This is a genomic window from Prevotella phocaeensis, from assembly GCF_900065875.1.
In the GTDB taxonomy this organism is placed as follows: Bacteria; Bacteroidota; Bacteroidia; order Bacteroidales; family Bacteroidaceae; genus Prevotella; species Prevotella phocaeensis.
The window spans coordinates 115,343-173,013 of record NZ_LT160623.1; the positions used below are offsets into that span (position 1 = coordinate 115,343).

Below are 57,671 nucleotides of genomic sequence, written 5' to 3' on the forward strand. Positions count from 1 at the left end.
CCGTATAAAAACATCTCCTTGCCGGCTAAGACCTTATTTATTTTTCTTCGAAGTGATGCCTCCGGCCTTGGTAAGCGTAAGCGTTACTTTCTGCAGAGTGTGGTTTATGTGGTCGAAGAGAATGGCAGGATTGAACCTACGCCCCATGAAATGCGTCTCAAAATGGAGATGTTCCGTTGTTGCACGGCCTGTTCGTCCGGTTAATCCGATAACTTGTCCGGCCTTTACCTTATCGCCTACCTTCACAAAATTCTTCGACTGGTGGCTGTAGAGCGTTTCGAAACCGTATTTATGCTTGATAATGATGCACTTTCCATAACCGAAATACGTGCATGCCCTCGTTACTATACCGTCGAAAGCCGCCCGTATATTATCGTTAGGCTTAGTCTTTATGTCGACTCCGGCATGGTTGCGTCTGCCGCCATACGGACTTATAACATGAGCATCCGGCAATGGATAAGCCCAATCTCTATCGCCTATCTTCTCTAAGTTCCACTTAAAAGTGCTGTTCTTTTCGAAAGGATTTTCGGTATTTTCAGCAGTTTCTTTCTCTTTTGTGCCCATTACGCTCACATCTACCCGCGATCCGTTCTTCTCACACACCAAAGTTTGCTTGCGCAACTTATGGGTACGAATGCCGAAAACAACCTCAGGATTGATACGACCTCCATTAACCATAATGGCAAAGTCGCAGAAAGTCTTACCATCTTTGGTACCTACAACGGCAATAGACTGTCCGGCTTTCACCCGTTCTCCCACTTTCACAAGGTTCTGGGCATTGTTTCCGTATACGGTTTCGAGCCCGTTATCATGCCTTATTACAATAACATTGCCATATTCGGGGTGCTTTCTCGACAAACGAACCGTACCGTTAAACATGGCTTTTACTACATCTTCCGCTTCTGTAACTATCTTTAAATTGCCATTCTTCTGCAAAGTAGCCTTCCCGACCGGCAATGGAAACGAATATTCGTCTTTCGTCAATTCACCGAATTCTATATTGAAAACATTGGAACGTGCAAAGAGTCCGGGCGTTTCAATACTGATTTGCTGCTGTTCGGCAGCAGTGAAACGATTTTTTATCAGGGCAAACGTCGACATCGTAACGATGAATGATATGCCCAAGATCAATAGTCTTAAGTTTATTTTCATCATTTGTTCTTTAATTTGACGGTAATACTATTTGAGCATGATACCGGTAAAAATCCTGCCGGAAGCTGTTCCTAACCGGCGTGCAGAGAAATATTCATCGGCATGGGCATAGGTGCATGTGCCGCTATCATATATTTGTTCGGGGCCTATACCCATTTGTTCTAACTGTATCTTATTGCATAAAGGCAAGTCGATATGCCATTTATCGCGCTTCTCTGCTATCTCTTTCATCTCGAAACCGGCCTCGCAGAAAGCATTGTACACATCTTCGCCAACCTCGAAGTGTTCAAGCGATATGCCCGGACCTATGCATGCCTTTAACAAGGAGGGCTCTGTATGGAAAGCATTCCGCATTTCTACCACTGCTTTTTGTACTATCCGTGCCACCGTTCCGCGCCATCCGGCATGAACAGCACAGGCGGCTTTGTGCTCTGTATCGTACAGAAGAACGGGGATGCAATCGGCTGTAGACACGCCGATACATACATTCGGCACCGATGTAAGTATGCCATCAACGCCGTCGATCAACATTTTGCGGATTTGTTCGGGCAATGTAAAGAACTCGCTGCCTATCTGCCGGAGTTCGATACCATGCGTTTGATGAGGAATAATCAGGCGGTCGACATCGATACCGAGTTCTTCTGAGAGCAACAGGCGGTTTTTGCGTACGGCATCCACATCGTCTCCGCAGTATTCATTGATATTGAATTCGCTGTAATTACCCTCGCTATTCCCGCCTTTCCTTGTCGTAGAAAATGCAACGACTTCGGCATCTATGTTATAGTATTTTATCATCTTATCTACCTGAATGCGACAGACGTTTCATTCGTATTCGAAATCTTCGAGGTCTTCAACATCCTCTATTTCGTCTTCATCGATATATTCAATCCCGTCTTCTCCCTCGTCTTGCAGCTCTTTTGCAAAGTTCGACATATCTTTATCGCGATGTATAAGCGTATCTTCTGCCGTGATTTCCTGCAGTTTGTTACTCTCGCTGTTGAGCTCCGTCCACAAGATATCTTTCAAATCGCCCAATCCTTTCCCCGTTACAGCCGATATGAAAACCACTGGGACATCGGTAGGAAGTGTGCTCTTCAGCATATCTTCCAGCTCTTCATCCAATAAATCGCACTTCGTTATAGCCAGCACACGATGCTTATCGAGCATCTCCGGATTGAATTGAGACAGCTCATTCAGCAACACTTCATAGTCTTTTTTGATATCGTCCGTATCGCCCGGCACCATGAAAAGCAGCAGCGAATTGCGTTCGATGTGGCGAAGAAAACGCAAACCTAAACCTTTTCCTGCACTTGCGCCCTCGATAATTCCCGGGATATCGGCCATTACGAACGACTTATGATCGCGGTATTCCACAATTCCCAATGATGGTTCGAGCGTTGTAAAAGGGTAATTGGCAATCTTAGGCCGCGCACTCGATACCGCTGAAAGCAATGTGGATTTGCCCGCATTGGGGAAACCGACGAGCCCGACATCGGCAAGTAACTTCAATTCCAATATCACTGTCAGTTCTTCCATTGGCTCTCCGGGCTGCGCATACCGTGGGGCTTGGTTCGTCGGACTGCGAAATTGGAAGTTTCCGAGGCCACCCCGTCCGCCTTTGAGCAGTAATACAGTCTGCCCGTCATAGGTAACATCGCAGATATATTTGCCTGTTTCGGCATTATAGACCACGGTTCCGCAAGGCACATCTATATACACATCCTTGCCGTCAGTGCCATGACATTTGTCTCGTCCGCCGTTTCCACCGTGCTCGGCATATACATGTCGCCGGTATTTCAGGTGCAACAAAGTCCAGTAATTGTGGTTTCCGCGCAGATAAACGCTCCCTCCATGGCCGCCATCTCCACCGTCTGGGCCTCCGTTAGGTTGGTATTTCACATGACGGAGATGCATGGAACCGCGCCCGCCCTTACCGGATCGGCAATATATCTTTACGTAATCTACGAAATTGGAGTCTGCCATTCTGTAATTATAGAGATTAAATAAATAAGGATTTCAAGGGAGTTGATACCGCAACATGGGCTTTTCGAAGTTATAAAAGCCGCACTGCATAACCGCTAAAAAAACTGCGGAAAACTGAAATTACAACCGCCTTGAAGTCCTGAATATAGAAAAGATACTGCTTACAAGCTATCTATCACCTTGCAAACATCACCGAATATGCGTTCCAACTCGCCCATTCCGGCAATATGATGATGAATTCCTTCGCCCTTATACCATTCGATAAGCGGCGACGTCTGGTTATGATATACGTTCAAACGCTTCTTGATAGTCTCCTCGTTATCATCGGAACGGCCGCTTTGTTGGCCACGGAGAAGCAGACGTTTCATCAGTTCGTCTTCGGGAACATCAAGCTCTATCATCGCTGCAACGCGATGTCCGCGCTTTGAAAGCATCTTCTTCAACGCTTCGGCCTGCGGAATAGTGCGGGGAAAGCCATCGAATATCACACCTTTATGTTCTTTCCCGAAGCCGTCGTATACGCTTGCAAGGATATCGATCATAAGCTCATCCGGTATCAGTTGGCCCTTGTCGATAAAGTCTTTGGCCGTTTTGCCGAGCTCCGTGCCGTTTTTAATCTCGCTACGCAGTACATCCCCCGTAGATATATGCCCGAAACCGTACTTTTCAATCATCTTATCACTCTGGGTACCTTTACCCGATCCCGGAGCTCCAAATATAACAACGTTCTTCATTTCTTTATCTTTTAAACTTTTATTTCATTCGACAAGTGTGTATATATCCCGCAAATTGCGCCCTTGTTGGTCGTAATCAAGCCCATAACCGAGGATAAAATCATTGGGTATTTCTATGGCTGTGTACGCTATATCTAAGGGAACGCGCAGCTTATCGGGCTTCAGAAGCAACGTACATATATGGATTGACTCCGGATTACGGGTTCCCAGCGTCTCTATCATGCGCTTCATAGTCGCTCCGGTGTCCACTATATCTTCCACAATGATTACGGTTCGGCCCGCTATATCCTCGTTCAATCCGATTACTTCTTTAATTTCACCGGTGGAAGTAGTGCCCTGATACGAAGCTAATTTTACAAAAGAAATTTCACAAGGTATCGTTATATCGCGCATCAAATCGGCAGCAAACATAAATGAACCGTTAAGTACAGCAAGCAACAGAGGATTTTTATCTGCCATATCCCGATTGATTTTTTCGGCAACAGCCTTTACACGTTGTTTGATTTCTGCCTCAGGAATGAACGTTTTAAACGTTTTATCCTTGATTGTAACGATGCTCATATAGTGCTATTTTAGATATATTTGTCGCAAAATTACTAAAAATATAATAAACACTTGGTATACATTAGTATTATTTTGTATTTTTGCAACGTATGAAGATATTTACCGGAGCTCAAATACACGAGCTCGATACGTACACCATAGAGCACGAACCCATCAGGAGCATAGACCTGATGGAACGTGCGGCAAAGGCATTAACAAAGGCTATTTCCGAAGAATGGACTAATCAGACACCCATTGTAGTGTTTGCAGGCCCGGGAAATAACGGCGGTGATGCGCTTGCTGTTGCAAGAATGTTAGCCGAACAAGACTACAAGATCGCCGTTTACCTCTTCAACATCCATAATCAACTCTCGGCAGATTGCGCTATAAACAAGCAACGCATTATAGATAGCAGGCGTATAAAGAGCTTCAACGAGATTACGGTTAACTTCGATCCGCCTTCGCTCGATGCCGGAACACTCGTAATCGATGGACTTTTCGGCTCCGGACTTAATAAACCGCTGGCCGGTGGCTTTGCTTCATTGGTGAAATACATTAACCATTCGCCTGCTAAAGTGGTAAGCATCGACATGCCTTCGGGCCTTATGTGCGAAGAAAACACACACAATATACGCGCTAACATCGTAAATGCCGACCTTACACTTACGTTACAGCAGAAGAAACTGGCCATGCTATTTGCCGATAACCAACAATTTGTCGGCGATGTCCGCGTGCTCGACATCCGTCTTTCCCACGAATATATAGTCCAAACCGACTCTCTATATACGCAGATCGAAGAAAAAGACATTCGTCCGCGGATGATCCATCGCAGCGATTTCGTACATAAAGGAAACATGGGCAATGCGCTTCTCGTTGCCGGAAGCTACGGAATGGCAGGCGCAGCAGTACTTGCAGCGCGGGCATGCCTACGTTCTGGCGCCGGTAAAGTGACTGTCAACATCCCTAAACGCAACTACGACGTGATGCAAATAAGCGTTCCCGAGGCCGTATTGCAAATAGATCGGGAAGATACTTACTTCTCCGAACCGACAGATACCGACGATTTCGATGCCTTAGGAATAGGTCCCGGCATCGGTATGAACGAGAATACGGCCATCGCCCTCATTGCTCAATTGCGCCGAACACAGTGCCCTATCGTGGCTGACGCCGATGCCTTGAACATATTAGCCAACCATCGGGCATGGATGCAACAACTGCCTAAGGGTATCATACTTACGCCTCATCCGAAAGAGTTCGACCGTATGGCGGGAAATATCAGTAACGATTGTTACGAAAGACTTACCAAAGCCCGCGAAATGGCGGAACGTTTAGGTGTCTATATCATGCTGAAAGGGCATAACACAGCCCTATGCTTGCCCGACGGACATGTATATTTTAACTCCACAGGCAATGCAGGTATGGCCACTGCAGGCAGCGGCGACGTGCTCACAGGCATTATTACAGCCCTGCTGGCTCGCGGTTACAACACGAAAGATGCCGCACTCGTAGGTATGTATCTGCACGGTCTGGCCGGCGATCTTGCCATGAAAAGTACCGGTAAAGAGAGCCTTATCGCAAGCGATATTATCGACTATCTGCCACAGGCCTTTAAACGATTAAACGATTAAATTATGAAGAAATCTGCTTTAACCATTCTCTACGCATGCTTCTGCCTGCTGGCAACAGCGCAAGTACCTACAGAAGGCACCACTTATTTCCTGCCCAAAACGGCATTGACACTGTCTTTACTTGTAGAAAAGACAGTGTTCACCCCCGGGCAATACGCCAACTACGCCGAGCGTTACATGAAACAAGAGGTGAAAAACCGCCCTTACACGCAATATAGAATTATCGGCATCAGCCTTTCCACATATGCCATTCCCGACTCGTCCAAGCAATATACCGTAACCATTGATAAAAAACATAGTATCATAAGGGTAGAATTAGACCACAACAACGTGCTGAAAGCCGTTAACGCCAAGGCCGCCGAACAAGCTCAACCCATACCTTTCAAGGCTGCACGCAAGCCTCCCGTTGCCAACGTAAAGGACTATCTCACCGAAGATATGATAGCTGCAGGCAACAGTGCCAAGACAGCTGAGCTCATTGCACAGGAGATATACGACATACGGGACAGCAAAAATCAGCTGTCAAGAGGCGAAGCAGAGTTCATGCCCAAAGATGGCGAGCAGCTCAGAATTATGCTCAATTCGCTCAATACGCAAGAAACAGCTCTGCGACAGGTATTCGAAGGTACCACTGTAACCGACACCTTAGAGCAAACCATCAGTTATATACCCACGAAAGAGGTACAAAAGGAATTGCTTTTCAGGTTCTCGCGCCACTTAGGAATGGTAGATAAAGACGACCTCTCCGGCATACCTTATTATATTAGCATAACCGATGAACATCTTATTCCGAAACTTGTAGGAACGGCAAACAACGAAAAGAAATCGAAAGAAGATATCGGACTCTACGTAAACATGCCCGGGAAAATCAAAGTAACTCTTTATCGTGAGGAGCGCATAGACAAGCAATTCGAAGTCTATGCAGCGCAATTCGGGCGCGTAGAGGGTATCAGCGGTTCTCTTTTCGGGAGAAAATTTACCACACACATCATACTTAATCCCATCAACGGCAATGTTGAAAGCATGAATACCGAACCGTTGGAATAACGATAACACATCCTTATTATAAAATAACAGCGCCTGCATACCGCCGCCCTCTCGCGGGTATGCAGGCGCTGTTTGTCCTGTTCGGAACTGCTATCATCAATCTCCGAAAGCAGTAAAAACTTAGAAAAATCGATACGCTTCTGTGGAATTATGGGCGCAAACGATACACCTATGCCAAACAGAATGCCTATCTAAGCTACTTAGATGGCATATCTGTCTGAACTATTTGTACAATACGCTTCCAAGAAATAACTACTTATTGCAAAGTAAACGTGGCTTTCAGTGGTAACGCATCAGACGAATTACCCACCAAGGCCGTAAACTCGCCCGCTTCGGAAGTCCATTTACCGGCCTTATCATCATAGAACGACAGGGCTTTGTTATCTATGCTGATCGACACATCCTTGCTTTCGCCCGCTTTCAAAAATACTTTTGCGAACCCTTTCAGCTCCTTGTAAGGGCGTTCCAAAGACGACTTAACGTCGTGAAGATACAGCTGTACCACTTCTGCCCCATCACGATTGCCTGTATTTCTAACGTTTACGGTAAAGGTAATTCGGCCATCTTTCGTCATTGTCTTGGACGAAAGACGCAAATTGGAAATACGGAAAGTGGTATAACTCAAACCGTGTCCGAAGGCAAAAGCAGGTTTCCTCTTAGCATAGTCTACCCATCTGTATCCTACATAAAGCCCTTCCTTATAATCTTCGTCGATAATCTTCTTGTCGCTGCGCCATGTTCCGGGATAAGTATTCAGTGCATGTGCACCCACATCATCGAGCTTTACCGGCCACGTAAACGGCAGTTTACCCGAAGGATTGATATCTCCAACGAGAACAGAAGCAAGCGCTTCGCCGGCTTCGCTACCGAGATACCAGCCCTGAACAATGGCTGCAACCTTGTCTTTCCAAGGCATTTGCACCGCATTACCCGATATATTCACGTAAATAATGCGCTTGTTAACCTTGGCAAGTGCCGAAATAATACGATCCTGAGCATAAGGTAACGCGAACGTTTTACGGTCATGTCCTTCACAGTCCTGATATTCGCTCTTGTTAAGTCCGCCGAAGAATACCACGTAATCGACATCTACCGCCTTTCTAAGGACATCTGTCATAAGTTGATCGGCATTACGAGTCTCCGATAAGTCCTGTCCGGTGGCCACACCATCGAAGGTTCCCGTAACATCACCTATATAACCGCGCTCGTATTCTACCGTTACGCCACTGCCCAAACGGGCCTTCAAGGCTTCTAAAGGCAACACCTCGCGCTGCACTTTGAGCGAACTGCTGCCGCCACCTACGGTCATCATCTTAATTGCATTCTCGCCTACCACGAGTACACGTTTGGTGTGTGCAACATCGATGGGCAGCACATTGTTCTTGTTTTGCAACAATACGATGCCATCTTCGGCAATCTGTCGAGATGCCTTATAATGATCATCGGAACAAAGGAAGCCTATGGGGCGCGCTTTATTCATCGTTGTGCGATAATAGAGGCGCAGCACACGGCGCACCTTGTCATTGAGTTCCTTGGTTGTATAGCGCCCCTCGGCTATTCCTTGCAAATAAGGATCGGCCATATAATATGCATCATAGGCATTCGTTTTATTCTTAGAAAGGCCGTCTGTCCCCGTACCGAACTCCATATCGAGCCCGTTTTTCACCGCCTGATCGGTATCATGAGCACCTCCCCAGTCGCTCACAACCACGCCATCAAAGCCCCATTCGCCTTTCAGAACTCCATTTAGCAGCAACATATTGTGGCAATTATGCTCGTTCTTGTAGAGATTGTAGGCTCCCATGATAGCCCAAGCGCCGCCTTCAGTAACGGCTGACTTGAACGCAGGCAGGTAGATCTCGCGCAAGGCACGGTCGCTAACGTTCACGTTCACCTGATTTCGGTATTCTTCATCGTTGTTCAATGCAAAATGTTTTACGCATGAAGCAACACCGTTTCGCTGAATACCTTGCACATAAGGTACAACCATGCGCGATGCAAGGTAGGGATCTTCGCCCATATACTCGAAGTTACGCCCGTTGAGTGGCGTTCTGTAGATATTAACCCCCGGCCCTAAGATCATATCTTTGCCCCTATAGAGCGCCTCTTCGCCGAGGCAACGCCCATAGAGAGCCGCCATAGCTGGGTTCCACGAGGCAACAAGACATGTCAGAGCGGGAAATGCCACGCACGAGTCGTTAGTCTGTCCGGCTTGCAACCAACTGTCCCAGAGCACATCCGGCCGCACACCATGCGGTCCGTCGTCTGTCCAAAAGTCAGGAAAGCCTAATCTTGGCACGCCGGCAGCAGAGAATTTGCTTTGTGCATGAATAATGCGTATTTTCTCTCTCAAGGTCATACGCGAAATAGCATCCTCTATTCGTTCGTCAATACTCTTGGAATTATCCAAATAAACAGGAACTTGAGCAACTGCAAAATTCCATGACGACAGGATTAAAAGAATAATAAAACATACCTTTTTCATACATATTTTCATTAAATTACAATTCATTGTGTTGGTTATACGGAGAGGCTATGATACCCGTAAGCAGGCCATAACATGGTAATAGATAGCATCCGCCCACCGCACAAAGATAATATATTTTCAAGAAACTGTAAAATATATGTCGCAAGAAAATAGATATATTTGGAATATCTTACCGAACAGAACCCAATAGAACAATATTATAAGCCAAATATGTGTGTTATGTATGGGGCTTAGACATCACATTTATTTCTTATAAAAGCATCGCCCATTCCGCAGAAACAGCGTGAGAAAAGAAAATATCGGTAATTCGGACGTACAACGGCCTGCATGTTTAGCAGGAGAAAACAAATAAAAAGCGGGCGCCACACATACGTTAGCCCCGCCTTTTTCCAATTCAATTATATATGTATTTTACGTAATATTTACGCTTAATGGCAATATCCGTTCTGCTTAGTCTAATTGCGCGAGCTTGTTCTCAGAGCCGAGCACGTCTACAATCTTGTGCTCATAGAGCTCCGTCATCAAGTCGCGAGCAGGACCACAATATTTGCGCGGATCGAATTCACCCGGCTTCTCGTTGAATACTTTGCGTACTGCAGCTGTGAAAGCCAAACGGGAATCCGAGTCGATATTGATCTTGCAAACGGCGCTCTTAGCTGCCTTGCGAAGCTGTTCCTCGGGTATACCGACAGCATCTGGCAGTTTTCCGCCATTTTCGTTGATGATCTTAACATACTCCTGAGGCACTGAAGAAGAACCGTGGAGCACGATTGGGAAGCCCGGGAGTTTCACCATGATGGCATCGAGCACATCGAAAGCCAATGGAGGAGGTACGAGTAAGCCCGTTTTCGGATCGCGTGTACACTGCTCCGGAGTAAACTTATAAGCTCCATGAGACGTTCCGATAGAGATAGCCAGTGAGTCTACGCCCGTACGTTTTACAAAGTCGATAACTTCTTCAGGCTTCGTATAATGAGATTCTGCTGCAACTACTTCGTCTTCTACGCCCGCAAGTACACCGAGTTCGCCCTCTACGGTTACATCGAACTGATGGGCATAGTCTACTACCTTTTTGGTCAAAGCGATGTTCTCCTCGTAAGGAAGTGAGGAACCATCGATCATTACCGATGAAAAACCATAGTCTACACAGCTTTTACAGGTCTCGAAAGTATCGCCATGATCCAAATGCAATGCTATTTCAGGATGCTTGCAACCCAATTCTTTAGCATATTCCACAGCTCCCTGTGCCATATAACGCAGTAACGTTTGGTTGGCATAGTTGCGCGCCCCCTTAGATACTTGCAGGATAACCGGCGATTTCTTATCCGAAGAAGCTTTGATGATTGCCTGCAGCTGCTCCATGTTGTTGAAGTTGAAAGCCGGAATAGCGTAACCGCCATTAATGGCTCTTTTAAACATCTCGCGGGTGTTTACGAGGCCTAATGATTTGTAATCTACCATATTTTTAAATCTTTAAAAATGAATAATCAACATTTTTTATTATTACTTTGCAAAGTTAACATTTTAATTTGGGCTGACAAAGCATGCAACATTTTTTAAACATACCATGTAGATTAAACAGACGGCACAATTATGAGTATTTCGTTTTAAAATACTTTTCCTATTTTTAACGATAAACAGAGCGTTTGAAATGATAACATAGCAGGTATAAAAGCCCGATACGTCTTGCACTTTAATAATATTAACAAATAATAACAAGGACAAAAAAGTAAGTTTAAAAAGAAAAATAGTACATTTGCACCGCAATACTATAGAAAATAAACCGGCAATACGGTGAATGTCTAAACCGAATAATTAAAACCGGTATACCCATCTTCGTACAATGAAAACACAATTTTATGCAGACGACATATTATATAAGCAGTCTATTTAAAATTGAAAGATAATAAGGATAAACAAACTATAAGCCGCTTCAATGAAGAAGAGGCATAATGAAAAACGATGTCTGTCGGGCACTTGGCTACGAACAGAATATGGCAGAGAGATATCTACATTACAGATCATACTAACCAAAATCAATCATGATGAGAAAAAGAAAAACATTCAGAAGAGCTCAATGCAGGCTATATAGCATAGCTGCGTTGACAGTATTGGCATTTTTGCCCCCATCATCAGCTTTTGCAACAGGCAGTTTTAAAACTGTTACAGAAATGACCATGCAGGAAAACGGCACGGATATTTCGGGAACAGTAAGAGATGCCAATGGCGAACCAATAGCCGGTGCTACCGTAAAAGTAGTAGGTAATAACGGTGGAGTTGCAACAGATATCGACGGTCATTTTACTGTGAAAGCTGTCAGGGGAGCTAAATTACAAATTTCGTATATCGGCTTTATTACTCAAACCGTAACAGTTACAGACCGGCCTTTGAATATCATATTGAAGGAAGACAATAAATCTCTTAACGAAGTAGTGGTTATCGGTTACGGCAGTCAGCGTAAACAAGACCTTTCAACAGCTGTATCTTCTGTAAATTTAGACCAGAGTATGAAGAGTCGCCCATCCACTCTTTCGGCTATGATGCAGGGCTCTATGCCGGGCGTGATGGTACAGAATAACGGCGGCGATCCGCTTGCAACTTCGTCGCTTTCTATCCGTGGTCGCGGTTCGCGTGGGACGGATGACAACTACAACAGCGGCGACGGAGTTCTATATGTAGTGGATGGAGTGCCGGGAGCACCTTATAATATTGAAGATATAGAATCTATAACGGTACTGAAAGATGCGGCCTCGGCAGCTATCTATGGCGCGAGTGTAGGTTCCGGAGGTGTGGTAGTCATCACTACCAAGCAGGCAAAAGAAGGTAAAATTCGTGTGAGTTTCAACGTTTCCAAGAGTTTAAAAAACGTCTACAATAAACCAGAAACACTTACATCCGAGCAATACAATCAGGTTTGGGCGGATGCAATAAGACTGTATGGCGGCTCTTTACCGTCGACAGCCAATCCGCAAGTTTATCCTTACGGTGCTGTTACGCGTACCAACTGGCTGGACGAGATATTCCGCACAGGCTATTTAGAGCATTATGCCCTGTCTCTTTCTGGCGGAACAAATAAACTGAAGGCTTTTGCTTCGCTCAATTTCGATCGTGACAAGGGTATTCTTGAAAACACATTTGCCAAAAAGATCGGTGCTAAATTGAACGTGGATTTCCAAGTAAACAAATGGATAAAGTTCGGAGAACAGGTCACTTATCAATTTACTGACGGGCAAGGAGATGTGAACACCGGTCATGAAGGCGTGCTCGCCAACGCCATCTTCTTCCCACGTTCGGCCACTGTTTACGACTATGACAAGAACGGCAAACTTCTTACAGATGATTATGGTCGCCCGCTTTACCATGGAACATTACCGCGATGGGCAGCCAATGAGGGTATCAGTGGTTATGGAGAATTCCGCAATCCACGAGCCCTGTTAGACCGACTCGATCAGGAAAGGCCTTCTCATACGCTCTTCTCCACTACAACCTTAGAAGTAAAACCATGGTCATTCCTTACATTAAAGTCGCAATTTACTGCTGGAATCCAAATCAGTGAGTTCGATGTATTCCATCATAAAGTTCCTGAACCCGGGAATCCTACTAATGAAAACCGCCATAATATAACACATCGTAACCAGAATAACTGGATTTGGGAGACAACCGCAACTTATGCACAAGCGTTCGGCGAACATCATATCAGCGCAATGGCAGGGTGGACTATGAAGTACGATAAATATAAAATGTATGCCATATATACATCGGGTTATTCTTTAGAAGATCGTCATTCGTCTACATTTCCTAATGCTACAGATTGGTCAAAATATAAACCTGATGAAGAAATATGGGAAGAATCGATGACTTCGGCCTTTGCTCGTGTAGGCTATTCTTGGGCAGATAGATACTTCGTTACCGGTAGCTTGCGTCGCGATGCATCATCAAAACTTTACAAAGATAATAACTCCGACGTATTTCCTGCTATCTCAGGATCATGGAAACTTTCATCCGAACCGTTCTTTGCTCCTTACAAATCGATTTTCAATTTGGTAAAATTCCGCGCAAGTTGGGGACAGGTAGGAAATGTAGCTTTAGTGCCTCGCTATTCATGGAACGTACCGATGGGATTTACAAAATATGCCATTATCTATGGTAAAAACCTCAACAGAGAAGTGTATGGAGCATATACGGAATCTATAGGTGTAAAAAATCTTAAATGGGAAACGACAGAACAATGGGGAATAGGCTTAGATTTAGGACTCTTCAATAATGATTTGAACCTTACTATCGACTATTATAATAAACATACTAAAAACCTTATTGAAAAAATGCCGGTACCCTCTGTTGCCGGTATCTCTATCGAACCTTATGGAAATGTAGGCGATGTGGTTAACCGAGGATGGGAGTTCAGCGCATCTTACAATAAGACTATCGGCGAGATAACCTTTGGTGTTAACGGTAATCTTTCTACGGTCCATAATGAAGTGTTAGACCTCGGATCGCGCGAATTCCTTGCACACAATATCGTTGTCAATAGTCAGCAGCCGCTACGTTCTACCGTCGGACATCCTTGGTACTCGTATTATGTGCTCAAAACCAATGGCATTTTCCAGACACAAGAGGAAATCAACAACTATAAATGGACAGATCCTAAAACAGGTTTATCTAAGATGATACAGCCGAATGCTAAGCCGGGAGACTTCAGATACGTAGATTTTAATAACGACGGACAAATCAATTCCGACGACAATCAGTATATGGGAAGTTACATGCCGAAGATAACATTCGCTTTCGGAGGTAATGTGACTTACAAAAACTTCGACTTTAATTTCCAATTCCAAGGTGTTGGTAAGTCTACTATCTATAATGCTTTCAAACAAATGACGCTTACAGGACGCCAACAAGGAGGTAATATGTTGCGCGATATCTTGAATGCATGGGACTACAATCCTAACTCCGGAATTCCGCGGTTGGCACTGACCGACGACTCTAACGGCAATTATACCAACCCGTCGGATTTCTATCTTGAAGACGGAAGTTACCTAAGATTCAAAAACATTACTTTGGGTTATACCTTGCCTCAAGGCGTAATGCGCTCGATAGGACTTGCAGGTTCTTCACTTCGTTTCTATTTCAATTGCGAAAATATATTCACAATTACCGACTATACTGGGTTTGATCCTGAAGTTGGAAACTTCGGTCTCGACGCAGGAACCTACCCTATCGCACGTTCATTCACATTTGGTTTAAACTTTAGTTTCTAAAAATCATTCAATCTTATGAAAATTTCAAATCTAAAATATTGGGCTTTTTCTTTAACTGTCTGCACTGCATTAGGCAGTTGTAACGACTTCTTGGAGCATAATCCTTACGGACTTCAAGGCTCAGTAAACTTCTGGAAGACAGAAAAAGATGTAGAGAGTGCGCTAAATGCATTCCATGCATTTACCTATGAAGAGGGAATTACAGGTCGTGGTTTTATGTGGTTTGAGAACTGCAGCGATAATCTTGTTACGGGTAGACCGCAGGCCGAAGCCGCACAAATCAAGAACTTTCAGATGTCAGCTGCCAACGGACGCGATGCTAAAGATACTTGGCCTGCCATGTATCAACTCATTGCAAAGGCCAATGATGTACTACGTAACGTGCCCGGCATGAACATTTCGGCCGACATCAAGAACAAAGCAGTAGGACAAGCCCATTTCTATAGAGCTTTTGCTTATCTGTGGATTGCTCCTTTCTATGGCGATAATGGCCCTAATGGCGGCATTCCAATTGTAACAGAGACAACCCCTACAGCAGAATTAGATCAGCCGCGTCCTAAATCGGTGCTCGAAAATTACGACATGATTATACAGGACATGGATAAAGCTGCCGATCTGCTTCCTTATTTCTCGCAATTGGCAGATGATGATTACGGTCGTCCTCACAAAGCTGCATGCTGGGCGTTTGCCGCACGTGCGGCACTTTACGCGGCACAGTTCGATCAAAGTTATTATAATAAGGTTATCGAGTATTGTAATAAAGTGATAAATATGACTGGAGCAGACAAGCGCAGTCTCTACCCTGATTTCACCAAGTTATTCCGTAAAGAGAATAATTTCTGCGAGGAATACCTATTCTCTCTTCTCGGTAATGCTACAGAAGGTCCTAAGTTTCATGGTATGTCTTTCCAAAACGGAGGATGGGGGTATTACAACACATGGGGGTACTTCCAACCTACACTTGAACTATATAAGGCTTATGAAACCGGCGATGTTCGCCGCGATGCCACCATTCTTTATCCCGGACAGCATATTAGTTTCATCGGACATGATATTCATTTCGGTGTAAATCCTAATAATATATCCAGCACATCGGGCATGACTTTCCGTAAATTCATGTCGCCTTTCGAGGCTTCAGACTGTATCGGAAAAGACGTAAGTCCTAATGGCAATAACCAAAGCAACACATTAGGAATGGTATTAATACGCTATGCAGACATCATTCTGATGAAAGCCGAAGCCCTTATCTGGACTCAAGGAGAAGGAAACGCCGAGGCAAAAACGTTATTGAACCAAATACGCAAGCGTGCCGGATTACCGGAAAATAGCAACGCTACCAAGGCTCAACTGAAGAATGAACGCCGATGCGAACTTGCTTTTGAATACCAACCGAGCCGTCATCTCGACCTCGTAAGATGGGGAGATGCACAAACCGTCTATGCTCAACCGCTGCATGGAATACGATCTACCACCGACGGAACTCGAATAACCAATATCGAAGAGATTGAAATATGGAACGCCCGCACTTTCGATCCTGTGAAAAATCAAGTCTTCCCCATTCCTGCTTCCCAAGTTGCGAGCAGCAAAAATCTTACTCAGAACAAAGGTTATTAATAAAAAGATAGATTATGAAATTAAGATATATTTATATTCTGACTGCACTTTTCTTTGCATTGCCTTTCATTGGCAATGCAAAGGAACTGAAAATAATTACGTTTAATATCCGCTCTTTCGAACCAGATTTCAATACTCAACCCTATGCGGAATTGTTATGGAATGAAAATCCGGATGTGGTATGCTTGAATGAAGTCGAGAACAGAAGTTCCCGACAGCAGATCGATGGCAAGTATCGGGATGTCGTGCAAGACCTCGCTAACCGTATGCACTTGTTCGGGCTCTTCGGATATTCTTATAATTTATCGAACAAAGACGGCAAAAATCCGGAAGAAAATTATAAATACTGCGAAAACGAACTTTACGGAAATGCCATCTTAAGCAAGTATCCCATCTTAAATGTAAGTACGATACAGTTACCGCGTCCTACGGGTTCGGCAGACCAACGTGGCGTGGTTATTGCCGACATATTGCTTCCTGAAGGCAAAATAATAAGGGTTGCCTGCACTCACCTCGACCATGTCGGCGGACAGTTGGAACAAGCTACCGTTCTTACATCCGATGAAGTGAAAAGCAATACCTACCCCACAATACTCTGCGGAGATATGAATGTTGGACCAAATTCCGATGTTATCAAGAAACTTCTGACCGTTTACGACCGATTGGACAATGATTCAGGAACGTATCTCGGCCTTTCCAAAATCGATTTCATTCTTGGTACCAAAGGTAAATGGGAGCTGAAGAGTTGCAAAGTACTTGATCGACACCTCAATGGAAAGGAACTTTCCGACCATTGTCCTGTTGTTTCTGTTGTTAAACTTAAATAAAAAATTGGTATATATGAAAACAAAATATCTATTATCAACGGCATTGTTCGCAATTCCTCTTTTATTCTGTTCCTGCATTAAAGAAGATTGGGGAGTCATTCCCGATAACCATAACGGCACTTCGAATACGAAGGAATGGAACAAGAATAAGACTGTAGACTTCTATTTCATTACTAATTTGAACGATAAAACTACGGGAAACTACGATAATATAGCCCAATTCTTCAACAACAAGGGCAGCAAATGTTCCATAGGAATTGTCGACAGATCGGATATCAAGAACTATTCAGAGCAGAATACCTGCGAAAATCATTCCACAGAATTAGCTGTAAAGACTGCACGCTTTACGAGTTTCGCCTTCAATAAGTACAATCAAGGCAACATCGAGGGCAGTACAATTCTATTTAATCACAAAATAAATAATGTGGAAAGCTTCAAGATTACCGACGATTGTTATATACAATTCATCCCTATCATGGCTAAATCGAACGTTGCTTCACCAATAGAAATCCTTACACCCTTTGCTACTGTCAGGTTCGACAACGATGATCAGCTCAAGAACGCAGCAACCACATTAAAAACGTTAGGGGGCAATACCTACCGCGCACTGATCATCGGTACTGTGAAGAATAGTCTTATATCCGGCCTAAAAGGCGTTGTGGAACAAACAGACGGCTATACATTCACACAGGTTACCAAAGACGCCGACAACGACTATGCCATTTTTATGGCCGGTCCTAAGTCTTGGGTACTGCGAGAAACAACGGCCACCTCTGTCAGCGGTACACTGAATGCTTACTGTGTATCTGTAGAAGCAAGCGTAGAATAAACGCATAACCGCAACAAATATCCCTGTATCTTTTAAAAAGGCAGGGATATTTATTGCTTTTCTCAAGATATTCTTCCTACTTAAAGAAAATATGATATTTTTGTATATCGAAACTATCTAAACATTTCACGGCATGAAAATAAAAAAGCTCTTATTTCTTACGGCATTGTTTGCCTATATCGGCGCCGACGCACAGACCATCAACCTACAAGAATATACATTAGAAAAACCGTACACCGTAGAAAAGATTTCTCCTGCTTCGGGCAAAGGCCATGTAAAGAATGTAATTCTGATGATAGGAGACGGTATGAGCCTGATGCACATACAGGCTGCATGGACGTGCAACCGTGGCCATCTGTGGTTAGAGAATGCCCAAGCTACGGGACTCTCGAAGACACCTGCTTCAAACAGACTCATCACCGACTCCGGCTCGGGAGGTACTTCGTTGGCAACAGGTTATAAAACTATTTACCATGCAGTGGGCGTCGATGCCGACGGAAAGCCGCTCACCTCGTTGTGCACGTTAGCTAAAGCCAAGGGAAAAGATGCAGGTATCGCCGTTACATGTCGACTTTGGGACGCTACACCCTGCGATTTCTGCTGTCATAACATAGATAGAAACAACGAACAAGACCTTGTTGCCGACTACTTAGACAGCAATATCGATTATGCATTCGGTGGCGGAGCCAAATATTTTGAACACAGAACCGACGGACGTAATATTTTCAACGAACTTAAAAGCAAGGGATATCACATTTCTCGCACATGGGAAGACCTGCAAAAGTGGCAGAAAGGCAGAGTATTTTGCGTGCCCTACGACGTCGACACCCCGCTTCCGGACGAACGAGGCGACCTGCTTGCCCGCGCAGCATTGAAAGGTATGAACCTTATGAATCAAAACAAAAACGGTTTTTTCATGATGATAGAGGGTTCGCAACTCGACGATTACGGGCATTTCAATCAGCTCGACATGCTTATGAAAGAAACTTTAGACTTCGATCGTACCGTGGGCGAAGTTATGAAATGGGCAGCCAAAGACGGACAGACATTAGTGGTAATCACTGCAGATCACGAAACGGGAGGCATGACCGTACATGGCGGAAACCTTGAAAGCGGCACCGTCGTCTGCAATTTCTCTACTAAAGACCATTCAGGTACCATGGTTCCCGTATATGCATTCGGCCCGAGATCCGAACAGTTTACCGGTTTTATGGACAATACCGACATTTTTTGGAAGATCAAAAAGCTGATGGATATGTAATGCCCCCCGCAATCATAACCGGCGAAAATAAAATGAAACGATGATACTACTAAAGAAGATTTTGCTTTTAACGGTGCTCTTGCCGGCATCGGCTGCTGCACAAAACCTGATACCTTCGGGTTCTCCATTATATAAATTGCCATACAAGAACACTTATGTTATGGAAACGCTCGTTGCTGAGAACTCTTTTCGTACGGCAAAAGTAGAAAAGACAAAGCCCGGAACATTCGAACAAGCCCGCAAAGTGTTGCCCTCGCCCTATTGGGAAGGGCATGCGAAGGAGATTGAGATGTACTGGCGAGCGTGGCAGATAGGCATCGGAAACATCTGTCAGCCGCTCGACGACTCCGGTTTCGTTACCAGTTATATTGCTCCGGCATACAACGGAAACATCTTCATGTGGGACGATGCCTTTATTACCATGTTCTGCCGTTACGGTAAAAACTTCTTCCCGTTCCAGAAGACTCTTGATAATTTCTACGCTAAACAGCACCCCGACGGCTTCATCTGCCGCGAAATACGGGCAGATGGTTCCGATTGTTTCGGCAGATATGATCCCACCAGTACGGGCCCGAACCTGCTTCCGTGGTCGGAATGGCTTTATTATACCCAATTCGGAGATGATAACCGTCTGAACAAGGTATTCCCTGTATTGGCGGCATATTACAAATGGTTGAAGCTGAACCGTACTTGGCGTAACGGTACATATTGGAGCAGTGGCTGGGGAACGGGCATGGATAACATGCCGCGTGTACAGGACGGCTATAATACAATATACAGCAACGGCCACATGATATGGCTCGATGCCTGCTTACAACAAATCATGGTGGCCGATATTCTGCTCAAAATGGGGTTTTATCTTGAGCGTTGGCAAGAGATAGAAACCTTTGAAGACGACATTAAAAGGCTTTCTACCTACATCAACAAAAACATGTGGAACAGCAAAGATGGTTTCCTGTACGATCAATACGAAAACGACAGCCTCAGCACTACACAGGGTATTTATGCCTATTGGGCGTTACAAACGAACGTACTCGGTAAAGATCGTCTCGATAAACTGGTGTCTCATCTGTCTGATACGGCCAAATTCAACCGTTACCACCGCATTCCGTCGCTCGCAGCCGATAATCCTAAGTATAAAGCCAACGGGCGTTATTGGGTGGGAGGCGTATGGCCGGGCACCAATTACATGGTTATTTCCGGCCTTGTAGACAAGGGCTACCGCAAATTGGCCTACGATATAACTCTGAACCATTACTACAACGTCTTTAAAGTTTACCAAAACACAGGTACTTTCTTCGAATATTATGCACCCGAAGAGGCTGCACCCGGCTTCATGGCACGCAAGGACTTCGTGGGCTGGACGGGCCTGCCGCCTATCGCAGAACTGATAGAATACATCTTCGGCATACGTGCAAACCATGAGTCGAACACGATTACGATCGATGTAAACCTGCTCGACGCCTACGGTATAGATAAGTATCCCTACGGCGAGAACGGCTCCATATCGTTCAAAGTTGCCAAACGCAGCAATGCCGAAGAGAAGCCCAAGGTAACCATCAAGAGCAATGTACCCTTCAAAGCCGTACTTCTTTGGGGTAACAATAAGGTAGAAAAAGAAATCAAGACAGGCTCGCAAATTATCTGAGACCATCCGTTTTACGCTCAATCATATTACAGATAACCATAGGCGCATGCAGTAATAAGCATTGCGATTGCAGTATCTGCGCCCGACATAGCTGCCACCTGTCTTGCCCAGACCGTAGTTCTAAGCCGCTTACATGTATCATTCGTCTTAAATATACCGCACTCCTGTCAAAGGCAAAAAGCGATGAGTCGACGACGAACGGTAAATATTCGCAAGTCATAACCTAATTTAAACAACATAAAATTATCAATCTACAATGAACAGAAAAATGCTATTGGCCGTACTCCTGCTTACGGTATTCGGATTAACGCAGGCAAATGCAAAGAAATGGAAGGCAAAACATGTGATATTAATCGGTATAGACGGATGGGGTGCATATAGCGTACCGAAGGCACACAACATACCTAATATACGCTCACTTATGCAGAATGGCTGCTATACACTGAAGAAACGTTGCGATCTCCCATCAGAATCAGCCGTCAATTGGTCGGCAATGTTCAACGGTGCATGTACTGAAATGCACGGATACACCAACTGGAATTCGCGCGTACCCGAAATACCTTCGATGTGTACCAATGCTCACGGCATCTATCCCACCATCTATTCTGTCATCAGAGAGCAGATACCTAACGCCGAAACAGGGAACATTGCGGAGTGGGATGGCATAAAATATCTTATCGATTCGCTTGCTATTAATTACGTAGATGTGGCATCTAATTACGAAAAAGACGACGAACAACTCTGCCGGATGGCCGAACAGTACATTAAGAAGAGTAAACCAACGTTCTTGGCCGTATGCTTTGATCAGGTCGACCACGTAGGGCACGCCATCGGACACGATACTCCGGCATACTACGACGTGCTTGCCAAGCTCGACAAGCAGGTAGGACGCATCATTCAAGCGCTGAAAGATGCAGGCATATACGACGATACTATCGTCATGATGACGTCGGATCATGGCGGGATAGGCAAAGGTCATGGCGGGAAAACCCTACAGGAAATGGAAATTCCTTTTATCATCTGCGGCAAGAACGTGAAGAAAGGAATGGTGATAAAAGACGTGATGATGCAGTTCGATACGGCTGCCACCATCGCCGAAGTGTTCAACCTAAAACGCCCGCAGGCATGGCGCGGACTGCCCATCTATAGTGTGTTCGAATAACGGCTGCCACTACAGACGGTGCTGTAAGGGCAAATAATATAATAAAGAATAAATCTTTCGCTTGTGCATACGGGCATGCTATAAAAAATAACATCCTTATGCACAGGCTTTTTACTTTCCGGATACCGGTTTCCCGTTCTTACCCTATCTGAAACGAAAGCTATAACTTCAAACCTATATCCTATTGTCTTTTATCACTTCATTGTCGTTTCAATATCGTTTCTATATCCTCTTACCAACCGCAGAGCGTACAGAAATACGAACATATAGCCAAGCAAAGGAATTATAAACGGCACCACAAGGTTCGTATTATCGGCCACATAGCCCATCAACAGGAAACCGCAACCGCCGATAGGCGTCATCATCAACAGCGACGAAGCACTCTTGGTAAGCCTTCCTAAGCCAGACAAAGCCAAAGAGAATATAGTGGGAAACATGATTGCCTCGAACATGTAATTGCACAAAAGCGCAATCAGAGACAGATTTTCCATGTCCAGAAGCACGATCAATGTGCATCCTACCGTGCCCGAACCGCATATCAGCAGCATCTTTTCGGCACGTACGCGCCGCATAATCCAGCTGCCTATGAAACGTCCCACCATAAAGAAAGCCAGCGCACAGGTAAGTACAACAGAAGCAGTACGGTCGCTCATCCAATTCTGACCGGTCACGAAATTGATGAAATAACTATTGATAGAGATTTCGGCCACCTCGTATGCCAGCAACGCAAACAGTCCGAAAACAAACAATTTATGTCTCCAAAGACTTCTAAGATTACTGTCTTCCTTATTTTCTGCTTCCGTCTTTGCCGCTTCATGTGTTATTTCAGGCAGGTCTACTCTCGAGAATATCACGGCTATTACTAATACCAAAACCCCGAGAATGGTATAGGGAACCACCACATTACCATCGGTCGTATCGTTTCGAAACAAGAACTGTCCTACACAAAATGTTGCGAAAAGACTGCCAAGCCCGTTGAGCGACTGCGACAGATTGAGCCTGCTCGTGGCCGTTTCGCGCACTCCAAGTTCCGTAACATACGGATTTGCCGCCGTTTCGAGAAATACCAAACCGCATCCGATGATAAATAAAGCGGCAAGAAAACCATAAAATGTGCCCAATTCAGCCCCCGGAATAAACAGCAAGGAACCGCATCCGAAGAGCAAAAGACCAAAAACTACGCCTCGCCGATAGCCGAACTTATTGATAAATATGCCTGCCGGAATGGCCATCAGAAAGTAACCGAGGTAGGTTGTAACCTGTATGAGTGCCGACTGTGTGATCGTAATATGCAGCTCATTCTGAAAATGTTTGTTCAATAGATCGAGGATAGCCCTTGCAAATCCCCATAGAAAAAACAACGAAGTTATTAGTACAAAGGGCACAAGATATTTCTTCTCTGTCAGCGAAACCTTATTTTTTTTCATCCTATCTATAAACTCCAAACATGAATAACTTAAGAAAAAGAAAGGCCACCGCCACCGAAAATACTGCATAGCGGTAACCTTTCTTGCCGTTTACCCCCATCTCCGGAGGCAAAATATGAATGATATAATTACTTTTCTACCAGCTCCGGATCGACCACTTTCCATACAAGAGCGGCGATAACTGCACCTACCATCGGCGCAACAATAAATATCCAAAGGTTATGGAGTGCCGTTCCGCCTTGGAAAAGAGCCGGCCCTATAGAACGTGCAGGGTTCACCGAAGTGCCCGTGTAGTGGATACATACCAAATGTACAAGTATCAGCGACAAACCGATAGCCAAGCCTGCAAAGTTGTTAGTTGCACCGTTTGTCTTGGCTGTAGCGCCAAGTACCACCAATACAAATACGCATGTAAAGAACATTTCGGCCAAGAAACCGCCGATAACCGTAATGGTTCCGTCGCCATAAGCCTGCAAATCGTTGGCTCCGGTGCCCACTATACCCGTACTGGATGTAATAATGTAAAGGATAGATGCACCTATTATGCCTCCTATTACTTGGAACAACATGTACATACCGCAGTCTTTAGCGCTCATACGTTTACTTAGAAACACGCCAAGAGTAATGGCCGGATTGATATGACAGCCCGAAATACCGCCGATGGTATAAGCCATAGCAACGACAGATAGGCCGAATGCCATCGCTGTACCGACAACTGTCTCAGGATCACCGTTGTTACATCCCAAACTCACGGCCGCTCCGCAGCCCATAAGCACAAGCACCATCGTGCCAAACATCTCTGCTAAATACTTTTTCATATATAAAAATACTTAAATAAAATGATCATTATCATACATAACAGCGCAAATATAGGTATTTTTATTGGGTTTGGCAAGAAAAACAAAAATTGTTTTCAAGTTTTACAGGTTGTAGAGTCATTACGGTTATATTTTGACTTTTCCGCATATAATATAATAAGGTGTAGGCAAAATTGGCACCAGATAGCCCGCATGCCTTGCCCACTCACCCTATTGCAATATGCTTTTCAGCAGGAATGTAGCATTCTGATTACGCGCCACTCCGGGCGTTATTTTATAAGTATAGGTAATGTGTTCTGCCAGTTCTATTTCGAAACAATAATTATAGAAGTGCCTCGGATGCTCCTCACTCATCTTAGAAAGCTCCAGATCATGGGTGGCTATCACGCCGCTGACGGGCAAATGAGAGATATAGTCCAAAAACAAACGCGAGCCGTTGAGCTTATCTAACGAGTTCGTTCCTTTCAATATCTCGTCGAGAATGATGAGTGTACGCCTGCTGTGCCGACAGTATTCGATGAGTTGTTTGAGCCTCAACAACTCGGCATTGAAGTATGAAATGCCGTTAGACAAGTCGTCTGTAGTGCGCATACTGCTGAAGATGCGGTAAATGGAAACCTTCATATTGTTGGCAAACACGGGCATTCCGTTCATTGCAAGCACATAATTGATGCCGATAGAGCGCAGGAAAGTGCTCTTGCCCGCCATGTTGGCCCCCGTAATAATATAGTAACGGCCGTCTTCTACCGTAAAATCGTTACGCACGACCTTTGCTCCCAAGAACGGATGATACAGTCCGCATGCCTCATACACCACCGTTTCGGCGTCTGTAAGTTGTGCTTCAGTGCCATCAGGTTCGTTGTATTTGAATGTTGCCATCGACACCAATGCGTCGATAAGGCTCACTTCGTCTACCCATTCCATTACCTGCGACATATACAGGCGTTGCCACTTCAGGAAACGTCGCACCAAGAAAAGATCGCTAAGCATAAAGGTATCGAAGAGTATCATGCCGAGAATGTTGCCGCGGCGGTCGAGTCCGTTGAGGATATCTTCCAATCTATCGAACGATGCGGATGCCGTTTGTAGCCGACGGACTATCGACAGATTAACTTCGGCTCTAAGTTCTGTGCCCGATACAAGGCGTATCAAACGCACATAGGCCTGCAAATGTTCGTGCAACACATCGACGGATTTGCCGATGATTCGCAGAGGTTTCGAGCACAATAGGTACACAATGACGAACTGCACCACGCCCCAAGTAACGGCAACACTACCGCTCATCGTTGTAAAGAAAGGCAGAACGGCCGCCAACCATATCCCTGCGATGGCCATACAAGCCACAACCAACACCGGTATACTGCCCACAAACGACGGTATTCCGGCGGTACTGATCCGATCGTAAGCCTTGCTGATGGCCGAAGAGTCTATCTTTTCGCCCGTCGTCTGCCCGATGGAGATGAACTCCGCCCGCCATGTTTCCATCTCGGCAAGTTCGTTTATCGCTTCTTTCTGCCGCGTTATCCGCTTTATTTCGCCCTGTCCGGCTTCGTGTTCTGCACCTAACAATGCCGCTAAACGGTCGCTCCCACCCGTGGTAACGGTACGGTCGACACGATTAAACAGTGACTGTGGACCGAATATATCTAAATCGAACGAGAACGGATGGTGCGCATCGATGTACTTGTGGCCGGTGCCGAACGCGCTGTAATCGCCCTCATGATACGCTATTTCGTGCTTATAGACTTTCAACAGACTGCTTTTGGCCCCGATTTTCTCACTGTTAATCACATCCAGACGACGGACTGCGAGGTATACAGCGGCCGACAACACTGCCAAAACAAGCAACACGGCACCCCAATCTGCCACTGTATAGAGCACTGCAAAGGCTATCATTGCCAAGAAGAAGATGATTTCGCCGGAAACAAATCCGCGATTTTTCCTTTTAAGCGCTGCTATTTCTCCGGCCAAGGCATCGGCCCTGTCTATGTAAAATATCTTTAAATTCATTGATGTTCTTTTGATTTACAGGTGGCAAACATGGCAACCGCCTTCGATGGCAGATTGCATAACGCAACGCAAAAATAAGAAATAAAACATATAGGAACTGTTCATTTTCGTTTTTTTAAGACTTTGTTATGGCTTGTTACAGATGGTTCGTTTGTATTATACATGTTGTCTGTCTTCAACAGGCAGCACTCCTATGTACCTCAGACTTGGCCTTTATCGGGCATAGACGGCACTTCTATTCCAAGCATACGAAAAGAACAAAAACGATGTTTGCACATTGCGGCGGCGACACATCGACAGCACTGCCGAAACGTAAGGACATAAAAAAAGGACTACCGCTGTAGTCCAATCTTTGTTAACCTTAAATCTAATACCATGAAAAACACAATGCAAAGATATATAGATTATACATATATCTCAAACATTTTATTGTATTATTTCCAACAAGTATCGCTTTCTTGATTTAAATCAAGTACAAGTATTATTTACAGAAGTACCACTCCTTCCTGTTTCTTGCCATCCATCATGATTTTAAGCGGACGGTCGAAGCGCACATGACGTATGAACTTCGTCTCTTCAACAGCAGGCATTTCGTCGAGAATTGCCTTGTTATACAGTCCTGTACTACGGCTCTCGTCGATGGTAAAGTAACCTACACCGAAGCTGGTTAGGTTCTGAAAGAAGTGTGTTCCTTGGCTCGGATCTACACGATAGTTCTTCAGAGCCACTTCAACAATAACTCTTGCTCCGCTGATATGGGGCCATTTCACGGGTATACCTAACCAATAATCGCTCGAACCCCACCGTCCGGGGCCGATGAGCACATAGTTCGTGCCCGATGCAAGAAACTTTCGGTTCATCTGTTCGATATCTGCAGCGATGGCAGGATTATTCATTGCCGAGAATTGATCGTCTGTTTTCACGTACACAACGTCCGTTACGTCTTCGCTGACACCCTGTCCGAGGGAGTTATGAGAGCGTAACAAGCAACGTTCATCGGCAATCTTCGAGAGGTCTTCGTCAAGTATTTGCTTGCTGTCTACAATCGGTCGTATCTGCAGAAGGTAGAACTCGCCCGTTTTATCGTCGTTCAGATTGCAGGCAAACTCTATTTCTACCGGACGTTTCATGGCTTCCGAACCGTATTTCATAGACATTTGAAGAATTTCGGGCAGCGGAAATACTCCTTGTTGAAGCACGCCGCAGAACGAGATTATCTTGCGTCCGCCTTCGTAAAGGCCGTCGCGTATCACCTGATCATAGGGATCATAAGTCGACGCGATGTAGTTCAGAGAGCCGTCGGCCTCGGCATCTTTCACCTTCAGTTTAAGGATATTGAAGCCGTCGTCGACCTTGAAATCGTTGCCGACATGCTTCATATCGAGTGCATAAAACTGTGTCTGTGTCTCACGAAGGGCGATATCGAGCTCCGAGGTCTGCAATATTTGGGCGGGATGATAGGGAGATACCCGCAACGTTTGTCCCCCATCGACGATGTATTTCCCCAAACCGAGCGCCAAGGAGGCAATTCCGTCTTCGGCAGTTTCATCGCCTATCGGATAATAATTGAGCGAACGAAGCACTCCGCTGATATTGGGATAGAAATGATCTCCATACTGTTTGCCCACTACTTCTTGCAAAATGACCGCCATTTTCTCCTGATCGATCACGTTACTCGTAGCGGTCATATAGGCTTTAGAGTCGCGATAGAACACCGAGGCATACACTCCTTTAATGGCACAAGCAAGCATTTGCAGCATCGTATAGCGGTCGTCGAGGTAAGGAATCATATAAGTAGAATAAACACCTGCAAAGGGTTGGTAGTGTGCATCCTCCAACAGCGAGCTCGAACGGATAGCTATAGGCGTCTTGGTTGCCTCGAAGAAGGTAAAGAAATCGGCAATTAGCGAGTCTGGAAGCTGTGCCTTCAAGAAATGTTCGAGTATTTCATCGTCGGAAGCATCGCTCAATGCGATCTGATAAAGGTTGTTCTGATCCATGAACCGATCAAAGAGATCGGTGCAAAGCACAAGGGTTTTCGGTATTTGAACGGTAGCCCCTTCGTGTTGGTTGAACTCCGGATGCATCTTCACCACATTGTCAAGAAACGCTAAACCACGCCCCTTGCCGCCCAAAGAGCCTTCTCCGATACGGGCAAAGTGGGCGTATTTATCGAATTTAAGGCGATCGAAAACCGCTACAACGCCGATGTTCTTCATGTGGCGATACTGCACAATGGCATCGAAGATAATCTTTCGGTGCGCATCCACATCCTGCAATTTGTGCCATGTGACATTCTTAAGGAAAGCCGATACGGGGAATATCGCCCGCGCACTGAGCCAACGGCTCATATGATTACGCGAGATATGATAGAGCATCGAGTCATCCGGTATCTTAAAAATATTATCCTGTAACTCTTTCAAAGAGTGTACGCGCATGATCTCCGCATGAGTTTTCGGATCTCGAAAGATGAAATCGCCGAATCCCATGTGCTCTTCAATGATGTTACGCAGGTCGACACTGATCTTTTTAGAGTTCTTGTCGACGAACTTGAAGCCCTCTGCTTCGGCCTTCTGTCGGTTGGACGACTCCGAACTTTCCATAATCAACGGCACATACTCGTCCTTGGCACGGATGGCACGCAGCAGTTTCAGGCCGGCTTCAGCGTCTTTTTTCCCATTTACAGGGAACCTTGCGTCGCTGATAACGCCCAGTGTATTATCGCTATACCTACGATAGAAGTCCATTGCCTCTTCATAATTGCGCGCTAAAACTACCTTCGGGCGGCCACGCATACGCAATGTAGCGATGTGTTTATTAAGGGCTTCGCTCGCTAAATTTTGACTTTGCAGCAATATATAGCTGTACAAGTTGGGAAGAATGGACGAGTAAAAGCGGATACTGTCCTCTACGAGCAGGATCATTTGCACACCCCCTTCCTTGATATCGTGCTCTATGTTCATCTTATCCTCGATAAGTTTGATGATCGAAAGAATAAGATTGGTGTTTCCCAACCAGCAGAAAACGTAATCGAAGATACTCAAATCCTCGTTTTCCATGCGTTTGGTAATGCCGTGAGAGAACGGTGTGAGCACTACGCAGTGGATATGCGGGAAGTCTGCCTTGATGGAACGTGCCACACTGAAAGCATCGTTATCGGCCGTACCCGGCATGCATATCACCAAATCTATGTTGGTTGTACTGAGCACTTTCGCCGCTTCTTCCGTCGTACTTACCTGTGTGAACATGGGCGGATAGCGCAGTCCGAGTTCCATATACTCATTGTATATCTTCTCTTCTACGCGCCCGTCGTCTTCCAACATGAATGCATCGTAAGGGTTAGCCACTATCAATACATTATATATACGGCGCAACATCAGGTTGACAAACGTGACGTCTTTCAGATAAAACTTATTCCACTGTTCGGGATTGCTTTCACTCATAAAACCGATATTCCTATTAAAATCCACAGCAGCAGCATGCTAAAACTGTCGCAAATATTGCCACTTAACTGCCACAAACTTACACAAAAACGGCGGAACAAACGAACATTTCAACAAGAATTATACCGCAACACGGATAAAACATACAATAAACAAGGCGCCCCCTCTTGGCTTACAACCGGATTACGGTATGGCCTAAAGGTGCGCCTTATATAAATATGTGCACGGCAGTTGTGCCGAAACAGAATTACATCTTTTCTTTTTTCATCTTTTTATCGGCTGCTTTTTTCTTAGAAGAATTGCAGCACGGAGCCTTTCCCTGCTCCTTGCATTCTTGCTTTCCGGCCTCGTTGCAAGCAGAACCCTTACACTCTTTCTTGGCTTTATCGCACTCTTTCTGCCCGCAACCCTTATCTTTCTTGCAGCAAGTTTGCTCTGTCTTCTTCTCATTTCCCTTATTCTTGGCATCTTGCGCATTCGCACCGACACTCATACACAACATGGCTACAGCCATCGTTGCACTTAAAATTAACTTCTTCATATTACTATTTATTGAATTAAAAACTCGATTGCAAAGATATAGCATCACAGTATAACGGCCGCCATCTTTTTAGTTATAAAAGATTAACGGCAAAGGTATGATAACTACAGAAGTGTAAAAAGTTCTTGTTTATATGGACAAAAAGCGTTTATTTTGCATAAAATATCAACAAAAACCGAAAAAATGAAAAAAGAAAAGAGACTGGCCACCCTATGCGTACAGGCAGGATGGGAGCCCAAAAACGGGGAACCGCGTGTACTGCCCATCATACAAAGCACCACTTTCAAGTACGACAACAGCGAAGAAATGGCCATGCTGTTCGACTTAAAGAAAGAAGGTTACTTCTATACACGCCTGCAAAATCCCACCAATGATGCCGTTGCAAGAAAAATAGCTGCCCTTGAAGGAGGCATAGGTGCCGTGCTCACCTCCAGCGGACAGGCGGCCAACTTCTACGCTGTGTTCAATATATGCGAGGCGGGCGACCACATCATCGCCTCTAACGAGCTATACGGAGGCACTTACAACCTGTTCGGAGTAACGCTGAAAAAACTGGGCATAGAGTGTACATTCGTCGGTCCGGATGCTTCGGAAGAAGATATACAACGATTATTCCGTCCGAATACCAAGCTTGTTTTTGGAGAAACCATCTCTAACCCGAGCTGCCGTGTGCTCGACATAGAGAAGTTTGCACGCATAGCCCATAGGAATAACGTGCCTCTTTTGATAGACAATACCTTCGCAACGCCTGTCAACTGCCGCCCCTTCGAGTGGGGATGCGACATTGTTACCCACTCTACCACCAAATATATGGACGGGCATGCCACGCAGGTGGGCGGTGTAGTCGTAGACAGCGGTAACTTCGACTGGCAAGCACATGCCGAGAAATACCCGGGACTATGCACTCCCGACGACTCATACCACGGACTTATTTACACCGAAGCATTCGGCAAACTGGGATACATCACCAAACTCGTGGCTCAACTCATGCGCGATCTCGGCTCTATACCGGCACCTCAGAACTCTTTCTTGCTCAATCTCGGGCTGGAAACGCTACATCTGCGCATGCCGCAACACTGCAAGAACGCCCAAAGAGTGGCCGAATTTCTGCACGATGACAAGCGTGTGGCGTGGATACATTACTGCGGTTTGAAAGACGACAGCGACTACCGGCTGGGACAGAAATACCTTCCCAACGGCTCGTGCGGCGTGATTGCTTTCGGTTTGAAGGGCAACCGCGACACCGCTATACGGTTTATGGACTCGTTAGAACTCATCAACATCGTTACTCATGTGGCCGATGCCCGCACTTGCGTGCTGCATCCGGCAAGCCACACCCACAGACAATTAACCGACGAACAGCTGCGCGAAGCCGGTATTGCCCCCGACCTGATACGCCTATCGGTGGGAATAGAGGATGCCGAAGATATCATCGACGACCTCAAACAGGCCTTGGCGCAACTTTGAAACATTTCACATACGACGGAAACAAACTGCCCTCAACAGCGGTCTGTTTCTGTTGTACTCACGCCCGAACGGCACGCTATCCGTCTTATACAGGCATCCTAACGAGATTAAATAGGCAATGTAAGGCATATAGATACCGCAAATACCATCGATACACTTTAAAAATAAGAAGCACAAAAGGTTAAACTTTACAAAGTGTAACGCCAAAACTCAAAAAAAACAAGTATTATTTGGCGGTTATCAATAAAAAATATATATTTGCGACATGTTATTGACATTTTGACAACTACTCATTTATAAAAAAATTACACTACCATGGAAGTTGAAAAAATCATGCAAGACCTCGAGCAAAAACACCCGGGGGAATCGGAATTCTTACAAGCTGTAAGAGAGGTACTTCTATCCGTTAAGGATGTTTACAACCAACATCCGGAGTTCGAAAAAGCTAAGATTATCGAGCGCATCGTAGAGCCCGAACGCATCGTGATGTTCCGTGTACCGTGGACAGACGATAAGGGCGACGTACATGTAAACATAGGTTATCGTGTACAATTCAACAGCGCGATAGGCCCGTACAAGGGAGGTTTGCGCTTTCACCCATCGGTAAATCTGTCGATTATGAAGTTCTTAGGCTTCGAACAAACATTCAAGAACGCACTTACCACCTTGCCTATGGGCGGCGCAAAAGGCGGTTCAGACTTCTCGATCAGAGGGCGCAGCGATGCTGAAGTAATGCGTTTCTGCCAATCGTTCATGGCAGAACTGTACCGACATATTGGACCTAACGTCGACGTACCGGCAGGCGACATCGGTGTAGGGGGCAGAGAAATAGGTTATCTCTTCGGTATGTATAAGAAACTTACTACACAATGGGAAGGTGTTCTTACCGGTAAAGGCATGGAATGGGGCGGATCTATCCTGCGTCCGGAGGCCACCGGGTACGGCGCCCTGTACTTTGTAAACCAGATGCTTCAGACACGTAATATCGATATCAAGGGCAAGAGTGTGGTCATCAGTGGCTTCGGAAACGTTGCATGGGGCGCAGCTAAGAAGGCTACAGAGCTTGGCGCGAAGGTGATAACCATCAGTGGACCGGACGGATATATATATGATCCTGCCGGTATCAGCGGCGAAAAGATAGAATACATGCTCGAACTGCGTGCAACAGGCAATGACATTTGTTCGCCTTATGCCGATAAATTCAAGGGCTCGAAGTTTGTTGAAGGCAAGAAACCTTGGGAGTGCAAGGCCGACATCTATCTGACTTGCGCAACACAGAACGAACTCAATGGCCAAGATGCCGATATGATTTTGGCACATAAACCCGACTGCGTGGCCGAGGTAAGCAATATGGGATGCACGGCAGATGCCGTAACTAAGTTCGTCGAAGCGCAGCAGCTCTTTGCTCCGGGCAAAGCTGTAAACGCGGGAGGCGTAGCAACTTCGGGCCTTGAAATGACGCAAAATTCCATTCGTTTGCACTGGAGCGGACAAGAAGTCGACGAGAAGTTGCACTATATAATGCACTCCATTCACGAACAGTGTGTAAAATACGGCACGCAACCCGACGGCTATATCGACTACGTGAAAGGTGCCAATGTTGCCGGCTTTATGAAGGTAGCCCATGCAATGATGGCACAAGGTGTCGTTTGACACGGCTTAATATGAAGACCGGTGCACATTGTAACGGCGTTACACTGCCAGCCAATAAGAAGACGCACCGGTCTTTTCAAACCATAAAACAGTGAATTATCGAAGAAGTATTTGTATTTTTATTATTGTACTAAGCGGCTTTACACCTCTGACAGCTCAAACTCAGAGGGGTAAAGCCACTTTTTATTCAAAGAGAGCAACTGGTGCACGTACGGCAAGCGGCATCAGGTTGCACCACGACAGTATGACTTGTGCCCATCGCACCTATCCTTTCGGTACGATGCTTCGTGTGAGAAACCTCGATAACGGTAAAGAAGTCGTAGTGAAAGTTACCGACAGAGGACCGTTTTCACGTGGCAGAATTATCGATCTTTCATGGGGAGCAGCGAAAGAATTGGGTATACTCAGCAAAGGTGTGACCATGGTTGAAGTAACACGTGCGGACAGCATAATTGTTCCTTACAAACCGGATGATAAGAACGAACTGCCCGAAATGGACTTCGGCATATCACAGAATGAATATAAATTTGCACAACAGAAGAAAAACGACAGTACGATCGATAACAAGAAGGTGGTATCGAAAAAAAGAAAAAGCGTAAAGAAACGCACTCCTAAACATACCAAGAAGCGTCAAAAGAGAACTAAGAAAAGACGTAGAAACAAATAAAACGATATGAAAAAACAGTTTATTTTAATCTTTTGCCTGTTCTGTGCAATAGGCATTCAAGCACAAAACCTTTTCGTCGGTACGTACAACATCCGCTACGACAACGATGGTGATAAGAAAGAAGGCAACGGGTGGGAACGGCGTTGGCCTATCATCTGTGACATGTTGAACTTCGAAGAACCCGATATATTCGGTACACAAGAGGCCAAAGTAAACCAAATACACGACTTGCAAAAAGGGCTCGAAGGTTATAATTACATTGGGGTTGGCCGCGACGACGGCAAGGAAAAAGGCGAATATTCTGCCATTTTTTACAAGAAAGATAAACTTACCAAGATCAGATCGGGTAACTTCTGGTTGAACGAAACACCCGACAAACCTAAATTGGGATGGGATGCCGCCTGCATCAGGATATGCACTTGGGGCGAATTTATGGACAATAAAGATAAGCTGAAATTCTATTTTTTCAACTTACACATGGATCATATCGGCGTTGTAGCACGCAGAGAATCGGCCAAATTAGTCATCAGAAAGATCAAAGAGATAACAGGCGGTAACGCTCCGGTGATACTCACGGGCGATTTCAACGTAGACCAAAACGATGAGATCTTTAAGATTTTCTCTGCTTCGGGCATACTTAAAGATTCCTATTCGGCAGCTGAAATGCGCTTTGCCGAGAATGGTACTTTCAATGACTTCGATACCGAACTGAAAACAGAGAGCCGTATAGACCACATCTTCGTATCGCCTAAGTTCGATGTAAAGCGCTATGGAGTGCTTACTAACGGCTATTGGACGGAGAAAGGCAGTAAGGAAAACTTAAGTAGCAATAAGGCTCCGAAAGAATTAAAGTTCAAGAAATACGCCCGACGCACACCATCCGATCATTATCCGGTATTGGTTAAAATCGCCTATAAGCAATAAATGTCGGTTCAATATTCCTACTTTCGTGTAGGAATATTGAACTCGCTGACTTTCGATATAGACTTTGTTCCCTGAACAACCGAAACACAGAACTTGGCTTTACCGTTCTTCAATCGATTATCCGCCTTAACCAAAGCTGTATAACGTATGCCTGCTCCCGGCATAATTTTCTCTACATGTACGCCCGGGGAGATGTATATATGCTTATTACCCGTAGCTTCGATAACGGTAGGCTGCACATCATAAAGCACTTCTTTCCCACGGTTCATCACCTCAAAGATTATCTTACACAACTCTCCACGGCTGATTACGTTATCCTGATTATCGTCTACAAATCGAGCATTGCGTATCTCTATCGCCGGCGAATAGTGCAACCCGTTGGCCAAGTTCTCCACACTCGAGGTAGCAGGCATAGTAACTGTAGGCGTTTGAGCAGTATAATTGCCGGTATAATCGGTACCGTTGAAATCGTATAAACGGTCGTCTCCGCTATTCGAAGCATCGAAACCGCTATTCAATTCTTCCTCTCCGGCATCGGTTTCATACACCTGTTCTTCTTGTCGGTCATGTTGTCGTTGCCGCCGTTCGTATGCCCGTTCTTCTTTATCGCGCCTATATTGGTACAAATCATCTTGCCTTTTCTCATCGGCTTTAGCTCCTATAGCGCCGCCGATGATGGCACCTCCGGCCATTCCCACTATAGTTCCAACGTCTGAACCACGCGGTCCGCCGCTGATACCTCCGATGGCTGAGCCGAGAATAGAGCCAAGCGTTCCTCCTGCATAGGCACCCGTACCCGTATAAGTATCGCAGCTACTTAGAAGAAAAGCAGCACAAACTGTTGATAACATGAGCTTTTTCATATTCGAAACCTTTTAAATATATTGCAAAAATAAATAAATTATGCGACAAGACTCCAGCATTTTCCCTAAATAAATATAGGGAAATCCCTAAAAAGACCAAATCTACGGTAGTCACAAGTAACAGCTATATCATTGCCAAGCAAGCTATTTTGCATTGCATGGAGCCGTATTAATTTACGAAATGAAGCATTTTTTCCGCCATCAGGTGTCCATATTATCATAATTTGCGCTCACGACATAGCGATAAAAGAAAGAACATAAACGCTTGTTACAAAATCCTATCTTCAGCCGTTTCTCGGCTGTAAACTCATGCGATACTGGCTGGGTGTCATTCCCAAATGCTTGGAAACGTAGCGGCTGAAATACGATAGAGAGGTGAAATTCATCATCTCTGATATCTGTGTAAGCGACAAACGTTCGTCTTCGAGAAAACCTTTCAGCATCGGTACTGTATAGCGATCGATAAAAAATGTTACGCTGCTACCCGTGGTACGGCGCACGGTATCGGAGAGATATTTGGGTGAAACATTGAGACGTTCGGCATAATAAGAAACTTCGCGTTGTGTACGCGAGATGCCTGTTTGCAACAGTTGCAGCAGCTCTTTAACGACAAAACTGCGGCGATCCGTAGCGTCTAACATGCCGTGATATTTGGAATGGAAGCAGAAAAGATCGTATATCATTGTTTGGCAGAGGCTTCCCATCAGCTCCCGATAGAACGGATGAGCATTTTCTTTCATACGGTCGCGAAGCCGGTGAATATCTTCTACGAAGCACAAGGCATCCGTTTCGGACAAAGGAATCACGGGATTATCGTACAAACTGATGCCTCCTCCGATGCCGAAGTTATTGGGCGGAAGCTGATTGTTCAAAAACCTATAAGGCGCAACAAAAAACTCTACCCGCAATTCAGGATGGGGAGCAAGGTTACACACCTTATCGGGAAGAATGAGAATTACGACATCATTGCGCCGGATATGGTAGCAACGGTCGTTGAAGACAAAGCTGCCTTCGCCGTCGAGGCATATCAAATGCAGGCAACAATCATGGAAACGTTTATCGTTGATCTGCAGAAAATCGGTGGAAAAAACAAAATCCGTCTCCTTAATCTCGCTCATAAGACAAAAATAGACATTATTTTTATAACCAACAAACGATTTACGTAATTTGTGAAATCATCACGGAAATTTGTGAAACAACATTATCATAAAATCGTTATAACTTTGCACTTGTAAACTAAAAAGAATAAAACAATGAAGTACGTAACATTAAACAATGGAGTAAAGATGCCGCAACTCGGCTATGGTGTGTATCAGGTAGAACCGACAGAAGCCGAACGTTGTGTAAGCGAAGCATTGAAAGTGGGCTATCGTCTCATAGATACAGCGCAGGCATATCGCAATGAAGATGGCGTGGGGGCTGCGGTTAAGAACAGCGGAATAGCCCGCAGCAAGGTTTTCTTGGTATCTAAAGTGTGGATCAGCAACTATGGTTACGAGCATGCCAAGGCAAGTATCGACGAGAGTTTGCGCCAACTGCAAACCGAATACATCGACCTTATGCTGCTCCACCAGCCGTTCTGCGATTACTACGGTGCCTATCGCGCACTCGAAGATGCTTATCGCGAGGGCAAACTGAGGGCTATCGGCGTGAGCAACTTCCAACCTAATCACTTCATAGACTTGGCAAGCAACGTAGACATCGTGCCCGCCGTTAACCAAGTGGAGACGCATGTGTTCTGCCAACAAATCAAGGCTAAGGAGTATATGGATAGTTTTGGAACGCACATTATGTCGTGGGGACCGCTCGCAGAAGGGCGTAACGGGCTCTTTACCAACCCTGTTTTGGAGGCTATAGGCAAGGCACATGGCAAGAGCGTTGCACAGGTTGCACTTCGTTACCTCACTCAACGAGACGTGATTATCATACCGAAATCTACTCACAGAGAGCGTATGGAACAGAACTTCAGTATCTATGATTTCGAACTGACCGATACGGAAATGGAACAAATAAAGGCATTGGATTTGGGCAAGAGCGCCTTCTTCGACCACAATGATCCGGAAACTGTGAAGATGTTTATGGGCTGGCGAGGCCTATAGCAAATGTAAAGAAAAACGGTAAAACATTCATACAACACTGATATGAAACTATTGAAAGCATTCGCCGCAGTCGCTCTGTTGCTTGTATCTACGGCTTGCGGTGGCAATAACAAACAAGAAAACGACATGAAAAAAGGTAAGACATTGATCGTATTCTTCTCGCATGCGGGTGAAAACTATGCAGTGGGAAACATCAAGGTGGGCAATACAAAAATCGTGGCCGACTATATTAAGGAACGTACAGGGGCCGACGAATTCGAGATTATACCCGAGAAAAGCTATGATATGCCCTACTCCGACCTCACCAAGCTGGCACAGAAAGAGGCCGAAAACGGCGAGCTGCCGCCCTTTAAAGGTGCGGTGAACGACATTGGACAGTACGATACCATCTTCATTGGTGGCCCTGTATGGTGGGGAACTTACCCGCAGGTGATGTTTACTTTCTTTAAGAAGTACGATTTGAACGGCAAAACAATTATTCCATTCACTACACATGAGGGCAGCGGACTGGCAAATGTGGTCGAAGACTTGAAGTCTCTATACCCCAAAGCCACGATTACCGGCGCGTTCGCCATCTACGGACACGAGGTGCGTTCGGGCAAGGCAAAAGTAGAAAAGTGGCTGGAAAGCGTGGGCTATTGATAAGAGTATCGCACTGCATTATCTTATCTGTTAATTGTTCTTTTTACATCTATTTTTCGTATCTTTGGGCAAAAATAACGTATAATGAACAGAATAGCATTTCTACTTTTTGCCTCCATCATGCTGACAGCATGCGGAGCAAAGTCTTCCGATAAACCTCTTCAAGTAAAAAACGAGCCGGTAAAAGTAGCCACACCCGATAACCTCGCCCGTTGCATACCCGCTCCGGCAGGTTATAAGCGGGTGGCCGTAACGAAAGGGAGCTTTGCCTATTTCCTTCGTAACCTGCCGTTAAAGCCCGCAAACAGCGATCTTCATTACTATAACGGACAGGTTAAGACGGCTAAATACGGCGGAGCCATCGTAAACATGGACTTCGGAAAGAATGCGAACGAGCAATGCGCCGATGCCATCATCTTTCTTCGTGCCTCTTATCTGTGGCAAACCAAGCAGTTCGATAAGATACGGTTCTGCTTTACCAACGGTTTCAAGGCGGAATATTCGAAATGGGCAAAGGGGTATCGCATACGAAATTGTAACTCTTGGATAAAGACTCAAAAGGAGGACTACTCCTATAAAACTTTCCGAGATTACCTTAACATCGTGTTTCAATATGCCGGAACGGCATCGCTCAGCAAAGAACTGACGCCCATAGGCCGCTGTTGGACGAAGAATATACAGGCCGGAGACGTGATCATAAAAGGCGGATTTCCGGGACATGCAGAGATTGTTGTCGATGTAGCAGAGAATGATAAGGGCGACCGCAAGGTGCTGTTGGCACAGAGTTTTATGCCGGCACAGGAGATAGAGATATTTCCCGAATGGCTCAGTGCCTCGGAAGACGGCAGACGTCTCGATACCCCGTCGTGGACATTCGATACGCATAACAGCAATAACTACTTTCTAAAACGCTTCAAAGACTAATATTTTCCCCGCTCGCAACGGCCGTAATCTGTTACAAGCGTGTACTTTTTTCTTATTCGCAATACTGCTGTTATAAATTTATATGGCGTATCCGATTTTACCAGATACGCCATATATCAGTTTTACACCCTAACTTTATCGCCATTATACGGCGCATGTATTCAGGCTATGAGGCTATATCATCTTTGCAAGATGTTTCATACAGACAGGAAAAATATATAGGAAAATAAGGTTCCTATATAATAATATGTAAATCGAATAGGCCTTATTTATATAGAAAAAGCGCCTTCACATAAGAGTGGAGACGCTTATAAGAAAAGAAATTCAATCCTTTTAATTATTCTGCAGCTTCTGCCTTAGGAGCTTCTTCCGTAGTAGCAACAGGCGCATCGGTTGCCTCTACCTTTGCTGTTTGCTCAGCAACTTCCGCTTTAGGAGCTGCCTTACGGCTACGACGAGTCTTTTTAGCAGCCTTAGGAGCTTTGGCCATGTTCTCATCGAAGTCTACAAACTCGATAAATGCCATAGGAGCAGCATCGCTCTTACGTATACCAAGCTTGATTACTCGAGTATAACCGCCGGGACGATCGCCCACTTTCTCGATAACAGAAACCTTACCTTCTGATTTTGCCTTTGCACTGCCGAAGAGTTCTGTAATAGCTTCTTTATTCTGAAGATAACGGAAAACCACACGACGAGAATTGGTAGAATCGTCTTTAGCCTTAGTTATCAACGGTTCAATATACTTCTTTAAGGCTTTAGCCTTGGCTACGGTCGTAGTGATTCTTTTGTGCATGATCAAACTAACCGCCATGTTTGCAAGCATGGCACTACGATGAGATGCAGTACGACCTAAATGGTTGAATTTTTTATTATGTCTCATTTTGTTCTTTCTTTGATGAAAAGGAAAATACAACAAAGGATAAAAAGAGAAAGAGTATCAACTACTAATCGCTTATCTTTCGTCTCTTTTCCGATATTATTCCTTGTCAAGTTTATACTTTGAAATATCGGTTCCAAATGACAGATTCAGACTCTCAAGCAAATCATCAAGCTCTGAGAGCGATTTCTTACCGAAGTTACGGAACTTGAGAAGATCGGTCTTGTTATACTGAACCAAATCTCCAAGAGTTTCGACATCTGCTGCTTTCAGACAGTTAAGTGCACGAACGCTGAGGTTCATGTCGATAAGTTTTGTCTTGAGCAGTTGACGCATGTGCAGAACTTCTTCGTCAAATTCCTGATTGTTCTCTTGATCGGAACTCTCCAACGTAATCTTTTCATCAGAGAACAACATGAAATGATAGATAAGGATCTTTGCAGCTTCTTTCAATGCATCCTTCGGGTAAATGGAACCATCCGTCGTAACTTCGAGCACAAGTTTATCATAATCGGTCTTTTGTTCAACACGGTATGGCTCAACAGAATACTTTACGTTACGAATTGGGGTGTAGATTGAATCGATTGGGAGTACGTTTACATCTGTGCAGAATTCACGATTTTCATCAGCAGGCACATAACCTCGGCCCTTATTGATAGTAATATCTATCTGCATAGAGGCTTTGACATCTAAATGACAAATCACCAAATCAGGGTTTAACACTTCAAATCCAGTCAGATACTTACCTATATCACCTGCTTTGAATTCAGTGGAATTCTCTACGGTGATACTAACTTTCTCGTTCTCGAATTCTTCTACTACTTGCTTGAATCGAACTTGTTTGAGATTCAAGATAATGTTGGTAACATCTTCTTTTACACCAGGTACTGAAGAAAACTCATGCTCAACGCCTCCTATACGGATGGTGTTGATAGCATAACCTTCAAGCGATGAAAGAAGAATGCGGCGCAGAGCATTACCAATGGTAACTCCGAAACCGGGCTCTAACGGACGAAATTCGAACTTACCGAACTTGTCATCAGCCTCCACCATTACAACTTTATCAGGTTTTTGAAATGCTAATATCGCCATTAATTCAATGATTTATTTAGAGTACAACTCAACGATTAACTGTTCCTTAATATTCTCTGGGATGTCGGCACGTTCGGGCTTATGCAAGAATTTGCCACTCTTTGAGTTATCATCCCATTCGATCCAAGGATATTTGCTATGATTGAAACCGGCAAGAGCCGTTTCAATAACTTCAAGAGATTTAGCTTTTTCACGAACACCAACAATCTGTCCCGGCTTAACGGAGTAAGAAGGAATATTTACAACTTTACCGTCAACTACGATATGCTTGTGCCCAACAAGCTGACGAGCAGCAGCACGAGTAGGGGCAAGACCAAGACGGAAGACCACATTATCGAGACGACTCTCAAGATTCTGAAGAAGAACTTCACCGGTAATGCCATCTGCTTTTGCAGCTCTTTCGAACATATTACGGAATTGGCGTTCAAGCACACCGTACGTGTACTTAGCTTTTTGCTTCTCTGCCAACATGACACCGTACTCTGAGGTCTTCTTACGACGGTTGTTGCCATGCTGTCCAGGAGGGAAGTTTCTCTTGGACAAAACTTTGTCAGCACCGAAAATGGGTTCACCAAATCGGCGTGCAATTTTAGATTTCGGACCTATATATTTAGCCATAATATAAAAATATGCGATTTATTAATTGATACTTTGATAGAGATGTGATAGGACTATACCTTACGTCTCTTCGGAGGACGGCATCCATTGTGCGGTAACGGCGTCACATCTACAATTTCTGTAACTTCAATTCCTGCACCGTGTACGGCACGGATAGCAGACTCACGACCATTTCCCGGTCCCTTAACGTATGCCTTAACTTTGCGGAGACCGAGGTCGAAAGCTACTTTTGCACAATCCTCACCAGCCATCTGTGCTGCATAAGGAGTATTCTTCTTGGAACCACGAAATCCCATCTTACCGGCCGAAGACCAAGATATGATCTGGCCTTCGCTATTAGCCAAAGATACAATTATATTATTGAATGAGCTATGAACATGAAGCTGTCCGACTGCATCAACTCTTACATTTCTCTTCTTAGATGTTGCTTTTGTTTTTGCCATAATTAATTTCCTCCTTAAAATTACTTAGTAGCTTTCTTCTTATTAGCAACAGTCTTCTTCTTTCCCTTACGGGTGCGAGCATTATTTTTAGTACTCTGACCGCGAACCGGAAGACCATTACGATGACGAACTCCACGATAGCAACCAATATCCATCAGCCGCTTGATATTCATTTGGACCTCTGAACGAAGGTCACCTTCTACTTTGAATTCAGCACTGATAATTTCACGGATCTTAGCTGCCTGATCGTCATTCCATTCACTGACTTTCAAGTCACGGCTTACGCCCGCCTTATCCAATATCTTTGCTGAACTACTTCGACCTATACCATAGATATAAGTCAATGCGATTTCGCCACGCTTATTCTGGGGCAAATCTACTCCAACAATTCTTATTGCCATTTGTTAAATGATAAAAAGTTAATTTTTTAATTCAAATTTCACTAAAAAGCATGCAAAGGTATTAATAATATTGCACATTATTTTACCTTTACAGTTTTTTAACTTACCCCTGACGCATCTTGTACTTAGGGTTTTTCTTGTTGATAACGAACAGACGCCCTTTACGACGTACGATCTTACAATCGGCTGTACGTTTCTTTAACGATGCTCTTGTCTTCATATTTTATACTTGATTATTTGTATCTGAATACAATCCTACCTTTAGTAAGGTCATAAGGACTCATTTCTACCTTAACCTTATCGCCGGGAAGAATCTTTATATAATGCATTCTCATCTTACCTGAGATATGCGCTATAATCTGTACTCCATTTTCGAGTTCTACACGAAACATTGCATTTGAGAGCGACTCTATGATTGTTCCGTCTTGCTCTATCGCAGATTGCTTTGCCATATTTAATATATTTCTCCTTCTAAACGTTCAATTTCTTCAAACGAAGATAAAATTTCTGCCTTACCGTTTCTGATAGCAATAGTATGCTCAAAATGGGCTGCAGGTTTTAAGTCACGAGTTATAATCCCCCACTTATCCGGCAAAAGCCCAATTTTTCGATCTCCCATCGTAATCATCGGTTCAATAGCTATACACATACCAGCTTTCAACATGACTCCCCCGCCACACACACCGTAATTCGGAATTGCAGGATCCTCATGCATCTTTCGTCCAATCCCGTGTCCGGTAAGTTCTCGTACCACTCCGTATCCTCGACGCTCACAATGCTCTTGAATAGCATAACCTATATCGCCGATATGTTTACCGGCTACAGCCCGTTCAATGCCCATATAAAGCGCTTCTTTAGTAGTTTTAAGCAAGTTCTTCACCGGAGCTGACACCTCCCCAACACAAAATGTATAACAACTGTCACCATTGAATCCGTCAAGCAATGTACCGCAATCTACCGAAATAATATCACCATCTTTTAAAATTGTTTTCTCACTCGGTATGCCATGAACAACTATAGCATTCACGGAAGTACAAATACTTGCCGGAAACGGCTCTCCAAAAGGATTGAGAAAATTCTTAAACGTTGGTATTGCACCATGATCATGAATAAATTCCTCTGCTATCTTATCCAATTGAAGAGTGGTTACACCCGGTCTTATATGTTTAGCCAATTCTGCCAAGGTATCGCCGACAAGTCGGTTCGCCTTACGCATCAACTCAATTTCATCCTCTGTTTTAAGAAATATCTCCATTAGCGGAAGTACACTTAATAGGCAGAGACACCGCCACTACGTGTATGCCCAGAATTGAGCAAACCGTCATAATGCCGCATCAACAGATGACTTTCTATCTGTTGTAATGTATCAATAACCACACCAACCAGAATAAGTAAAGAAGTTCCACCAAAGAATTGAGTAAATTCCTGTTGAACATGGAACACACTGACTAGCGCCGGCATTATGGCAATAAATGCGATAGCCAAAGAACCCGGCAAAGTAATTCGAGACATGATGGTATCAATATACTCTGCCGTATCTTTGCCCGGCTTAATTCCGGGTATAAATCCATTATTGCGTTTCATATCCTCTGCCATCTGTGTCGGGTTCAATGTAATGGCCGTATAGAAATAAGTAAACGCTATAATAAGAGTTACATATATCACATTATACAGCAAACTATGAGTATCCATTAACGAACGAACTATTGGAGATGCATCTTTTGTCTGATACTGAACAATAGCCAATGGAATGAACATCAAAGCTTGGGCAAAGATGATAGGCATAACATTAGCTGCAAACAGTTTCAAAGGAATATACTGACGAGCCCCTCCATATTGCTTGTTACCTACAAGTCGTTTAGCATATTGCACCGGCACCTTACGTGTACCCTGCACTAAAAGGATTGCAGCACAAACAACAAAATACAGAACTAATATCTCTGCGATAAGCATAATGATTCCACCGCCAGAAATATCCGTTGCGCGTGAAGAAAATTCCTGTACAAAAGAACCGGGTAGACGTGCAATAATTCCCAACATAATAATCAGAGAAACACCATTTCCTACCCCCTTATCAGTAATACGTTCACCTAACCATAAGATAAACATACTCCCAGCAGCAAGGATTATAACAGATGGTATCATGAAAGCTGTCCACGAAATACCGGAAGCCAAAGCTTGGCCTGCTTGGTATTTCAAATGGAAAAGATAAGACGGAGCTTGAAAGAGCAAGATTGCTACAGTTAGCCAACGTGTATACCAATTTATCTTCTTATGCCCACTTTCGCCTTCGCGCTGCATCTTTTGGAAATAAGGTACGGCAACAGCAAGTATCTGCATAACGATAGATGCCGAAATATAAGGCATAATTCCAAGCGCAAAGATCGATGCATTGGAAAATGCTCCACCAGAGAACATGTCAAGGAGCGACATAAGACCGCCCGCAGTCTGTTGTCGAAGAGTCTCCAAAGAGGCAGGATTAATACCCGGAAGCACGACAAACGAACCAAAACGATAAATTGCCGTAAACAGAAGAGTTATGAGGAGACGCTGACGCAAATCCTCAATTCTCCAACAGTTCTTCAGTGTCTCAATAAACTTTTTCATTGACTTAGATTATAGTTGCATTTCCCCCAACTGCCTTAATAGCTTCTTCGGCGGTCTTAGAGAATGCATTTGCTTCAACATCAATCTTGACTTTCAACTCACCATTACCCAGAATTTTAATAAGCTCCTTACCATTGGTAAGACCGGCCTCCTTAAGTTCTGCAATTCCGATTTTAGCTAAGTTTTTAGACTCTGCCAAAGACTGTAAAGTCGAAAGATTTACTGCGAAATATTCCTTATGGTTGATATTCTTAAATCCTGCTTTCGGAACACGACGCTGAAGTGGCATCTGCCCTCCCTCAAAACCGATCTTTCTCTTGTAACCGGAACGAGCTTTTGCTCCCTTATGTCCACGGGTAGAAGTACCACCGAGCCCAGATCCCGGACCACGACCAATACGACGACGTGAATGTGTTGAACCTTCAGCAGGTTTTAAATTATTTAATTTCATAACTATTTCTAATTTTAATAAGGTTAATTATTCAACTACATTTACTAAGTGGTGGACCTTACGGATCATACCACGAGTGCTTGGAGTATCTTCAACCTCAACAACTTGAGAAATCTTGTGAAGACCTAACGACAAAAGAGTACGTTTCTGGTCTATCGGAGCTCCTATTCTACTCTTTATCTGCTTGATTTTAATCGTTGCCATTGTTTTTCTTCTTATCCGTTAAATACTTTATCCATGGTTATACCACGAGTGCCAGCAATCGTATATGCATCGCGTATTTGGCTCAATGCCACAATCGTCGCTTTTACCAAATTGTGAGGGTTCGAAGAGCCTTTTGATTTCGCAAGTACATCTGTAACACCTACACTGTCAAGTACAGCACGCATAGCACCACCGGCAACAAGACCGGTACCGGCAGCTGCCGGTCTCAAGAAAACTTGTGCGCCACCATAATGTGCTTCTATCTCATGAGGAATAGTTCCTTTTAGAACAGGAACCTTTACTAGATTTTTCTTAGCTGCCTCCGTCCCCTTAGAGATAGCTGCGGTAACTTCACCTGCTTTTCCAAGACCATAGCCGATAATACCATTACCATCGCCTACTACGACAATAGCTGCAAAGGTAAAAGTTCTACCTCCCTTTGTAACTTTGGTTACACGGTTAATAGCAACCAAGCGGTCTTTCAATTCTACGTCACTATTTATTCTAACTCTATTCATTGCCATAATCGTTTAAAATTTAAGACCACCTTTACGAGCTGCATCAGCTAATTCTTTTACACGTCCATGGTAAAGATAACCGTTACGATCAAAAACTACAGCTGTCACCCCGGCAGCCTGTGCTTTTTCTGCAACGAGTTCTCCTACTTTCTGAGCCTGCTGTATCTTAGGCATAGCTTCAAGACCAAGAGAGGATGCAGAGGCAAGAGTATTACCAGTCAAATCATTTATAACCTGAGCATAAATCTGCTTATTGGAACGGAATACACTAAGACGCGGACGTTCAGCTGTTCCTTTCACACTTTTACGAATGCGGTACTTTATCTTAATTCGTCTTTCTACTTTCTTTGTTGTCATAATCGTAAAAAATTAAAATTACTTAGCTGCAGCCGTCTTACCAGACTTTCTGCGAATAACTTCACCTTGGAATAAGATACCTTTTCCTTTATAAGGCTCAGGCATACGGAAAGAACGAATTTTAGCGCAAATGAGTCCGAGCAATTGCTTGTCACAAGACTCCAAAGTTATAATCGGATTTTGGTTTCTTTCAGACTTCGTCTCAACCTTAACTTCTTTCGGAAGTTGAATAAAGATGGGATGAGTATAACCAAGCGAGAATTCTACCAAGTTACCTTGATTAGAAACACGATAACCTACACCGATAAGTTCCATCGTCTTCGTGTAGCCTTCGCTTACACCTACAACCATGTTGTTGACCAAAGAACGATATAAACCGTGGAAAGCTTGTTTCTGCTTATAATTCACCGGACTATTCTCATCAACTTCGAATGTAATCTGGCCGTCTGCAATGTTAACTTTTATCGAAGCATCTACTTTCTGAGAGAGTTCACCCTTAGGGCCTTTCACAGAAACCACGCCATCCTTCTGTTCTATGGTAACACCGGCAGGTATACTAATTGGTAATTTTCCTATTCTTGACATAATGAATCCTCCAATTAATAAACATAGCAAAGAACTTCACCACCAATCTTTAGTGAAGAAGCCTCTTTATCTGTCATTACACCTTGAGATGTAGATATGATTGCAATACCTAATCCGTTAATTACTCTCGGCATATCTTTGTAGCCGGTATATTTACGCAAACCGGGAGTCGATACACGCTTTAAACACTGAATAGCGTTTTGCTTGGTTTCAGGATTGTACTTCAAAGCAACTTTGATAGTACCCTGAGGGCCATCCTCCATGAACTTATAGTTCAGAATGTACCCTTTCTCAAAAAGGATCTTAGTGATCTCTTTCTTCAAGTTAGACGCAGGAACCTCTACGACACGGTGATGTGCCATAATTGCATTTCTGAGTCTTGTCAGATAATCTGCTATTGGATCTGTCATAAAATAAAATGTTTAATTAATCGGGACTACCCCGACAATATTAAATAAAATTATATGGTATGTTCAATAGTCCTAAACAACATATCTATCAACGACAAATATACTATCTAAGACGTTCAAACCACAATATTTGCCGTATTTACCAGCTAGCTTTCTTTACTCCGGGTATCAAACCAGCCGAAGCCATTTCACGGAACTGAATACGCGAAAGACCAAATTGGCGGATATACCCTTTCGGACGACCGGTGATTTTACAACGGTTATGAAGGCGTATAGGATTGGCATTCTTAGGAATAGCCTGAAGTTTACGAGCTGCTTCATATGCCTCTGCTAAATCATTAGTCGTAGCGATAGTTTTTTTAAGAGCTGCACGTTTCTCGGCATAACGAGCTACAAGTTTCGCACGCTTAATCTCGCGAGCTTTCATTGATTCTTTTGCCATATTGCTTAATCGTTTTTAGCGTTCTTAAAAGGTAGACCGAATGCCTTGAGCAATGCATATCCTTCTTCATCAGTCTGTGCAGATGTAACGAAAGTAATATTCATACCTTGGATGCGGTCGATTGAATCGATATTGATCTCAGGAAAAATAATCTGTTCGGCAATACCCAAAGTGTAATTACCACGACCATCAAACTTGCTTTCAATTCCTTTAAAGTCACGAATACGCGGCAAAGCCACGCGAACAAGCTTCTCCAAAAATTCATACATACGCTCACGACGCAATGTCACCATCACACCAATAGGCATCTTCTTACGAAGTTTGAAGTTTGCAATATCTTTCTTTGAATATGTTGCAACTGCCTTCTGCCCGGTAATAGCTGATATTTCGTTTACTGCGACATCAACTATCTTCTTATCTTGAGTTGCATCACCCAAACCTTGATTGATAACTATTTTCTTAAGAACAGGGACCTGCATTGATGAAGAATAATTGAATTGCTTCTGCAATGAAGGAGCAATAGTATCTTTGTATACTTTCTTTAACTGTGCTGTATCCATTACTTAATCTCCTCTCCCGATTTTTTAGCTATACGAACTTTCTTACCATCTTCAGTCTTCTTGATAGCAATACGTGTAGGTTCTCCACTCTTCGGATCTACCAAACTCAAATTCGAAATATGAATAGGAGCTTCCTGCTTAACGATACCTCCCTGAGGATTTTTTGCTGATGGTTTTGTACATTTAGAAACGATATTAACTCCCTCAACAATTGCACGTTCCTTATCCACAAGGACTTTCAACACCTTGTGAGGTGAAGGAAACTTACCATTTGAGTTTCTTGCATCCTTGCTTCTTCCTGCAAGAACAAGAACCATGTCACCTTTCTTTATATGTAACTTATTCATTACTTTTTGTTTATAAATTAAAGAACCTCAGGTGCCAAAGAAACAACCTTCATATTCACTGCACGAAGCTCACGAGCTACAGGGCCGAAGATACGGCTTCCACGAAGCTCACCAGCATTGTTCAGCAATACGCAAGCATTATCGTCGAAACGGATATATGAACCATCTGCACGACGAATTTCTTTCTTTGTGCGAACAATCAAAGCCTTAGATACTGCACCCTTCTTCAAATCACTTGATGGTATGACGTTCTTGACAGAAACGACAATCACGTCACCAACACTTGCATAACGGCGACCGGTACCACCGAGAACACGGATGCAAAGAGCCTCACGTGCACCGCTGTTATCACATACTGTAAGTCTTGATTCTGCTTGTATCATAATTACTTAGCTTTTTCTACAATTTGTACTAATCTCCATCTCTTTGTCTTACTCAAAGGACGTGTCTCCATGATAAGAACCGTATCGCCAATATTAGCTTCATTTTTCTCATCATGTGCATGGTATTTCTTCGTATGTTGTACAAACTTACCATACATAGGGTGTTTCTCCTTGAACTTTGAGGCAATAACAATGGTTTTATCCATTTTGTTGCTGACAACGACACCCTGTCTTACTTTTCTTAAATTTCTTGTTTCCATCTGGACCATTGTTATTTATTAAGTTCTCTCTGACGAAGTTCTGTCTTCATACGTGCTATATCACGACGAGTAGCCTTAATCTGTGATGGATTCTCAAGCGGAGAAATAGCATGATTAAGTTTCATCTGATGCAAAGCTGTCTCAGCCATCTCCAACTTTTCGGCTAATGCCTTATTATCAAGTTCTCTTACTTCTTTAATCTTCATAGCTTAAGCGTTTTTATCGTAATCACGTCTCACAACAAACTTTGTCTTAACAGGAAGTTTCTGGGCAGCAAGGCGCAATGCCTCCTTTGCCACATCGAAACTTACTCCCTCGACTTCGAACAGAATACGTCCAGGTGTAACTGGAGCTACCCATCCTGCAGGATCACCTTTTCCCTTACCCATTCGGACATCAGCCGGCTTACGAGTAATCGGCTTATCTGGGAAAATACGTATCCAAACCTGTCCTTCACGTTGCATGTAACGGTTTACAGCAACACGGGCAGCTTCTATTTGACGACTGTCGATCCATTTAGCTTCAAGAGTTTTTATACCAAACGAACCAAATGCCAATTGTGTACCTCTACTGGCGTTTCCTTTATTTCCACGTCCATCTTGAGGTCTTCTATATTTTACTCTTTTTGGCTGTAACATATTAGCATCTTCTTTTAACGGTTATTGTTTCTCCTACGATTACCGCCACGACTCGAGCGACTATTTCCACCACGTCCTCCATTCTGCTTGTCTTGTGCAAAATTTGGCGTAAGATCAGGAACACCATAAACTTCGCCACGGCAAATCCAAACCTTAATACCAAGGAGTCCAACTTTTGTCAAAGCTTCGGCTTGGCAATAATCAATGTCTGCACGGAAAGTATGCAAAGGAGTACGTCCTTCTTTATACATTTCCTTACGGGCCATTTCAGCTCCATTCAGACGACCTGTTATTTGAACTTTAATACCCTCTGCTCCCGTACGCATCGTATTTTGGATAGCCATTTTAATAGCACGACGGTAAGCTATCTTACCTTCTACTTGACGAGCGATATTATTAGCAACGATGGTTGCATCGAGCTCAGGTTTCTTTATTTCGAAAATATTGATCTGAATATCCTTTTTATAAAGTTTCTTCAACTCCTCTTTTAATTTATCAACATCTTGTCCACCTTTACCTATAACGATTCCCGGACGGGCTGTACAAATAGTAATGGTAACGAGTTTCAATGTACGTTCGATGACAATGCGAGAAACGCTGGCCTTAGCCAAACGCTCATTCAAGTACTTGCGGATTTTCATATCTTCTACGAGATTGTCACCGAAGTCCTTGCCACCAAACCAATTTGAATCCCAACCACGGATAATACCAAGACGGTTACTTATTGGATTAACTTTCTGTCCCATTCTATTTATTATTTATCGTCGTTAGTTTTAGCATCTACAAACAGAGTAACGTGGTTACTACGCTTACGAATTCTATATCCACGCCCCTGCGGTGCCGGTCTCATACGTTTCATTGTAACACCTTCATCAACAAAGACTCTATTAACAAAAAGTTCTCCATCTTCAGCTTTACGATCATTCTTAATTTCCCAATTAGCAATTGCTGAACGCAAGAGTTTCTCTACGTCCGCTGCAGCTTGTTTTTTCGAGAATTTCAATACTCCAAGGGCACGATTAACTTCCATTCCACGAATCATGTCTACAACGTAGCGCATCTTACGCGGAGAAGAGGGAACGCCTTTGAGCTTTGCGAAGTACAATGTTTTGCGGGCTTCTTTGATTTTCTCTGCCGCTATATGTTTTCTTGCTCCCATTATTATTCTATAATTAAAAAATGGTTATCCCTCTTACTTCTTATTACCAGAGTGCCCACCGAACCTACGTGTAGGAGAGAACTCGCCAAGTTTATGACCTACCATATTCTCGGTAATATAAACAGGGATAAATTTATTTCCGTTATGAACAGCAACAGTGTGTCCCACAAAATCAGGGGAAATCATTGAAGCTCTGGCCCAAGTCTTAACGACACTCTTCTTTCCACTCTCATTCATTGCAAGAATTTTCTTTTCAAGTGATACGTTGATATATGGACCTTTTTTTAATGAACGACTCATATATTTACTCTTTATTTTTTATTGGCTCTTTCGATAATATACTTGTTAGAAAGCTTCTTTGGTGCACGAGTCTTGAGGCCTTTAGCATATAAGCCCTTACGCGAACGCGGATGTCCACCACTCTGACGACCTTCGCCACCACCCATCGGGTGATCAACAGGGTTCATAACAACACCACGGTTGTGAGGACGACGCCCCAACCAACGAGAACGGCCTGCCTTTCCAGACTGTTCCAATGCATGATCGGAATTACCCACACTCCCAACAGTAGCCTTACAAGCAGAGAGAATCTGCCGAGTCTCTCCAGAAGGAAGTTTAATAACGCAATAACTGCCCTCACGAGAAGTCAACTGAGCAAAATTACCAGCCGAACGAACAAGCAAAGCTCCCTGTCCCGGACGCAATTCTATATTATGAACTACCGTACCTACAGGAATGTTTGCAAGAGGAAGAGCATTACCAACCTCAGGTGCAGCATCAGCACCCGACATCAATGTAGCACCCACTTGCAATCCATTAGGAGCAATTATGTAACGTTTTTCGCCGTCAGCATAATACAACAAAGCGATACGAGCCGAACGGTTCGGATCATACTCTATTGTTTTTACTACGGCAGGAACACCATCTTTCTCGCGTTTAAAATCGATCAAACGATACTTTCTCTTATGACCACCGCCCATATAACGGACTGTCATTTTACCAGTGTTGTTTCGACCACCAGTTGAGCGCTTACCGTAAACGAGAGACTTCTCTGGCACGGATGCAGTAAGATCCTCGAACGTGCCAATAACTTTGTGTCTTTGTCCCGGTGTAACCGGGTTTAATTTACGTACTGCCATTTTTTATTTAAATATTACTATAAAAATCTATAGTTTCACCTTCCTTCAGTGTAACGATTGCTTTCTTGAATGCATTCTTTTGTCCTTTTATAAGACCTGCTTTCGTGTAGCGACTTGAACGCTTGCCGGCATAACGAATTGTGTTTACATTCAAAACCGTAACATGATATAGGTTTTCAATTTCTTTCTTAATCTCAAGCTTATTTGCTTCAGGCTTAACGATAAAACCATACTTAGGCAGCGCTGGCTTCACATAAGTATAAATAGTCTTTTCTTTCTTAACATCAGGCTTACCTTTCTTTTTTACAACAAAAGTTACCTTTTCTTCCACAGCATTTTTAACCTTAGCAGCTTTTTCATTTGCAGCTTTAAGCTTTTTGCTTTCAGAAGATTTATCTGTAATATTGGTCATCTTCTCAGTGACCAAAGGTTTTATGATAAATGCCATAATCTTATTCTTCTAAATTTACTTTGTTAAGATATCGTCAATGGTCTTCAACGATTTTTCCGTCACAACAAGAACATCTGCCTTCAAAACTTTATACGTATTGAGTGTAGATGCCATCATAACTTCAGCCCTTTGCAAGTTACGAGCCGACAAATATACGTTTTTATTTACTTCCGGCAAAAGCAAAAGCGTCTTCAAACCTTCAACTTTAAGATTTTTAGCAATATTTACAAAATCTTTAGTTTTAGGGGCTTCCATATTGAAGTCTTCGACTACAACAATAGCATTCTCCTGTGCCTTGTAAGATAAAGCTGATTTACGAGCAAGAGCCTTTACTTTCTTATTCAACTTAAAACCGTAGTCTCGCGGCTTTGGACCGAATACGCGACCACCACCAACAAGTACCGGTGAATTGATATCACCACGACGAGCACCGCCACCACCTTTCTGGCGACCTAGCTTACGAGTAGAACCTCTATGCTCACTTCTTTCTTTTGACTTAGCCGTTCCCTGTCGCTGATTAGCAAGATACTGCTTTACATCAAGATAGATAACATGATCATTAGGTTCAATTCCAAAGATAGATTCGTTTAACGTAACCTTTCTTCCGGTCTCCTGACCATTGATATTCAATACGCTAACTTCCATTATTTCTCAATTAAAACAGTTGAACCATTGCATCCAGCGAACGAACCTTTCACAATAAGGAGATTCTGTTCCGGAATTACTTTTAACACTCTGAGGTTCTGAGTTGTCACTCTATCGCCTCCCATTTGACCGGCCATGCGCATTCCTTTGAATACCTTTGCCGGATAAGAACAAGCTCCGATAGATCCTGGTTTACGTGCACGGTCGTCTTGTCCATGAGTACTCTGGCCGACGCCACCGAAACCATGACGCTTTACAACACCTTGGAAGCCCTTTCCTTTAGATGTACCTATCACATCGACAAATTCAGTACCTTCAAACAATTCTACCGTAAGAGTATCACCAAGGTTATACTCCTCATCAAATTTGAACTCAGCCAAGTGCTTCTTAGGCGTTGTGCCAGCTTTCTTAAAGATTCCCATCATAGGCATGGTAGTTCTTTTCTCCTTTGCCTCTCCGAAACCTAATTGAACAGCCTTGTAACCATCTTTCTCAACAGTTTTAACTTGGGTTACAACACAAGGACCTACTTCGATAACAGTGCACGGTGTATTTTTACCGTCGGCACTGAAAACGGATGTCATTCCGATTTTTCTTCCAATTAATCCTGGCATTTCAATAAATGTTTAAAATTAAATAATTCGAGAATTAAAAAGATCAGACCTTGATCTCTACCTCCACACCACTCGGCAATTCAAGTTTCATCAATGCATCAACTGTCTTTGCTGTTGAGCTATAGATGTCGATAAGGCGTTTAAAATTCGAGAGCTGGAATTGCTCACGAGCTTTTTTATTAACGAATGTACTACGATTTACCGTAAAAATACGTTTGTGAGTTGGAAGAGGGATGGGGCCACTTACTATAGCACCCGTCGCCTTAACAGCCTTCACGATCTTTTCTGCTGACTTATCAACCAACTGGTGGTCATAAGACTTCAGCTTAATTCTGATTTTCTGACTCATTTTATTTACTTTTTATTTTTAATTGATATTAAGAAAAGAGATTTACTGTTTAAGAGTCATTCGCTAAACAGCACCTCAATTCAAATTTTATATTTTTATAAAAGTTCCGAATGCCCTTTCACCTCATCAAGTACGGTCTTGGCGATAGTACTCGATAGCGGAGAATGGTGGTCATATTCCATAGAACTCGTCGCACGACCGGAAGTAATAGTACGAAGAGCCGTTACATAACCAAACATTTCAGCCAACGGCACCATTGCCTTTACGATACGTGCACCGCTACGAGCCTCGTCCATACCCTGAACAAGACCGCGACGCTTATTCAAATCACCGATGACATCACCCATATTCTCTTCCGGAGTTACGACCTCTACTCTCATAATAGGTTCCATCAAAACAGGACCTGCTTTAGGACAAGCATTCTTGAAAGCATTGTGTGCTGCAAGTTCGAAAGACAGCTGATCAGAGTCTACAGGATGGAAACTACCATCTGTAAGAGTCACTTTCATACCTGTCATCGGGAACCCACCAAGTACACCGTTCTTCAAAGAATCTTGGAAACCTTTCTGTACAGCAGGGATGAATTCCTTAGGCACATTACCGCCTTTCACCTCATTGATAAACTGCAAGTCGCCTTCCTTATAATCCTCATCCTTCGGACCGACTGTAACAATGATGTCAGCAAACTTACCACGGCCACCACTCTGCTTCTTGTAAACTTCACGCAGTGTAACTTCTTTGGTGATCGCCTCTTTATAATTAACCTGCGGCTTACCTTGGTTACACTCAACCTTGAACTCACGTTTCAGACGATCTATAATGATATCGAGGTGAAGTTCACCCATACCGGAAATTATCGTTTGTCCGCTCTGTTCATCCGTACGGACGGTAAAGGTCGGATCTTCCTCTGCAAGTTTGGCAAGACCGTTATCAAGTTTCGCAATATCAGCCTGACTCTTCGGCTCTACCGCAATAGAAATTACAGTATCGGGGAATGTCATCGATTCGAGAACAATCGGATGATTTTCGTCACAAAGAGTATCACCAGTGCGGATATCTTTAAAACCTACGCCCGCTCCAATATCGCCTGCATCAATAGTTTCCATAGGAATTTCCTGTTTGGAGTTCATCTGGAACAATCTACTGATACGCTCTTTCTTACCCGAGCGAGGATTATATACGTAAGAACCTGCAGTAACTTTACCCGAATAGACACGGAAGAAAACCAAACGTCCCATAAACGGATCGGTTGCAATCTTAAACGCAAGAGCTGCAGTTGGAGCATCTTCCGAAGGTTTACGATCTTCCTCTTCGTCTGTATCGGGATTAGTACCCACAATATTTTCCGTATCAAGAGGAGATGGCAGGAATGCACATGTGTAGTCGAGAAGCGGCTGTACGCCTTTATTCTTATACGAAGAACCGAGAAGCATAGGAGTAAGTTCCATGGAAATGGTTCCTTTACGGATTGCTGCGAGCAATTCTTCTTCGGAAATATCCTGCCCCTCAAGGTATTTTTCCATCAAAGCATCATCAAAATTAGCAGCATTTTCAACCATTTTCTCGCGCCACTCGTTAGCCTCATCAACAAGGTCTGCGGGAATTTCCTCTACAGAATATTCTGCCCCCATCGTCTCATCATGCCAAAGGATTGCCTTCATCTTAATGAGATCTACCACACCTTTGAAGTTTTCTTCTGCACCAATGGGGATCTGGACAGGACACGGATTAGCACCAAGAATATCTTTCATCTGCTGTACAGTTTCGAAGAAATCGGCACCAGAGCGGTCCATTTTATTTACATATCCGATACGCGGAACATTATATTTATCTGCCTGACGCCAAACGGTCTCAGACTGCGGTTGCACTCCATCGGCTGCAGAATATGTTGCAACGGCACCATCGAGTACACGAAGCGAACGCTCTACCTCTGCTGTAAAATCTACGTGTCCCGGGGTGTCGATCAAGTTTATCTTGAATGTCTTATTGTTCCAAGTCCAGTTACAAGTAGTAGCTGCCGAAGTAATCGTAATACCGCGCTCTTGTTCCTGTGCCATCCAGTCCATTGTCGCGGCACCATCGTGCACCTCGCCAATCTTATGAGTCTTACCGGTGTAGAACAGAATACGTTCCGAAGTTGTAGTTTTACCGGCATCAATGTGAGCCATAATACCGATATTACGAGTTAATGTTAAATCGCGATTTGCCATTTTCTTTTTACCTTAATATATTAATTAAAACCTGAAATGAGCAAATGCACGGTTAGCTTCGGCCATACGGTGCATATCTTCCTTACGCTTATAAGCGCCACCTTGGTTGTTGAAAGCGTCTACAATCTCTGAAGCAAGCTTTTCAGCCATAGATTTGCCGCTGCGCTTGCGTGCAAACTGAATAAGATTTTTCATAGAGATACTCTCCTTACGATCCTGACGAATTTCCGTTGGAACTTGGAAAGTAGCACCACCA

The 57,671-nt window shown here is 44.0% G+C and carries 62 protein-coding genes (1 of these 62 cut by a window edge); 16 read left to right on the plus strand and 46 right to left on the minus strand.

From position 1 onward, the window contains the following. Positions 1–33: 33 nt before the first annotated feature. The 5 genes from BN3912_RS04710 to hpt form a co-directional block, all read right to left on the minus strand. The gene (locus tag BN3912_RS04710; protein WP_394332696.1) at positions 34–1,155 is read right to left on the minus strand and encodes a peptidoglycan DD-metalloendopeptidase family protein; all 1,122 of its coding nucleotides are present in this window, start codon (positions 1,153–1,155) and stop codon (positions 34–36) included. Between the two features lie 24 nt (positions 1,156–1,179). Further along, the gene (gene pgeF / locus BN3912_RS04715) at positions 1,180–1,947 is read right to left on the minus strand and encodes a peptidoglycan editing factor PgeF (RefSeq protein WP_023984667.1); all 768 of its coding nucleotides are present in this window, start codon (positions 1,945–1,947) and stop codon (positions 1,180–1,182) included. A gap of 27 nt (positions 1,948–1,974) precedes the next feature. Beyond that, positions 1,975–3,135 carry a GTPase ObgE gene (gene obgE, locus BN3912_RS04720; RefSeq protein WP_023984666.1) on the minus strand — a complete coding sequence of 387 codons (1,161 nt, stop codon included), beginning with the start codon at positions 3,133–3,135 and terminating at the stop codon, positions 1,975–1,977. 161 nt (positions 3,136–3,296) lie between these two features. Beyond that, entirely contained in the window at positions 3,297–3,869 is a 573-nt protein-coding gene (locus tag BN3912_RS04725; RefSeq protein WP_004369591.1) for an adenylate kinase, read from the minus strand. Positions 3,870–3,893: 24 nt separating this feature from the next. Further along, positions 3,894–4,430, minus strand: a complete 537-nt coding sequence (hpt, locus tag BN3912_RS04730) for a hypoxanthine phosphoribosyltransferase (RefSeq protein ID WP_004369590.1) — start codon at positions 4,428–4,430, stop codon at positions 3,894–3,896. A 92-nt stretch (positions 4,431–4,522) separates the two neighbouring features. On the opposite strand from hpt, the gene BN3912_RS04735 reads away from it, so the two are divergent. Together BN3912_RS04735 and BN3912_RS04740 are read left to right on the plus strand one after the other, a co-directional pair. Next, positions 4,523–6,040 (plus strand): bifunctional ADP-dependent NAD(P)H-hydrate dehydratase/NAD(P)H-hydrate epimerase, encoded by a 1,518-nt coding sequence (locus tag BN3912_RS04735; RefSeq protein WP_004369589.1) that lies wholly within the window; start codon positions 4,523–4,525, stop codon positions 6,038–6,040. A gap of 3 nt (positions 6,041–6,043) precedes the next feature. Beyond that, the gene (locus BN3912_RS04740; protein WP_016665308.1) at positions 6,044–7,087 is read left to right on the plus strand and encodes a DUF4831 family protein; all 1,044 of its coding nucleotides are present in this window, start codon (positions 6,044–6,046) and stop codon (positions 7,085–7,087) included. A 256-nt stretch (positions 7,088–7,343) separates the two neighbouring features. Here the strand turns inward: BN3912_RS04740 and BN3912_RS04745 are convergent, their stop codons facing one another. Beyond that, positions 7,344–9,572, minus strand: coding sequence for a glycoside hydrolase family 3 C-terminal domain-containing protein (locus BN3912_RS04745; RefSeq protein WP_016665309.1), 2,229 nt, complete (start codon positions 9,570–9,572; stop codon positions 7,344–7,346). Between the two features lie 453 nt (positions 9,573–10,025). Beyond that, the gene (locus BN3912_RS04750) at positions 10,026–11,036 is read right to left on the minus strand and encodes a class II fructose-bisphosphate aldolase (protein ID WP_023984665.1); all 1,011 of its coding nucleotides are present in this window, start codon (positions 11,034–11,036) and stop codon (positions 10,026–10,028) included. Between the two features lie 581 nt (positions 11,037–11,617). On the opposite strand from BN3912_RS04750, the gene BN3912_RS04755 reads away from it, so the two are divergent. The 7 genes from BN3912_RS04755 to BN3912_RS04785 all read left to right on the plus strand — a co-directional run bounded on the left by BN3912_RS04755 (position 11,618) and on the right by BN3912_RS04785 (position 22,174). Beyond that, entirely contained in the window at positions 11,618–14,833 is a 3,216-nt protein-coding gene (locus tag BN3912_RS04755) for a SusC/RagA family TonB-linked outer membrane protein (RefSeq protein ID WP_051403452.1), read from the plus strand. Positions 14,834–14,848: 15 nt separating this feature from the next. Next, complete coding sequence (locus BN3912_RS04760) at positions 14,849–16,447, plus strand: RagB/SusD family nutrient uptake outer membrane protein (RefSeq protein ID WP_023984663.1); 1,599 nt, start codon at positions 14,849–14,851, stop codon at positions 16,445–16,447. 14 nt (positions 16,448–16,461) lie between these two features. Continuing rightward, entirely contained in the window at positions 16,462–17,274 is an 813-nt protein-coding gene (locus tag BN3912_RS04765; RefSeq protein ID WP_023984662.1) for an endonuclease/exonuclease/phosphatase family protein, read from the plus strand. A gap of 13 nt (positions 17,275–17,287) precedes the next feature. Next, positions 17,288–18,103 (plus strand): hypothetical protein, encoded by an 816-nt coding sequence (locus tag BN3912_RS04770; RefSeq protein ID WP_023984661.1) that lies wholly within the window; start codon positions 17,288–17,290, stop codon positions 18,101–18,103. Positions 18,104–18,236: 133 nt separating this feature from the next. After that, positions 18,237–19,364, plus strand: coding sequence for an alkaline phosphatase (locus BN3912_RS04775; protein WP_023984660.1), 1,128 nt, complete (start codon positions 18,237–18,239; stop codon positions 19,362–19,364). A 40-nt stretch (positions 19,365–19,404) separates the two neighbouring features. Continuing rightward, positions 19,405–21,012: an MGH1-like glycoside hydrolase domain-containing protein gene (locus BN3912_RS04780; RefSeq protein WP_023984659.1), complete on the plus strand. Its 1,608-nt coding sequence runs from the start codon at positions 19,405–19,407 to the stop codon at positions 21,010–21,012. Positions 21,013–21,268: 256 nt separating this feature from the next. After that, positions 21,269–22,174: an alkaline phosphatase family protein gene (locus tag BN3912_RS04785; RefSeq protein WP_023984658.1), complete on the plus strand. Its 906-nt coding sequence runs from the start codon at positions 21,269–21,271 to the stop codon at positions 22,172–22,174. Positions 22,175–22,368: 194 nt separating this feature from the next. Here BN3912_RS04785 and BN3912_RS04790 read toward each other — a convergent pair whose 3' ends face one another. The 5 genes from BN3912_RS04790 to BN3912_RS04810 form a co-directional block, all read right to left on the minus strand. Next, the gene (locus tag BN3912_RS04790; RefSeq protein WP_036859797.1) at positions 22,369–23,601 is read right to left on the minus strand and encodes a sugar MFS transporter; all 1,233 of its coding nucleotides are present in this window, start codon (positions 23,599–23,601) and stop codon (positions 22,369–22,371) included. Between the two features lie 128 nt (positions 23,602–23,729). Then, positions 23,730–24,419, minus strand: a complete 690-nt coding sequence (locus tag BN3912_RS04795; RefSeq protein ID WP_023984656.1) for an MIP family channel protein — start codon at positions 24,417–24,419, stop codon at positions 23,730–23,732. A gap of 210 nt (positions 24,420–24,629) precedes the next feature. Then, complete coding sequence (locus BN3912_RS04800; protein ID WP_023984655.1) at positions 24,630–26,429, minus strand: MutS-related protein; 1,800 nt, start codon at positions 26,427–26,429, stop codon at positions 24,630–24,632. Between the two features lie 485 nt (positions 26,430–26,914). Continuing rightward, positions 26,915–29,872 (minus strand): PEP/pyruvate-binding domain-containing protein, encoded by a 2,958-nt coding sequence (locus tag BN3912_RS04805; protein ID WP_023984654.1) that lies wholly within the window; start codon positions 29,870–29,872, stop codon positions 26,915–26,917. Positions 29,873–30,119: 247 nt separating this feature from the next. Beyond that, positions 30,120–30,413, minus strand: coding sequence for a hypothetical protein (locus BN3912_RS04810; RefSeq protein WP_023984653.1), 294 nt, complete (start codon positions 30,411–30,413; stop codon positions 30,120–30,122). 183 nt (positions 30,414–30,596) lie between these two features. Here BN3912_RS04810 and BN3912_RS04815 point away from each other — a divergent pair, with 183 nt between their 5' ends. From BN3912_RS04815 to BN3912_RS04830, 4 genes are all read left to right on the plus strand, one after another. After that, a complete protein-coding gene (locus BN3912_RS04815; protein ID WP_023984652.1) occupies positions 30,597–31,880 on the plus strand; it encodes an O-acetylhomoserine aminocarboxypropyltransferase/cysteine synthase family protein in 1,284 nt (427 codons plus the stop codon). A 315-nt stretch (positions 31,881–32,195) separates the two neighbouring features. Next, a complete protein-coding gene (gene gdhA, locus BN3912_RS04820; protein WP_023984651.1) occupies positions 32,196–33,533 on the plus strand; it encodes an NADP-specific glutamate dehydrogenase in 1,338 nt (445 codons plus the stop codon). A gap of 91 nt (positions 33,534–33,624) precedes the next feature. Further along, entirely contained in the window at positions 33,625–34,200 is a 576-nt protein-coding gene (locus BN3912_RS04825; protein WP_023984650.1) for a septal ring lytic transglycosylase RlpA family protein, read from the plus strand. A gap of 6 nt (positions 34,201–34,206) precedes the next feature. Then, positions 34,207–35,124: an endonuclease/exonuclease/phosphatase family protein gene (locus tag BN3912_RS04830; protein WP_023984649.1), complete on the plus strand. Its 918-nt coding sequence runs from the start codon at positions 34,207–34,209 to the stop codon at positions 35,122–35,124. 17 nt (positions 35,125–35,141) lie between these two features. On the opposite strand, the gene BN3912_RS04835 is transcribed toward BN3912_RS04830, so the two are convergent. Together BN3912_RS04835 and BN3912_RS04840 are read right to left on the minus strand one after the other, a co-directional pair. Next, positions 35,142–35,987: a hypothetical protein gene (locus tag BN3912_RS04835; protein WP_023984648.1), complete on the minus strand. Its 846-nt coding sequence runs from the start codon at positions 35,985–35,987 to the stop codon at positions 35,142–35,144. Positions 35,988–36,271: 284 nt separating this feature from the next. Next, on the minus strand, positions 36,272–37,105 hold the full coding sequence (locus BN3912_RS04840) for a helix-turn-helix domain-containing protein (RefSeq protein WP_023984647.1): 834 nt from the start codon (positions 37,103–37,105) through the stop codon (positions 36,272–36,274). 135 nt (positions 37,106–37,240) lie between these two features. Between BN3912_RS04840 and BN3912_RS04845 the strand changes: the two genes are divergently transcribed. The 3 genes from BN3912_RS04845 (at position 37,241) to BN3912_RS04855 (ending at position 39,652) form a co-directional block, all read left to right on the plus strand. After that, positions 37,241–38,086 (plus strand): aldo/keto reductase, encoded by an 846-nt coding sequence (locus BN3912_RS04845; protein ID WP_023984646.1) that lies wholly within the window; start codon positions 37,241–37,243, stop codon positions 38,084–38,086. Between the two features lie 42 nt (positions 38,087–38,128). After that, positions 38,129–38,728: a flavodoxin gene (locus tag BN3912_RS04850; RefSeq protein ID WP_023984645.1), complete on the plus strand. Its 600-nt coding sequence runs from the start codon at positions 38,129–38,131 to the stop codon at positions 38,726–38,728. Positions 38,729–38,812: 84 nt separating this feature from the next. Further along, a complete protein-coding gene (locus BN3912_RS04855; protein ID WP_023984644.1) occupies positions 38,813–39,652 on the plus strand; it encodes a DUF4846 domain-containing protein in 840 nt (279 codons plus the stop codon). A 337-nt stretch (positions 39,653–39,989) separates the two neighbouring features. Here BN3912_RS04855 and rplQ read toward each other — a convergent pair whose 3' ends face one another. The 32 genes from rplQ to rpsG form a co-directional block, all read right to left on the minus strand. Then, positions 39,990–40,535 (minus strand): 50S ribosomal protein L17, encoded by a 546-nt coding sequence (rplQ, locus tag BN3912_RS04860; RefSeq protein ID WP_023984643.1) that lies wholly within the window; start codon positions 40,533–40,535, stop codon positions 39,990–39,992. Positions 40,536–40,631: 96 nt separating this feature from the next. Next, complete coding sequence (locus tag BN3912_RS04865) at positions 40,632–41,624, minus strand: DNA-directed RNA polymerase subunit alpha (protein WP_004369560.1); 993 nt, start codon at positions 41,622–41,624, stop codon at positions 40,632–40,634. A 12-nt stretch (positions 41,625–41,636) separates the two neighbouring features. Continuing rightward, on the minus strand, positions 41,637–42,242 hold the full coding sequence (gene rpsD, locus BN3912_RS04870; RefSeq protein ID WP_004369558.1) for a 30S ribosomal protein S4: 606 nt from the start codon (positions 42,240–42,242) through the stop codon (positions 41,637–41,639). 53 nt (positions 42,243–42,295) lie between these two features. Further along, positions 42,296–42,685, minus strand: a complete 390-nt coding sequence (rpsK, locus tag BN3912_RS04875; protein ID WP_004369556.1) for a 30S ribosomal protein S11 — start codon at positions 42,683–42,685, stop codon at positions 42,296–42,298. Positions 42,686–42,705: 20 nt separating this feature from the next. Next, entirely contained in the window at positions 42,706–43,086 is a 381-nt protein-coding gene (gene rpsM / locus BN3912_RS04880; RefSeq protein WP_004369554.1) for a 30S ribosomal protein S13, read from the minus strand. Between the two features lie 103 nt (positions 43,087–43,189). After that, positions 43,190–43,306, minus strand: coding sequence for a 50S ribosomal protein L36 (gene rpmJ / locus BN3912_RS04885; protein ID WP_004369552.1), 117 nt, complete (start codon positions 43,304–43,306; stop codon positions 43,190–43,192). 13 nt (positions 43,307–43,319) lie between these two features. After that, positions 43,320–43,538, minus strand: a complete 219-nt coding sequence (infA, locus tag BN3912_RS04890) for a translation initiation factor IF-1 (RefSeq protein ID WP_004369550.1) — start codon at positions 43,536–43,538, stop codon at positions 43,320–43,322. A 2-nt stretch (positions 43,539–43,540) separates the two neighbouring features. Continuing rightward, positions 43,541–44,341: a type I methionyl aminopeptidase gene (gene map / locus BN3912_RS04895; RefSeq protein WP_023984642.1), complete on the minus strand. Its 801-nt coding sequence runs from the start codon at positions 44,339–44,341 to the stop codon at positions 43,541–43,543. Positions 44,342–44,355: 14 nt separating this feature from the next. After that, the gene (gene secY / locus BN3912_RS04900) at positions 44,356–45,693 is read right to left on the minus strand and encodes a preprotein translocase subunit SecY (protein ID WP_023984641.1); all 1,338 of its coding nucleotides are present in this window, start codon (positions 45,691–45,693) and stop codon (positions 44,356–44,358) included. Between the two features lie 4 nt (positions 45,694–45,697). Continuing rightward, a complete protein-coding gene (gene rplO, locus BN3912_RS04905; protein ID WP_023984640.1) occupies positions 45,698–46,144 on the minus strand; it encodes a 50S ribosomal protein L15 in 447 nt (148 codons plus the stop codon). A gap of 27 nt (positions 46,145–46,171) precedes the next feature. Further along, positions 46,172–46,348, minus strand: coding sequence for a 50S ribosomal protein L30 (gene rpmD / locus BN3912_RS04910; protein ID WP_004369543.1), 177 nt, complete (start codon positions 46,346–46,348; stop codon positions 46,172–46,174). Positions 46,349–46,359: 11 nt separating this feature from the next. Continuing rightward, positions 46,360–46,872, minus strand: coding sequence for a 30S ribosomal protein S5 (rpsE, locus tag BN3912_RS04915; protein ID WP_004369542.1), 513 nt, complete (start codon positions 46,870–46,872; stop codon positions 46,360–46,362). 6 nt (positions 46,873–46,878) lie between these two features. Beyond that, positions 46,879–47,223 (minus strand): 50S ribosomal protein L18, encoded by a 345-nt coding sequence (rplR, locus tag BN3912_RS04920; RefSeq protein WP_004369541.1) that lies wholly within the window; start codon positions 47,221–47,223, stop codon positions 46,879–46,881. Between the two features lie 18 nt (positions 47,224–47,241). Then, complete coding sequence (gene rplF / locus BN3912_RS04925) at positions 47,242–47,808, minus strand: 50S ribosomal protein L6 (protein ID WP_023984639.1); 567 nt, start codon at positions 47,806–47,808, stop codon at positions 47,242–47,244. 14 nt (positions 47,809–47,822) lie between these two features. After that, positions 47,823–48,218, minus strand: a complete 396-nt coding sequence (gene rpsH, locus BN3912_RS04930) for a 30S ribosomal protein S8 (protein ID WP_023984638.1) — start codon at positions 48,216–48,218, stop codon at positions 47,823–47,825. 139 nt (positions 48,219–48,357) lie between these two features. After that, positions 48,358–48,660, minus strand: a complete 303-nt coding sequence (rpsN, locus tag BN3912_RS04935) for a 30S ribosomal protein S14 (RefSeq protein ID WP_004369538.1) — start codon at positions 48,658–48,660, stop codon at positions 48,358–48,360. 5 nt (positions 48,661–48,665) lie between these two features. Continuing rightward, the gene (rplE, locus tag BN3912_RS04940) at positions 48,666–49,220 is read right to left on the minus strand and encodes a 50S ribosomal protein L5 (RefSeq protein ID WP_004369537.1); all 555 of its coding nucleotides are present in this window, start codon (positions 49,218–49,220) and stop codon (positions 48,666–48,668) included. Further along, complete coding sequence (gene rplX / locus BN3912_RS04945) at positions 49,220–49,567, minus strand: 50S ribosomal protein L24 (protein WP_004369536.1); 348 nt, start codon at positions 49,565–49,567, stop codon at positions 49,220–49,222. Before rplX ends, rplE begins: the two co-directional genes overlap by 1 nt. A gap of 17 nt (positions 49,568–49,584) precedes the next feature. Continuing rightward, the gene (gene rplN / locus BN3912_RS04950; protein ID WP_004369535.1) at positions 49,585–49,950 is read right to left on the minus strand and encodes a 50S ribosomal protein L14; all 366 of its coding nucleotides are present in this window, start codon (positions 49,948–49,950) and stop codon (positions 49,585–49,587) included. Between the two features lie 2 nt (positions 49,951–49,952). Continuing rightward, positions 49,953–50,219 (minus strand): 30S ribosomal protein S17, encoded by a 267-nt coding sequence (gene rpsQ, locus BN3912_RS04955; protein WP_036859792.1) that lies wholly within the window; start codon positions 50,217–50,219, stop codon positions 49,953–49,955. A gap of 2 nt (positions 50,220–50,221) precedes the next feature. Then, a complete protein-coding gene (rpmC, locus tag BN3912_RS04960) occupies positions 50,222–50,416 on the minus strand; it encodes a 50S ribosomal protein L29 (protein WP_004369533.1) in 195 nt (64 codons plus the stop codon). 3 nt (positions 50,417–50,419) lie between these two features. Beyond that, a complete protein-coding gene (rplP, locus tag BN3912_RS04965; protein ID WP_004369532.1) occupies positions 50,420–50,848 on the minus strand; it encodes a 50S ribosomal protein L16 in 429 nt (142 codons plus the stop codon). Between the two features lie 14 nt (positions 50,849–50,862). Further along, the gene (gene rpsC / locus BN3912_RS04970; protein ID WP_004369531.1) at positions 50,863–51,594 is read right to left on the minus strand and encodes a 30S ribosomal protein S3; all 732 of its coding nucleotides are present in this window, start codon (positions 51,592–51,594) and stop codon (positions 50,863–50,865) included. A gap of 8 nt (positions 51,595–51,602) precedes the next feature. Next, the gene (gene rplV / locus BN3912_RS04975; protein WP_004369530.1) at positions 51,603–52,007 is read right to left on the minus strand and encodes a 50S ribosomal protein L22; all 405 of its coding nucleotides are present in this window, start codon (positions 52,005–52,007) and stop codon (positions 51,603–51,605) included. A 33-nt stretch (positions 52,008–52,040) separates the two neighbouring features. Beyond that, a complete protein-coding gene (gene rpsS, locus BN3912_RS04980; RefSeq protein WP_004369529.1) occupies positions 52,041–52,307 on the minus strand; it encodes a 30S ribosomal protein S19 in 267 nt (88 codons plus the stop codon). Between the two features lie 11 nt (positions 52,308–52,318). Further along, entirely contained in the window at positions 52,319–53,146 is an 828-nt protein-coding gene (rplB, locus tag BN3912_RS04985) for a 50S ribosomal protein L2 (RefSeq protein ID WP_023984636.1), read from the minus strand. A gap of 7 nt (positions 53,147–53,153) precedes the next feature. Continuing rightward, positions 53,154–53,594, minus strand: a complete 441-nt coding sequence (gene rplW, locus BN3912_RS04990; protein WP_023984635.1) for a 50S ribosomal protein L23 — start codon at positions 53,592–53,594, stop codon at positions 53,154–53,156. A gap of 18 nt (positions 53,595–53,612) precedes the next feature. Beyond that, complete coding sequence (gene rplD, locus BN3912_RS04995) at positions 53,613–54,242, minus strand: 50S ribosomal protein L4 (RefSeq protein ID WP_023984634.1); 630 nt, start codon at positions 54,240–54,242, stop codon at positions 53,613–53,615. Then, a complete protein-coding gene (rplC, locus tag BN3912_RS05000) occupies positions 54,242–54,856 on the minus strand; it encodes a 50S ribosomal protein L3 (protein ID WP_023984633.1) in 615 nt (204 codons plus the stop codon). The genes rplD and rplC overlap by 1 nt, the downstream gene beginning before the upstream one ends. 43 nt (positions 54,857–54,899) lie before the next feature. After that, on the minus strand, positions 54,900–55,205 hold the full coding sequence (gene rpsJ / locus BN3912_RS05005) for a 30S ribosomal protein S10 (protein WP_004369524.1): 306 nt from the start codon (positions 55,203–55,205) through the stop codon (positions 54,900–54,902). 95 nt (positions 55,206–55,300) lie between these two features. Next, a complete protein-coding gene (gene fusA, locus BN3912_RS05010; protein ID WP_023984632.1) occupies positions 55,301–57,415 on the minus strand; it encodes an elongation factor G in 2,115 nt (704 codons plus the stop codon). Positions 57,416–57,439: 24 nt separating this feature from the next. After that, a protein-coding gene (gene rpsG / locus BN3912_RS05015; RefSeq protein ID WP_004369522.1) for a 30S ribosomal protein S7 crosses the window boundary here: on the minus strand, positions 57,440–57,671 show its final stretch. 245 nt of this gene lie beyond the right edge of the window; the window shows 232 of its 477 coding nt (coding positions 246–477); the start codon falls outside the window, past its right edge; the stop codon is at positions 57,440–57,442.

Bases quoted from the DNA above. Each gene is read 5' to 3' on its own strand.
- obgE (WP_023984666.1), bottom strand. From the start codon at position 3,135: ATGGCAGACTCCAATTTCGTAGATTACGTAAAGATATATTGCCGATCC.
- BN3912_RS04800 (WP_023984655.1), bottom strand. From the start codon at position 26,429: ATGAATTTAAAGATATTTTACATAGACAGGGCCGATGCCTTGGCCGGA.
- BN3912_RS04855 (WP_023984644.1), top strand. From the start codon at position 38,813: ATGAACAGAATAGCATTTCTACTTTTTGCCTCCATCATGCTGACAGCA.
- gdhA (WP_023984651.1), top strand. From the start codon at position 32,196: ATGGAAGTTGAAAAAATCATGCAAGACCTCGAGCAAAAACACCCGGGG.
- BN3912_RS04780 (WP_023984659.1), top strand. From the start codon at position 19,405: ATGATACTACTAAAGAAGATTTTGCTTTTAACGGTGCTCTTGCCGGCA.
- BN3912_RS04710 (WP_394332696.1), bottom strand. From the start codon at position 1,155: ATGATGAAAATAAACTTAAGACTATTGATCTTGGGCATATCATTCATC.
- rplC (WP_023984633.1), bottom strand. From the start codon at position 54,856: ATGCCAGGATTAATTGGAAGAAAAATCGGAATGACATCCGTTTTCAGT.
- BN3912_RS04725 (WP_004369591.1), bottom strand. From the start codon at position 3,869: ATGAAGAACGTTGTTATATTTGGAGCTCCGGGATCGGGTAAAGGTACC.
- BN3912_RS04750 (WP_023984665.1), bottom strand. From the start codon at position 11,036: ATGGTAGATTACAAATCATTAGGCCTCGTAAACACCCGCGAGATGTTT.
- rpsC (WP_004369531.1), bottom strand. From the start codon at position 51,594: ATGGGACAGAAAGTTAATCCAATAAGTAACCGTCTTGGTATTATCCGT.
- rplF (WP_023984639.1), bottom strand. From the start codon at position 47,808: ATGTCAAGAATAGGAAAATTACCAATTAGTATACCTGCCGGTGTTACC.
- BN3912_RS04805 (WP_023984654.1), bottom strand. From the start codon at position 29,872: ATGAGTGAAAGCAATCCCGAACAGTGGAATAAGTTTTATCTGAAAGAC.
- BN3912_RS04815 (WP_023984652.1), top strand. From the start codon at position 30,597: ATGAAAAAAGAAAAGAGACTGGCCACCCTATGCGTACAGGCAGGATGG.
- rpsJ (WP_004369524.1), bottom strand. From the start codon at position 55,205: ATGAGTCAGAAAATCAGAATTAAGCTGAAGTCTTATGACCACCAGTTG.
- rpmJ (WP_004369552.1), bottom strand. From the start codon at position 43,306: ATGAAGACAAGAGCATCGTTAAAGAAACGTACAGCCGATTGTAAGATC.
- BN3912_RS04770 (WP_023984661.1), top strand. From the start codon at position 17,288: ATGAAAACAAAATATCTATTATCAACGGCATTGTTCGCAATTCCTCTT.
- rplE (WP_004369537.1), bottom strand. From the start codon at position 49,220: ATGGATACAGCACAGTTAAAGAAAGTATACAAAGATACTATTGCTCCT.
- rpsD (WP_004369558.1), bottom strand. From the start codon at position 42,242: ATGGCTAAATATATAGGTCCGAAATCTAAAATTGCACGCCGATTTGGT.
- rpsM (WP_004369554.1), bottom strand. From the start codon at position 43,086: ATGGCAATAAGAATTGTTGGAGTAGATTTGCCCCAGAATAAGCGTGGC.
- BN3912_RS04735 (WP_004369589.1), top strand. From the start codon at position 4,523: ATGAAGATATTTACCGGAGCTCAAATACACGAGCTCGATACGTACACC.
- rplR (WP_004369541.1), bottom strand. From the start codon at position 47,223: ATGACAACAAAGAAAGTAGAAAGACGAATTAAGATAAAGTACCGCATT.
- rpsN (WP_004369538.1), bottom strand. From the start codon at position 48,660: ATGGCAAAAGAATCAATGAAAGCTCGCGAGATTAAGCGTGCGAAACTT.
- BN3912_RS04790 (WP_036859797.1), bottom strand. From the start codon at position 23,601: ATGAAAAAAAATAAGGTTTCGCTGACAGAGAAGAAATATCTTGTGCCC.
- rpsH (WP_023984638.1), bottom strand. From the start codon at position 48,218: ATGACAGATCCAATAGCAGATTATCTGACAAGACTCAGAAATGCAATT.
- rpsS (WP_004369529.1), bottom strand. From the start codon at position 52,307: ATGAGTCGTTCATTAAAAAAAGGTCCATATATCAACGTATCACTTGAA.
- rplO (WP_023984640.1), bottom strand. From the start codon at position 46,144: ATGAAATTAAATAATTTAAAACCTGCTGAAGGTTCAACACATTCACGT.
- rplP (WP_004369532.1), bottom strand. From the start codon at position 50,848: ATGTTACAGCCAAAAAGAGTAAAATATAGAAGACCTCAAGATGGACGT.
- BN3912_RS04765 (WP_023984662.1), top strand. From the start codon at position 16,462: ATGAAATTAAGATATATTTATATTCTGACTGCACTTTTCTTTGCATTG.
- rpmD (WP_004369543.1), bottom strand. From the start codon at position 46,348: ATGGCAACGATTAAAATCAAGCAGATAAAGAGTAGAATAGGAGCTCCG.
- BN3912_RS04785 (WP_023984658.1), top strand. From the start codon at position 21,269: ATGAACAGAAAAATGCTATTGGCCGTACTCCTGCTTACGGTATTCGGA.
- rplN (WP_004369535.1), bottom strand. From the start codon at position 49,950: ATGATACAAGCAGAATCAAGACTTACAGTATGTGATAACAGCGGTGCA.
- rplV (WP_004369530.1), bottom strand. From the start codon at position 52,007: ATGGGAGCAAGAAAACATATAGCGGCAGAGAAAATCAAAGAAGCCCGC.
- BN3912_RS04840 (WP_023984647.1), bottom strand. From the start codon at position 37,105: ATGAGCGAGATTAAGGAGACGGATTTTGTTTTTTCCACCGATTTTCTG.
- BN3912_RS04775 (WP_023984660.1), top strand. From the start codon at position 18,237: ATGAAAATAAAAAAGCTCTTATTTCTTACGGCATTGTTTGCCTATATC.
- BN3912_RS04835 (WP_023984648.1), bottom strand. From the start codon at position 35,987: ATGAAAAAGCTCATGTTATCAACAGTTTGTGCTGCTTTTCTTCTAAGT.
- rplX (WP_004369536.1), bottom strand. From the start codon at position 49,567: ATGAATAAGTTACATATAAAGAAAGGTGACATGGTTCTTGTTCTTGCA.
- hpt (WP_004369590.1), bottom strand. From the start codon at position 4,430: ATGAGCATCGTTACAATCAAGGATAAAACGTTTAAAACGTTCATTCCT.
- BN3912_RS04850 (WP_023984645.1), top strand. From the start codon at position 38,129: ATGAAACTATTGAAAGCATTCGCCGCAGTCGCTCTGTTGCTTGTATCT.
- infA (WP_004369550.1), bottom strand. From the start codon at position 43,538: ATGGCAAAGCAATCTGCGATAGAGCAAGACGGAACAATCATAGAGTCG.
- BN3912_RS04845 (WP_023984646.1), top strand. From the start codon at position 37,241: ATGAAGTACGTAACATTAAACAATGGAGTAAAGATGCCGCAACTCGGC.
- BN3912_RS04745 (WP_016665309.1), bottom strand. From the start codon at position 9,572: ATGAAAAAGGTATGTTTTATTATTCTTTTAATCCTGTCGTCATGGAAT.
- rpsQ (WP_036859792.1), bottom strand. From the start codon at position 50,219: ATGGTCCAGATGGAAACAAGAAATTTAAGAAAAGTAAGACAGGGTGTC.
- map (WP_023984642.1), bottom strand. From the start codon at position 44,341: ATGGAGATATTTCTTAAAACAGAGGATGAAATTGAGTTGATGCGTAAG.
- rplQ (WP_023984643.1), bottom strand. From the start codon at position 40,535: ATGAGACATAATAAAAAATTCAACCATTTAGGTCGTACTGCATCTCAT.
- secY (WP_023984641.1), bottom strand. From the start codon at position 45,693: ATGAAAAAGTTTATTGAGACACTGAAGAACTGTTGGAGAATTGAGGAT.
- rplW (WP_023984635.1), bottom strand. From the start codon at position 53,594: ATGGCATTTATCATAAAACCTTTGGTCACTGAGAAGATGACCAATATT.
- pgeF (WP_023984667.1), bottom strand. From the start codon at position 1,947: ATGATAAAATACTATAACATAGATGCCGAAGTCGTTGCATTTTCTACG.
- fusA (WP_023984632.1), bottom strand. From the start codon at position 57,415: ATGGCAAATCGCGATTTAACATTAACTCGTAATATCGGTATTATGGCT.
- BN3912_RS04755 (WP_051403452.1), top strand. From the start codon at position 11,618: ATGATGAGAAAAAGAAAAACATTCAGAAGAGCTCAATGCAGGCTATAT.
- rpmC (WP_004369533.1), bottom strand. From the start codon at position 50,416: ATGAAGATTAAAGAAGTAAGAGAACTTGATAATAAGGCATTAGCCGAA.
- rplD (WP_023984634.1), bottom strand. From the start codon at position 54,242: ATGGAAGTTAGCGTATTGAATATCAATGGTCAGGAGACCGGAAGAAAG.
- rplB (WP_023984636.1), bottom strand. From the start codon at position 53,146: ATGGCAGTACGTAAATTAAACCCGGTTACACCGGGACAAAGACACAAA.
- rpsK (WP_004369556.1), bottom strand. From the start codon at position 42,685: ATGGCAAAAACAAAAGCAACATCTAAGAAGAGAAATGTAAGAGTTGAT.
- rpsE (WP_004369542.1), bottom strand. From the start codon at position 46,872: ATGGCAATGAATAGAGTTAGAATAAATAGTGACGTAGAATTGAAAGAC.
- BN3912_RS04865 (WP_004369560.1), bottom strand. From the start codon at position 41,624: ATGGCGATATTAGCATTTCAAAAACCTGATAAAGTTGTAATGGTGGAG.
- BN3912_RS04760 (WP_023984663.1), top strand. From the start codon at position 14,849: ATGAAAATTTCAAATCTAAAATATTGGGCTTTTTCTTTAACTGTCTGC.
- BN3912_RS04795 (WP_023984656.1), bottom strand. From the start codon at position 24,419: ATGAAAAAGTATTTAGCAGAGATGTTTGGCACGATGGTGCTTGTGCTT.
- BN3912_RS04810 (WP_023984653.1), bottom strand. From the start codon at position 30,413: ATGAAGAAGTTAATTTTAAGTGCAACGATGGCTGTAGCCATGTTGTGT.
- BN3912_RS04830 (WP_023984649.1), top strand. From the start codon at position 34,207: ATGAAAAAACAGTTTATTTTAATCTTTTGCCTGTTCTGTGCAATAGGC.
- BN3912_RS04740 (WP_016665308.1), top strand. From the start codon at position 6,044: ATGAAGAAATCTGCTTTAACCATTCTCTACGCATGCTTCTGCCTGCTG.